The 56,302-nt window shown below is 68.5% G+C and carries 55 protein-coding genes and 4 pseudogenes (1 of these 59 cut by a window edge); 28 read left to right on the top strand and 31 right to left on the bottom strand.

The window, feature by feature from the left end:
• Window positions 1-238, top strand: the 3' portion of a protein-coding gene (locus ACTMTF_RS45295) for a TetR/AcrR family transcriptional regulator (protein WP_441116276.1). The gene continues 371 nt to the left of window position 1, outside the view; 238 of the gene's 609 nt are visible here — the last part of the coding sequence; the start codon falls outside the window, past its left edge; its stop codon occupies window positions 236-238.
• A gap of 301 nt (window positions 239-539) precedes the next feature.
• Here the strand turns inward: ACTMTF_RS45295 and ACTMTF_RS45290 are convergent, their stop codons facing one another.
• Window positions 540-1,439, bottom strand: coding sequence for an alpha/beta fold hydrolase (locus tag ACTMTF_RS45290; protein WP_397015455.1), 900 nt, complete (start codon window positions 1,437-1,439; stop codon window positions 540-542).
• A gap of 149 nt (window positions 1,440-1,588) precedes the next feature.
• Here ACTMTF_RS45290 and ACTMTF_RS45285 point away from each other — a divergent pair, with 149 nt between their 5' ends.
• The 4 genes and pseudogenes from ACTMTF_RS45285 to ACTMTF_RS45270 form a co-directional block, all read left to right on the top strand.
• Complete coding sequence (locus ACTMTF_RS45285) at window positions 1,589-1,924, top strand: winged helix-turn-helix transcriptional regulator (protein WP_397015457.1); 336 nt, start codon at window positions 1,589-1,591, stop codon at window positions 1,922-1,924.
• Between the two features lie 309 nt (window positions 1,925-2,233).
• Complete coding sequence (locus ACTMTF_RS45280) at window positions 2,234-2,551, top strand: chromate transporter (RefSeq protein ID WP_441116275.1); 318 nt, start codon at window positions 2,234-2,236, stop codon at window positions 2,549-2,551.
• Window positions 2,545-2,631, top strand: a pseudogene (locus tag ACTMTF_RS45275) (hypothetical protein); the annotation flags it as partial. The gene ACTMTF_RS45280 and the pseudogene ACTMTF_RS45275, both read left to right, overlap by 7 nt.
• Window positions 2,632-2,692: 61 nt before the next feature.
• Window positions 2,693-3,031, top strand: a pseudogene (locus ACTMTF_RS45270) (chromate transporter); the annotation flags it as partial.
• A gap of 164 nt (window positions 3,032-3,195) precedes the next feature.
• On the opposite strand, the gene ACTMTF_RS45265 reads toward ACTMTF_RS45270, so the two are convergent.
• Window positions 3,196-4,497 carry a flavin-dependent oxidoreductase gene (locus ACTMTF_RS45265; RefSeq protein ID WP_441116274.1) on the bottom strand — a complete coding sequence of 434 codons (1,302 nt, stop codon included), beginning with the start codon at window positions 4,495-4,497 and terminating at the stop codon, window positions 3,196-3,198.
• A 312-nt stretch (window positions 4,498-4,809) separates the two neighbouring features.
• Between ACTMTF_RS45265 and ACTMTF_RS45260 the strand changes: the two genes are divergently transcribed.
• Both ACTMTF_RS45260 and ACTMTF_RS45255 read left to right on the top strand, forming a co-directional pair.
• Entirely contained in the window at window positions 4,810-5,520 is a 711-nt protein-coding gene (locus ACTMTF_RS45260) for a DDE-type integrase/transposase/recombinase (protein WP_441116273.1), read from the top strand.
• A gap of 99 nt (window positions 5,521-5,619) precedes the next feature.
• Window positions 5,620-5,791 (top strand): annotated as a pseudogene (locus ACTMTF_RS45255) (Tn3 family transposase); the annotation flags it as partial.
• Window positions 5,792-6,025: 234 nt separating this feature from the next.
• Here the strand turns inward: ACTMTF_RS45255 and ACTMTF_RS45250 are convergent.
• Window positions 6,026-6,640: an NAD(P)-dependent alcohol dehydrogenase gene (locus tag ACTMTF_RS45250; protein WP_441116272.1), complete on the bottom strand. Its 615-nt coding sequence runs from the start codon at window positions 6,638-6,640 to the stop codon at window positions 6,026-6,028.
• A complete protein-coding gene (locus ACTMTF_RS45245) occupies window positions 6,624-7,070 on the bottom strand; it encodes an alcohol dehydrogenase catalytic domain-containing protein (protein ID WP_441116271.1) in 447 nt (148 codons plus the stop codon). The genes ACTMTF_RS45250 and ACTMTF_RS45245 overlap by 17 nt, the downstream gene beginning before the upstream one ends.
• A 198-nt stretch (window positions 7,071-7,268) precedes the next feature.
• Here ACTMTF_RS45245 and ACTMTF_RS45240 point away from each other — a divergent pair, with 198 nt between their 5' ends.
• The 3 genes and pseudogenes from ACTMTF_RS45240 (at window position 7,269) to ACTMTF_RS45230 (ending at window position 9,832) form a co-directional block, all read left to right on the top strand.
• Window positions 7,269-7,487: a hypothetical protein gene (locus tag ACTMTF_RS45240; protein WP_441116270.1), complete on the top strand. Its 219-nt coding sequence runs from the start codon at window positions 7,269-7,271 to the stop codon at window positions 7,485-7,487.
• Between the two features lie 12 nt (window positions 7,488-7,499).
• Window positions 7,500-9,124, top strand: a pseudogene (istA, locus tag ACTMTF_RS45235) (IS21 family transposase).
• Between the two features lie 138 nt (window positions 9,125-9,262).
• Window positions 9,263-9,832, top strand: coding sequence for an ATP-binding protein (locus ACTMTF_RS45230; protein WP_441116287.1), 570 nt, complete (start codon window positions 9,263-9,265; stop codon window positions 9,830-9,832).
• Window positions 9,833-10,132: 300 nt separating this feature from the next.
• Here ACTMTF_RS45230 and ACTMTF_RS45225 read toward each other — a convergent pair whose 3' ends face one another.
• The 3 genes from ACTMTF_RS45225 to ACTMTF_RS45215 form a co-directional block, all read right to left on the bottom strand.
• Entirely contained in the window at window positions 10,133-11,203 is a 1,071-nt protein-coding gene (locus ACTMTF_RS45225; RefSeq protein WP_441116269.1) for a pentapeptide repeat-containing protein, read from the bottom strand.
• 698 nt (window positions 11,204-11,901) lie between these two features.
• Window positions 11,902-12,315 (bottom strand): hypothetical protein, encoded by a 414-nt coding sequence (locus ACTMTF_RS45220; protein WP_441116268.1) that lies wholly within the window; start codon window positions 12,313-12,315, stop codon window positions 11,902-11,904.
• Window positions 12,316-12,341: 26 nt separating this feature from the next.
• Window positions 12,342-14,561, bottom strand: a complete 2,220-nt coding sequence (locus ACTMTF_RS45215; RefSeq protein WP_441116267.1) for an NACHT domain-containing protein — start codon at window positions 14,559-14,561, stop codon at window positions 12,342-12,344.
• 1,032 nt (window positions 14,562-15,593) lie between these two features.
• Between ACTMTF_RS45215 and ACTMTF_RS45210 the strand changes: the two genes are divergently transcribed.
• The 3 genes from ACTMTF_RS45210 to ACTMTF_RS45200 all read left to right on the top strand — a co-directional run bounded on the left by ACTMTF_RS45210 (window position 15,594) and on the right by ACTMTF_RS45200 (window position 17,930).
• A complete protein-coding gene (locus ACTMTF_RS45210; RefSeq protein WP_441116266.1) occupies window positions 15,594-15,764 on the top strand; it encodes a hypothetical protein in 171 nt (56 codons plus the stop codon).
• A gap of 74 nt (window positions 15,765-15,838) precedes the next feature.
• Window positions 15,839-16,774, top strand: a complete 936-nt coding sequence (locus ACTMTF_RS45205; RefSeq protein WP_441116265.1) for a DUF4132 domain-containing protein — start codon at window positions 15,839-15,841, stop codon at window positions 16,772-16,774.
• Window positions 16,775-17,018: 244 nt separating this feature from the next.
• Window positions 17,019-17,930, top strand: a complete 912-nt coding sequence (locus tag ACTMTF_RS45200; protein ID WP_441116286.1) for a recombinase family protein — start codon at window positions 17,019-17,021, stop codon at window positions 17,928-17,930.
• A gap of 35 nt (window positions 17,931-17,965) precedes the next feature.
• On the opposite strand, the gene ACTMTF_RS45195 is transcribed toward ACTMTF_RS45200, so the two are convergent.
• Together ACTMTF_RS45195 and ACTMTF_RS45190 are read right to left on the bottom strand one after the other, a co-directional pair.
• Complete coding sequence (locus tag ACTMTF_RS45195) at window positions 17,966-18,142, bottom strand: hypothetical protein (RefSeq protein WP_441116264.1); 177 nt, start codon at window positions 18,140-18,142, stop codon at window positions 17,966-17,968.
• A complete protein-coding gene (locus ACTMTF_RS45190; protein ID WP_441116263.1) occupies window positions 18,139-18,309 on the bottom strand; it encodes a hypothetical protein in 171 nt (56 codons plus the stop codon). Before ACTMTF_RS45190 ends, ACTMTF_RS45195 begins: the two co-directional genes overlap by 4 nt.
• Before the next feature lie 802 nt (window positions 18,310-19,111).
• Here ACTMTF_RS45190 and ACTMTF_RS45185 point away from each other — a divergent pair.
• Together ACTMTF_RS45185 and ACTMTF_RS45180 are read left to right on the top strand one after the other, a co-directional pair.
• Window positions 19,112-19,630: an RICIN domain-containing protein gene (locus ACTMTF_RS45185; protein ID WP_441116262.1), complete on the top strand. Its 519-nt coding sequence runs from the start codon at window positions 19,112-19,114 to the stop codon at window positions 19,628-19,630.
• 93 nt (window positions 19,631-19,723) lie between these two features.
• The gene (locus ACTMTF_RS45180; RefSeq protein WP_441116261.1) at window positions 19,724-22,216 is read left to right on the top strand and encodes an FG-GAP-like repeat-containing protein; all 2,493 of its coding nucleotides are present in this window, start codon (window positions 19,724-19,726) and stop codon (window positions 22,214-22,216) included.
• 303 nt (window positions 22,217-22,519) lie between these two features.
• Here ACTMTF_RS45180 and ACTMTF_RS45175 read toward each other — a convergent pair whose 3' ends face one another.
• On the bottom strand, window positions 22,520-25,483 hold the full coding sequence (locus tag ACTMTF_RS45175; protein WP_441116260.1) for a Tn3 family transposase: 2,964 nt from the start codon (window positions 25,481-25,483) through the stop codon (window positions 22,520-22,522).
• A 214-nt stretch (window positions 25,484-25,697) separates the two neighbouring features.
• On the opposite strand from ACTMTF_RS45175, the gene ACTMTF_RS45170 reads away from it, so the two are divergent.
• Window positions 25,698-25,841, top strand: coding sequence for a hypothetical protein (locus ACTMTF_RS45170; protein WP_441116259.1), 144 nt, complete (start codon window positions 25,698-25,700; stop codon window positions 25,839-25,841).
• A 17-nt stretch (window positions 25,842-25,858) separates the two neighbouring features.
• On the opposite strand, the gene ACTMTF_RS45165 is transcribed toward ACTMTF_RS45170, so the two are convergent.
• From ACTMTF_RS45165 to ACTMTF_RS45155, 3 genes are all read right to left on the bottom strand, one after another.
• Window positions 25,859-26,281: a hypothetical protein gene (locus ACTMTF_RS45165; RefSeq protein ID WP_441116258.1), complete on the bottom strand. Its 423-nt coding sequence runs from the start codon at window positions 26,279-26,281 to the stop codon at window positions 25,859-25,861.
• 186 nt (window positions 26,282-26,467) lie between these two features.
• Window positions 26,468-26,626 carry a hypothetical protein gene (locus tag ACTMTF_RS45160; protein ID WP_441116257.1) on the bottom strand — a complete coding sequence of 53 codons (159 nt, stop codon included), beginning with the start codon at window positions 26,624-26,626 and terminating at the stop codon, window positions 26,468-26,470.
• 323 nt (window positions 26,627-26,949) lie between these two features.
• A complete protein-coding gene (locus tag ACTMTF_RS45155; RefSeq protein ID WP_441116256.1) occupies window positions 26,950-27,504 on the bottom strand; it encodes a nuclear transport factor 2 family protein in 555 nt (184 codons plus the stop codon).
• A gap of 37 nt (window positions 27,505-27,541) precedes the next feature.
• Between ACTMTF_RS45155 and ACTMTF_RS45150 the strand changes: the two genes are divergently transcribed.
• A complete protein-coding gene (locus tag ACTMTF_RS45150) occupies window positions 27,542-27,865 on the top strand; it encodes an ArsR/SmtB family transcription factor (RefSeq protein WP_441116255.1) in 324 nt (107 codons plus the stop codon).
• 108 nt (window positions 27,866-27,973) lie between these two features.
• On the top strand, window positions 27,974-28,285 hold the full coding sequence (locus ACTMTF_RS45145; RefSeq protein WP_441116254.1) for an ATP-binding protein: 312 nt from the start codon (window positions 27,974-27,976) through the stop codon (window positions 28,283-28,285).
• 8 nt (window positions 28,286-28,293) lie between these two features.
• Here the strand turns inward: ACTMTF_RS45145 and ACTMTF_RS45140 are convergent, their stop codons facing one another.
• Complete coding sequence (locus ACTMTF_RS45140; RefSeq protein ID WP_441116253.1) at window positions 28,294-28,740, bottom strand: hypothetical protein; 447 nt, start codon at window positions 28,738-28,740, stop codon at window positions 28,294-28,296.
• A 155-nt stretch (window positions 28,741-28,895) separates the two neighbouring features.
• Here ACTMTF_RS45140 and ACTMTF_RS45135 point away from each other — a divergent pair, with 155 nt between their 5' ends.
• Together ACTMTF_RS45135 and ACTMTF_RS45130 are read left to right on the top strand one after the other, a co-directional pair.
• The gene (locus ACTMTF_RS45135) at window positions 28,896-29,342 is read left to right on the top strand and encodes a tetratricopeptide repeat protein (RefSeq protein ID WP_441116252.1); all 447 of its coding nucleotides are present in this window, start codon (window positions 28,896-28,898) and stop codon (window positions 29,340-29,342) included.
• 239 nt (window positions 29,343-29,581) lie between these two features.
• Window positions 29,582-30,238 carry a recombinase family protein gene (locus ACTMTF_RS45130; RefSeq protein ID WP_441116251.1) on the top strand — a complete coding sequence of 219 codons (657 nt, stop codon included), beginning with the start codon at window positions 29,582-29,584 and terminating at the stop codon, window positions 30,236-30,238.
• Between the two features lie 42 nt (window positions 30,239-30,280).
• On the opposite strand, the gene fxsT is transcribed toward ACTMTF_RS45130, so the two are convergent.
• The 5 genes from fxsT to ACTMTF_RS45105 form a co-directional block, all read right to left on the bottom strand.
• A complete protein-coding gene (gene fxsT / locus ACTMTF_RS45125; RefSeq protein ID WP_441116250.1) occupies window positions 30,281-33,403 on the bottom strand; it encodes an FxSxx-COOH system tetratricopeptide repeat protein in 3,123 nt (1,040 codons plus the stop codon).
• Window positions 33,404-33,531: 128 nt separating this feature from the next.
• Window positions 33,532-33,789: a hypothetical protein gene (locus ACTMTF_RS45120; RefSeq protein ID WP_441116249.1), complete on the bottom strand. Its 258-nt coding sequence runs from the start codon at window positions 33,787-33,789 to the stop codon at window positions 33,532-33,534.
• A 94-nt stretch (window positions 33,790-33,883) separates the two neighbouring features.
• The gene (locus tag ACTMTF_RS45115) at window positions 33,884-34,675 is read right to left on the bottom strand and encodes an SDR family NAD(P)-dependent oxidoreductase (protein ID WP_441116248.1); all 792 of its coding nucleotides are present in this window, start codon (window positions 34,673-34,675) and stop codon (window positions 33,884-33,886) included.
• Window positions 34,676-34,760: 85 nt separating this feature from the next.
• The gene (locus tag ACTMTF_RS45110) at window positions 34,761-35,114 is read right to left on the bottom strand and encodes a UBP-type zinc finger domain-containing protein (RefSeq protein ID WP_441116247.1); all 354 of its coding nucleotides are present in this window, start codon (window positions 35,112-35,114) and stop codon (window positions 34,761-34,763) included.
• 212 nt (window positions 35,115-35,326) lie between these two features.
• Entirely contained in the window at window positions 35,327-35,932 is a 606-nt protein-coding gene (locus tag ACTMTF_RS45105) for an NADPH-dependent F420 reductase (protein ID WP_441116246.1), read from the bottom strand.
• Between the two features lie 183 nt (window positions 35,933-36,115).
• Between ACTMTF_RS45105 and ACTMTF_RS45100 the strand changes: the two genes are divergently transcribed.
• Window positions 36,116-36,241: a hypothetical protein gene (locus tag ACTMTF_RS45100; RefSeq protein ID WP_441116245.1), complete on the top strand. Its 126-nt coding sequence runs from the start codon at window positions 36,116-36,118 to the stop codon at window positions 36,239-36,241.
• A gap of 102 nt (window positions 36,242-36,343) precedes the next feature.
• Here the strand turns inward: ACTMTF_RS45100 and ACTMTF_RS45095 are convergent, their stop codons facing one another.
• The 5 genes from ACTMTF_RS45095 to ACTMTF_RS45075 form a co-directional block, all read right to left on the bottom strand.
• On the bottom strand, window positions 36,344-37,744 hold the full coding sequence (locus tag ACTMTF_RS45095) for an SDR family NAD(P)-dependent oxidoreductase (protein ID WP_441116244.1): 1,401 nt from the start codon (window positions 37,742-37,744) through the stop codon (window positions 36,344-36,346).
• Between the two features lie 95 nt (window positions 37,745-37,839).
• On the bottom strand, window positions 37,840-38,160 hold the full coding sequence (locus ACTMTF_RS45090; protein ID WP_441116243.1) for a GNAT family N-acetyltransferase: 321 nt from the start codon (window positions 38,158-38,160) through the stop codon (window positions 37,840-37,842).
• Window positions 38,161-38,517: 357 nt separating this feature from the next.
• Entirely contained in the window at window positions 38,518-38,979 is a 462-nt protein-coding gene (locus tag ACTMTF_RS45085) for a GFA family protein (RefSeq protein WP_441116242.1), read from the bottom strand.
• 366 nt (window positions 38,980-39,345) lie between these two features.
• Window positions 39,346-39,558 carry a hypothetical protein gene (locus tag ACTMTF_RS45080; protein ID WP_441116241.1) on the bottom strand — a complete coding sequence of 71 codons (213 nt, stop codon included), beginning with the start codon at window positions 39,556-39,558 and terminating at the stop codon, window positions 39,346-39,348.
• A 160-nt stretch (window positions 39,559-39,718) separates the two neighbouring features.
• Entirely contained in the window at window positions 39,719-40,699 is a 981-nt protein-coding gene (locus ACTMTF_RS45075; protein ID WP_441116240.1) for an alpha/beta hydrolase, read from the bottom strand.
• Between the two features lie 237 nt (window positions 40,700-40,936).
• Between ACTMTF_RS45075 and ACTMTF_RS45070 the strand changes: the two genes are divergently transcribed.
• Entirely contained in the window at window positions 40,937-41,401 is a 465-nt protein-coding gene (locus ACTMTF_RS45070) for a MarR family winged helix-turn-helix transcriptional regulator (RefSeq protein ID WP_441116239.1), read from the top strand.
• Between the two features lie 117 nt (window positions 41,402-41,518).
• Here ACTMTF_RS45070 and ACTMTF_RS45065 read toward each other — a convergent pair whose 3' ends face one another.
• The 7 genes from ACTMTF_RS45065 to ACTMTF_RS45035 all read right to left on the bottom strand — a co-directional run bounded on the left by ACTMTF_RS45065 (window position 41,519) and on the right by ACTMTF_RS45035 (window position 48,630).
• Window positions 41,519-42,391 (bottom strand): NmrA family NAD(P)-binding protein, encoded by an 873-nt coding sequence (locus ACTMTF_RS45065; protein WP_441116238.1) that lies wholly within the window; start codon window positions 42,389-42,391, stop codon window positions 41,519-41,521.
• Between the two features lie 75 nt (window positions 42,392-42,466).
• Complete coding sequence (locus tag ACTMTF_RS45060) at window positions 42,467-42,685, bottom strand: hypothetical protein (RefSeq protein WP_441116237.1); 219 nt, start codon at window positions 42,683-42,685, stop codon at window positions 42,467-42,469.
• Window positions 42,686-42,919: 234 nt separating this feature from the next.
• Window positions 42,920-43,537 carry a helix-turn-helix transcriptional regulator gene (locus ACTMTF_RS45055; protein WP_441116236.1) on the bottom strand — a complete coding sequence of 206 codons (618 nt, stop codon included), beginning with the start codon at window positions 43,535-43,537 and terminating at the stop codon, window positions 42,920-42,922.
• A gap of 65 nt (window positions 43,538-43,602) precedes the next feature.
• Window positions 43,603-44,016 (bottom strand): hypothetical protein, encoded by a 414-nt coding sequence (locus tag ACTMTF_RS45050; RefSeq protein WP_441116235.1) that lies wholly within the window; start codon window positions 44,014-44,016, stop codon window positions 43,603-43,605.
• Window positions 44,017-44,100: 84 nt separating this feature from the next.
• Complete coding sequence (locus ACTMTF_RS45045) at window positions 44,101-44,661, bottom strand: tyrosine-type recombinase/integrase (protein ID WP_441116234.1); 561 nt, start codon at window positions 44,659-44,661, stop codon at window positions 44,101-44,103.
• 1,327 nt (window positions 44,662-45,988) lie between these two features.
• Window positions 45,989-47,527, bottom strand: coding sequence for an MFS transporter (locus tag ACTMTF_RS45040; protein WP_441116233.1), 1,539 nt, complete (start codon window positions 47,525-47,527; stop codon window positions 45,989-45,991).
• Window positions 47,528-47,688: 161 nt separating this feature from the next.
• Entirely contained in the window at window positions 47,689-48,630 is a 942-nt protein-coding gene (locus ACTMTF_RS45035) for an MBL fold metallo-hydrolase (protein ID WP_441116232.1), read from the bottom strand.
• Between the two features lie 101 nt (window positions 48,631-48,731).
• Between ACTMTF_RS45035 and ACTMTF_RS45030 the strand changes: the two genes are divergently transcribed.
• The 6 genes from ACTMTF_RS45030 to ACTMTF_RS45005 all read left to right on the top strand — a co-directional run bounded on the left by ACTMTF_RS45030 (window position 48,732) and on the right by ACTMTF_RS45005 (window position 56,164).
• Window positions 48,732-49,733, top strand: a complete 1,002-nt coding sequence (locus tag ACTMTF_RS45030; protein ID WP_441116231.1) for a cupin domain-containing protein — start codon at window positions 48,732-48,734, stop codon at window positions 49,731-49,733.
• A 110-nt stretch (window positions 49,734-49,843) separates the two neighbouring features.
• The gene (locus ACTMTF_RS45025) at window positions 49,844-50,182 is read left to right on the top strand and encodes an NmrA family NAD(P)-binding protein (RefSeq protein ID WP_441116230.1); all 339 of its coding nucleotides are present in this window, start codon (window positions 49,844-49,846) and stop codon (window positions 50,180-50,182) included.
• Between the two features lie 197 nt (window positions 50,183-50,379).
• Entirely contained in the window at window positions 50,380-53,487 is a 3,108-nt protein-coding gene (locus tag ACTMTF_RS45020; RefSeq protein WP_441116229.1) for a Tn3 family transposase, read from the top strand.
• Window positions 53,488-53,633: 146 nt separating this feature from the next.
• The gene (locus ACTMTF_RS45015) at window positions 53,634-54,749 is read left to right on the top strand and encodes a pentapeptide repeat-containing protein (protein WP_441116228.1); all 1,116 of its coding nucleotides are present in this window, start codon (window positions 53,634-53,636) and stop codon (window positions 54,747-54,749) included.
• 121 nt (window positions 54,750-54,870) lie between these two features.
• Window positions 54,871-55,182, top strand: a complete 312-nt coding sequence (locus ACTMTF_RS45010; RefSeq protein WP_441116227.1) for a hypothetical protein — start codon at window positions 54,871-54,873, stop codon at window positions 55,180-55,182.
• Between the two features lie 52 nt (window positions 55,183-55,234).
• On the top strand, window positions 55,235-56,164 hold the full coding sequence (locus ACTMTF_RS45005; protein WP_441116226.1) for a tyrosine-type recombinase/integrase: 930 nt from the start codon (window positions 55,235-55,237) through the stop codon (window positions 56,162-56,164).
• The last annotated feature ends 138 nt before the right edge of the window (window positions 56,165-56,302 follow it).

Below are 56,302 nucleotides of genomic sequence, written 5' to 3'. Positions count from 1 at the left end.
CGCACTGCGCAGCTGGGAGCAGTTGGTCCGCGACAAGCTACTGCGCTGCGGCTTCCCCTCCCGGAGCGCCCGGGAACTGGCGACCACCGTCATCTCCGCCCTGGAAGGTGCCGAAGTCACCGCCCAGGTCAACCGCAGCGAGGAACCACTACAGGTGACGGGCCGCCAACTCGCCCGCCTCCTACGCTCATACGAGGTCCAGAGCGTGCCCGGCGAATCAGGGGCGGACGGGCCCTGATCACCGACCCAGCGGCTGCGCCTGACCAGCGCCATGGGCTGACCGTGCGGCCGGCCCGGTGGCCGCCCCGCCTGGCGCCCGCCGTTCAATGCAGGGCGTCGGCGGACGTACTCGCCGGCGCGCCTGTCGCGACGCCGCTCGATGAGGCTGTCTCTGGCCCTGGCAGGTCAGGCCAAGACCATGGACAACCTTGTTGAGCTGCGAAAGTTCCGCAGTATTACCCGTGGCTCAGGTTCTTGACGAGCGCACACCTCCACGGCGATGCCGCCGTGGAGGTGTGCGGGAACCGTCATCTGACCCTTCAGATCTTCTTACGAAGGAAGTTGAGCACAAGTTTGTTGTAACGGTCCGGCTTTTCGGCCGGGACGATGTGCCCGGCCCCTTCGACGAAAGCGGCCTCAGAGCCTGCGTTGCTTTCAGCGAGGGCAGCGCCGATGGCGTCCAGGGTCTGCTGGTCCATCACGACGCTCTTGTCCTCGGTGCCGTGCAGGTACAGGGTCGGTTGGCTCGGCAGGCTGCCCCACAGGCGGCCGTGCTCGGCGGCCCATTCCGGCGTGCCCATCTGCTTAGGTCCGAAGTTGGTTCGGTAGAGATCCAAGGCCGCCCGGAGCCGGGCTGGTTCGCCCAGGGCCTTGCGCATCCCGTCGATCTCCTCCGTGGCGTCGAAGTCAGGGGCGGTCCACTTGTCCTGCAGGCCCTGCCGCAACCAGGCCATGTCGTCGGCGCCCAGGACCTCGGTGGCCATGTCCATCTGGATGAACCAGAAATGGTTGAGGTTCTCGATGCCCTCGAAGGTGTTGGCGTAGGCGGCGAAGAACGGCAGGGGCGGGACGTCGCTGACCACGAGCCGCGACCACCGCTCCGGGGTCGTGGCGGCGGCGGACCAGGCCATGCCCGCGCCCCAGTCGTGCCCCACCAAGATCGAGTCGCCGCCTCCGCCGAGCTCCTGGTGCAGAGCGTTGACATCGTCGACGAGGTCGCTGAGCAGCATGCTGCCGTCCGCCGGAAGCGCGGTGGGGGCGAAGGCTCGCATGTTGGGGGCGACGGCCCGGTAGCCCGCTGCCGCGAGGGCCGGGATGAGGTGGCGGTAGGTGACGTCGCCGGACTCGGGGAAGCCGTGCAGCAGCAGGGCCAGCGGCCCGTTTCCCTCCTCGGCGTAGGAGAAGTCGATGTCGTTGGCGGTGATGCGCCCGTAGTTCAAGATGGTCTCCGTGCTGGTGAAGTGATGAGTGATGCCGCGGGATGGGTCCCTTCCGCGGCATCACCGATCCTGCTTTCCTTGCAGTACTTTCAACAAGTACCTACTATTTGTTCAGGTACATACCTTTTTTCAGTTTTGAAGGGGTCAGGGTGAAGAAGCGCAGCTACTCGTGCGGGCTGGACGCCGCCGTGGACGTGGTGGGCGGCAAGTGGAAGGCGCTGATCCTGTGGGGGCTGCACGACGGACCCCGGCGCTTCGGAGAGCTACGCAGGGCCGTACCGGGCATCAGCGAGAAGTCGCTGATCATCCAGCTCCGCGAGATGGAGCACTGCGGTCTGATACACCGCGAGGTGTACCAGCAGGTCCCGCCGAAGGTGGAGTACTCCCTGACCGACTTCGGGCAGTCACTCAATCAAGCCCTCATCCCCCTGGGCGAATGGGGCGAGAAGCACATGAAGACCATCGAAGCGATCCCCGCGGCCTGAAAAGGAGCTGTCACTGCCGCTGCGTGTCGACCACGAAGCCCCCGAGCCCCCTCCGACGCCAAAATCAGCTGACCGCGACCATTCTGATGATTCGCTCGCGTCGAGATCGACATCCACCAGTTACGCCACGCCCACGCCGTCGCCTCGGCCACGCCTCCACCGAAACCAACCAGCTGTACGCACTGCTCGAGGGCAAGATCGCCGACGCCGAGATCCGCGCCGGCCCGCCGACGCCGCGACCAAGCGATCCACTGACGACAAACCGCTCAGGGCCATCGCACCCTCTTGTTTCATCAGCGCAGGTCAGAGATGGGTTCGTTGCAGATCGCCGCCGGAGTCTGCTTCATCCTCCCGCCCGCACTCATCGTCACCGTGCTGGCCTGGGCGTACGTCACCTACGGCACCACCGCCGTCGAGGGCCTGCTGTACGGCATCGTCCCCGTGGTGATCGCCATCATCACCCCCGCCCTGTTCGGCCTGCTCCGCAGCGTCATCAAAACCATGTGGCTCGGCGCGCTCGCGATCGCCGCGCTGGCCGCCGCCGTCCGGCTGCTCACCCTCGGCGGATCCCCCTCTTCGGCGACCCGACCGGCGGCCAGCTCGCCCAGCTGTTCGCCACCATGCTGAAGATCGGTTCCGTGCTGTACGGCAGCGGGTACGTCCTGCTGGCCTTTCTGCGCGGCGACTTCGTCGACCGGCTCGGCTGGATCACCCAACAGCAGCTCATCGACGCCGTCTCCATCGGCCAGGTCACTCCCGGTCCGGTTCACCACCGCCACCTTTCTCGGCTACCTCATCGCCAGCCCCATCGGCGCGTTCCTGGCGACCGTCGCCATCTTCCTGCCCTCGTTCGTCTTCGTCGGCCTGCTCACCAAGCTCACCGACTGGCTGCGCTCCCGCGCGTGGGCCTCCGCGATGCTGGACGGCGTGAACGCCGCCGCGCTCGCCCTCACGGCCGGGGTGTCGTTCCAGCTCGGCCGAACCGCGATCATCGACCCGCTCACCGCAGTCATCGCGCTGGTCACGCTCGGGCTGCTGTGGAAGACCCGGCTCAACAACGCCTACCTCGTCGCCGCCCTTGGCCTGGCCCACACCCTGCTCACCTGACCGGTGCATCCCGTCGCGGGAGATCCCGTCTCCGTCCGCACCGACCTGCCCTGGCCGCACACGCCGCGACCCGTTTCTGCCAGTTGTGGTACCGAAGAGGGCTGCCCCTTCTGACGCCACTGGCCGTCTCGGTTGTAACCAGAATGGTACGCGCGCGGTCAGCGTCAGCGGGAGACGGTCCAGGAAGGGCGTTCATTGAGCGCCTGAACGTCCATGTCGGCAACACGCCGGTGGGCGTCAGCCGCGCGCGACAGCTCCTGAGCTGTGAGCACCGCGGTGATGTCGGTGAAGCCGCCAGGAGCGCGTTGCTCGGCGAGCCGGACCAGGTCGTCGACTTCGAAGCGGTGACCAGAGGTGACGAGGCTGTCGGTCTGCCGGCGCCGCTCGTGCTCGTACCTGGCCAGCGCTGCCTCCGACTCCGGTTCGGAAGCCAGGGCCAGGGCGAGGTAGCGGGCGTCCAACACCGCCTGGGAGCCGCCGTTGGAGCCGACCGGGTACATCGGGTGCGCAGCGTCGCCCACCAGCGTGACCCGGCCGGTGCCCCAGCGCTGCAGGGGCGCCTTGTCCACCATCGGGTACTCCAGGATCCGATCCGCCTGGGCGATGAGTTCCGGCACGTCCAGGTAGGGCAGCACCCAGCCGGTGTAGTGCGGCTGCACGTCGGCCAGACGTCCCGAACGCCACCAGTCCGCCTCGGCCGCCGGGGTGCCCGCCGGGGCGGTGCGCACCTCGGCCACCCAGTTCACCAGCGCCTTGCCGCGGGCCCTGGCCTTCGGGCAGATCGGATACGCAACGATCTTGGCACCGAATTGCGTGCCCGCAACCACCATCGTGGCACCGTCGAAGAAGGGATCGCCTTCAGTGACGCCCCGCCACATAGTGATCCCGCTCCAGCGCAACTCGTCCTCGCGCGGATGCAGCAGGGCCCGAACAGCCGAATGCAGCCCGTCCGCACCGACCACGACGTCTGCGCCGTCCTTGACCAGCCGGCCCGTGGCGCTCTCACGCAGCCGCACGCCCACCGAGCCCGTGCCACCTGGCTCCACAGCGCCCGGCGCGAAGCCGTCGAAGGACAGGCCGGTACGCACGGCGTCCGGCCCCAGCCGGTCGACGACCGCATCAAGCAGGAGCATCTGCAAGTGGCCGCGGTGGATGGACACCTGCGGCCAGAGGTAACCCGCTGCACGCCCGCGCGGCACGGTCAAGACGACGTCGCCGCGGCAGGTGGCATATCGCAGTGCGCTGGTGGCGATCCCGGTCTGCGCGAGTTCCTCGCCCAGGCCGAGCTCCACCAGTTCGCGTACGGCATGCGGCTGCAGGTTGATCCCCACCCCAAGCGGCTTCAGCTCGGCAACCGCTTCTATCACCGTGCAGTCGATGCCGGCGGCGTGCAAACTCAACGCCGCGGTGAGCCCGCCGATCCCCGCACCGATAATCATTACCATCACATCCGCGATCTGCCCCAACGAACCGGGAGCCATACAGCACTTGCCCTATTCCAGACCCACCCCTTGATGGAGAACCAATCTCCGCTTGCGGAGGCACCGCCCCCCATGTGGCGTCCACACGGTGTCCGCACTTCGGAGGAGGGGCCGATATCGATCGTCCGCACCACGACAGAGCCCAGATTGCATGGGCTTGCCATGGCCCGCGCGGGTGTGGTGGGCGGCCATTGCGGGGGACGGACGATAACAGAGTGAACTGCGAGCGATCGACACGCGCAGGTAAGTGGCCGCTGCCCAGAGCGAGGACGGCGTCTGCTACCGCACGCTGCAGCGGTGGCTAGTCTGCGTCGGTTCCCCGACGAGCTCGTGGCGTTCATCGAGGGGCTGGCTCTGCGCAGGCCGCGCCCCCAGCGCGGCCGCCATCCACCGGCAGGCCGAAAGCATCGCCGAGGCGCGCGGTTGGCCGTTGCCCCCTACCGGACCGTGGCCCGTATCGTCGCGGACCTGGACCCCGCGCTGGTCGTCACCCTCGGCCTTGAGGGCACCAAGAAGTACCGGGAGATCTACGACCTGGTGTACCGGCGCGAAGCCAAGGCTCCGAACGAGATCTGGCAGGCCGACCACACCGAGCTGGACATCTGGGCGTTCGACGACAAGGGCCGACCGGCCCGGCCGTGGCTGACCGCCATCGAGGACGACCGCTCCCGCGCCATCGCCGGATACGCCGTCAACCTGGCCGCGCCCTCGGCGTTGACCACCGCGCCGACCTTCCGGCACGCGATCTGGCGCAAAGGCGAACCGGACTGGTACGTATGCGGCATCCCGTCGGTCTTCCACCTCGACCACGGATCCGACTTCACCTCGGCGCATCTGGAACAGGTCATGGCCGATCTGAGGGTCCAGCCCGTCTTCTCGCTCAAGGGCCAGCCGCACGGCCACGGGAACATCGAACGGCTGATTGAGACAGTCAACCAGATGTGCCTGACTCACCTGCCCGGCTACACGCCCCGCGGCACCACGACCGCGCCAGCCAGGCCAAGCTGACTCTGACCAGCCGCGACGCCGTCGTCGACCGGCTGCTGGCCGCTCACACCGAACCCCTGCCCGCCTCCCTGGCCGGCGCCGGTGTGGCCAACTGGGCAACGCGAGACCCGGCACACCCTGGCACGGGAGATCAGCCATGGCCGCCGAGGACGTATCCATCAGGCATACCGCGAAGGGCGGGAAGACCAACTCGGCTCCCTGGGCCTTGGTGTTCAACGCGGTCGTGCTGTGGACCACCCGCTACCTGGACGCCGCTGTCACGCAGCTGCGCGCCCACCCGCTGCGCGATCCGGCGTCAGCTGACGAGGAGAACAAAGACGGCTGATCACGGTGTCCGTTAGCGGAACGTCTTACGGACACCGTCCAAGACGCGGGATCATGTCCGTTGGTTTTCCGCCAGGCCCCAAAGCCGCTCTCGTCCACCAGGCGCGGCCATACGCCGCGCCTGGTGGGAGTCGGCCGCGATTCGCCGATCATGGGGGCGCTTCGTCATCTGGCGGTGTCGTTATGCGAGGGTTGCCGCGTCGATGACGAACCGGTAGCGGACGTCGGACTTCAGTACCCGCTCGTAGGCGTCGTTGATGTCGTCGGCGCTGATGAGCTCGGTCTCGGGCACGATTCCGTGCTCGGCACAGAAGTCGAGCATCTCCTGGGTCTCACGGATGCCCCCGATCGACGATCCAGCCCAGCTGCGGCGAGAGGGGATGAGAGCGAAGGCCGGGACCTCGAGAGGCTCCGCCGGGGCTCCCACGTTCACCAGGGTCGCGTCGACCTTGAGGAGGCCGAGGTAGGCGCCCATGTCGATCTTCGCCGAGACGGTGTTGACGATGAGGTCAAAGGAGTTCGCGAGCTGGGTGAAGGTCTCCGGGTCTGTCGTCGCGTAGTGAGCCGTCGCGCCGAAGTGCAGGGAATCCTCCTTCTTGGAGGTCGTCTGCGAGAGCACGGTGACATCGGCACCGAGGGCCGCCGCGATCTTCACGCCCATGTGACCGAGACCGCCGAGGCCGACGATGGCGACCTTCTTGCCCGGGCCCGCCTGCCAGTGGCGCAGCGGCGAGTAGAGCGAGACACCGGCGCACAGCAGCGGCGCGGCCTTCTCGAATTCAAGGTTCTCCGGCACGCGGAGGAGGAAGTCCTCGGTGACGACGATGGCCTGCGAGTAGCCGCCCTGGGTGATGGTGCCGTCGGCGGGGTCGATCCCGTTGTAGGTCTGGGTGTTCCCCTTGACAGTACTGCTCGTCGCCGCGCCGGCAGTACTCGCACTCGCCGCACGAATTGACCATGCAGCCGACGCCGACACGGTCGCCGACCTGGTACTTCGTGACCTCGGAGCCGACTTCCGAGACCGTGCCGACGATCTCGTGGCCGACGACCAGCGGGTACTGGATCGGGCCCCAGTCGCCGCGGATCATGTGGATGTCGGAGTGGCAGATGCCGGAGTAGGCGATCTCGATCATGACATCCTTCGGGCCGACGTCGCGTCGCTCGATGGTCGTCTTGCCGAGGGGCCCGGTGGCGGACGGTGCCGCGTAGGCGTTGACGGTGCGCATGTGTGTCCTTGAAACGTGATGGTGATGCGGTGGGTAGAGGGTTATACGGGGCAGAATGAGACAGCGCCAGGCCCGTGCTTGGGCCTGACACGTGCGTGTGATCGCGCTCGGGCATTCGGGCCTTGCGCCAGTCGGGACCTACTGCGTCAGATAACCGGCCTCGAAGAGCGTGCGCAGTGCTCTCGCCACCCCGACTACATGAACGTCTTCGCTGTCTCCACCGACGGGCGAGTGTGGAAAGTGGAGTGGCACGGACACTGGAACCACCCTGAACCGATCCGCGCCCGTGCCTTCCCTCCGGCCACCATCCTGGCCACCCTGTCTCGACGGCTGGACGACGACGACTGGATCGACATGCAGGCGTTCGCCGCCTCCACTGATGGACATGTCTGGGTCGCAGGATGCGCTTCGTGTTGAAGGAGCGTCCTCATGCTCTCGTCCAAGGTCGATCTGTACGCAGCGATCCGCAGGGATGCCCGCATGGGGATGTCGGGCCGTGCGATCGAGAAGAAATACCGGGTCGGCCGGCGGACGATCGTCAAGGCCCTGGCGTCCGCGTGGCCCGAGCCCCGCAAGCAACTGCCGCCCAGGGCCTCGAAGCTGGACCCGTTCAAGCCGGTGATCGACCAGATCTTGAAGGCGGACCTGGACGCGCCGCGCAAGCAGCGGCACACCGTCACGAGGATCTGGCACCGGTTGATGGACGAGCACGGGATGACGGACGTGTCCTATCCCGTGGTGCGGGCCTACGTCGCCGAGCGCAAGCCGCAGATCCGGGCCGAGGCTGGCCGGGGCCCGGCCGAGGTGTTCGTGCGGCAGTCGCACCGCCCCGGCGATGAGGCGGAAGTCGACTTCGGCGAGGTCGTGATCCGGCTGGCCGGGCAGGACGTCCGCTGCTTTCTGTTCTGCCTGCGGCTGTCGTTCTCCGGCAAGGCGGTTCACCGGGTCTCCTTATCCGGCGGGCAGGAGGCGTTCTTCGAGGGCCACGAGCACGCGTTCCGTGTCCTGGGCGGGGTGCCGACCGGGAAGATCCGCTACGACAACCTCAAGTCCGCGGTCGCGCAGGTGATCGGGTTCAGCCGGTCAAGAGTGGAGACCGACCGGTGGACCGCGTTCCGCTCCCATTGGGGCCTGGACGCCTTCTATTGCCGGCCCGGCATCGAGGGCGCGCACGAGAAAGGCGGGGTGGAAGGGCAGATCGGCTGGTTCAGGCGCAACCATCTCGTCCCCGTCCCGGACATGCCGTCAGTTCAGGCTCTCAACGCGATGATCGACGAGTGGGACACCGCCGACGAGGCCCGCCGATCGGCAGCCGTGCGCGGACCGTTGGCGAGTTCCTGGCGATCGAGCGGCCGCTGCTGGGACCACTGCCACCCGACCCGTTCGAGACCGGCCGCTGGTTCACCCCGAGCGTCGACCGGTTCGCCCAGGTCACCGTCCGCACCAACAAATACTCCGTGCCGGCCCGGCTGATCGGCCGCAGGGTCCGTATCCTGCTCCACGCCTCAGACCTGGTCATCTACGACGGGCGCGCCGAGGTCGCCAGACACGAGCGGCTGCCCGGTAAGTCCGGTGCCCGTCTCGATCTGGACCACTACCTGGAGGTGCTGGTCCGCAAGCCCGGCGCGCTGCCCGGGGCGACCGCGCTGGAACAGGCCCGTGCCGCCGGGAAGTTCACCCCGGTTCACGACGCCTGGTGGGCCGCCGCCCGCAAAGCCCACGGTGACGCCGCTGGCACCCGGGCGTTGCTGGAGGTTTTGCTGCTGCACCGGCACATGGACAGCGAGCACGTTGTCGGCGGGCTCGCCGCCGCGCTGCGGGCCGGCGCGCTGACCGCCGACGCGGTCGCGCTGGAGGCCCGCAAGGCAGCTGACGAGGCGCCTGGTCAGCTCGGCCGGGGAACCGACCCGGCGACCCCGCACGCTGTCGCGTCACTGACCGCCCGCCGCCTGGAGATGCTGCCGCCCGATACCCGCCCGCTGCCGTCGGTCGCCGCCTATGACCAGCTGCTACGCCGAACCCGAACCACGCAGGAAGGAAACGCCAGGCCATGACCTCCAAGCCCCGCCGCGGACTGACCGAGCAGGCCGCCGACGCCGCTATCGACACCGCCTGCCGGATGCTCCGGCTGCCCACCGTCCGCGCCCAGTTCCCCGACCTGGCCGAGGCCGCCGCCCGCGAGCAGATGCCTTATCGAGGTTTCCTCGCCGAGCTGCTCATGGCCGAGTGCGACGACCGCGCCCGCCGCCAACCCGAATGTCGACCCCGCCGTCATCAACACCCTCGCCACCTGCGACTGGGTCAAAAAGGGCCTTCCCCTCTGCCTGATCGGCGACTCCGGCACCGGCAAGTCCCACCTGCTCATCGCCCTAGGCACCGAGGCGGCCATGGCCGGCCACCGCGTCCGCTACACCCTGGCCACCAAGCTCGTCAACGAACTCGTCGAGGCCGCCGACGACAAGCAACTGACCAAGACCATCAACCGCTACGGCCGCGTCGACCTCCTCTGCGTCGACGAGCTCGGCTACATGGAACTCGACCGGCGCGGCGCCGAGCTCCTGTTCCAAGTCCTCACCGAGCGAGAGGAGAAGGCCAGCGTCGCCATCGCCTCCAACGAGTCGTTCAGCGGCTGGACCAAGACCTTCACCGACCCCCGCCTTTGCGCCGCCATCGTCGACCGGCTCACCTTCGGCGGCAACATCGTCGAGACCAGCACCGACTCCTACCGGCTGGCCCAAACCCGCGCAACCCACCAGGCCTGACCAGCCCCGCCATGCCCGTCACCAGCCTCGACACCACCGACGCCGCCGAACTCGGCCCGGCGGTAAGAATCGCGTCACTCGGCCCAAACGAGCGACTTAGCGCAGGTCACGGCCCAGCACTCCCGAAGCTACAGCGGGCCGCGAGCTGGATGTCAAGCCCTGCCGGTCACTCAGTGCTACTGCGGTTGGTCGCACGGGCTCTGAGCGGAGGGCTATCAAGGACCGGCTCGCCGGCCAGGAGATCCAGGTACGACGCCGCATCGCTGGCATGTCGATCAAACCATAGGTGCCCGGATGCGATCAGAATTTCGTGTCCTTATCGACACGGGCCACTTTCCTGATTTCCTTCTCGGTGACTCCCCGTACGCTCCTCAGGTCCGCGCCGGTTAGGTTTGCGCTGGTTAGGTCTGCGCCGGACAAGTTCACGCCGGTCAGGGCCGTCCAGGCCAGGTTCGCGCTGGCCAGGTTCGCGCCGGTTAGGTCCGCAGCGCGAATGTCCCCCAGTTCGGTCAGCGTCGCGCGGGTCAGCGTCGCGCCGGACAGGTCCGCGCCGGTCAGGTCCGCGCCGGACAGCGTCGCGCTGGTCAGGTCCGCGCCGGACAGGTCCGCGCCGGACAGGTTCGACTCGAACAGCTCCGCGCCGTACAGGTTCGCGCCGGACAGCTTCGCGCCGCGCAGGTCCGTACCAGGCATGCGGATCAGGAACAGGTCGGGCTTACGCACATCTTGAGTAGCGTCTCGACGGCCGATGACGGTCATGGCGGCATGCACATCAGTGGCGGGTATCTCGGGCAGATCCGTGATGAGGATGCTGGGCTTGGAGTCGTGCTCGCGAACGAACGCGGCCAGCACGTCGTAAACGGTCTGATGGTCGCGCGGGGAGTCTTTTGCGAGCCGTTCCAGGGCATAGATGCTGCCCAGGCGAACGTCCAGCTTGGTCGAGCCGAGTTGTTCTACAGCCTTGGTGTACCGGTCGGTGATCTGCCCCTGCTCGGCGGTCCGCTGGGCCTGCCGAGAGGCGTCGAGGGACTCCGCTGTGTACCACAAGCCCTGGGCCGTGAAGACGACGCCGCCGATGACGACCAGCCCGGTAGCGGCCTGGATCAGGGTGTGGCGGGCGGCGTTGACGGCCTCCACGCGTTCTGTGGCGGTCATCTGCTGACGCTCGGCCTGGGTGAGCGGGTGGCGTTCGCCTGCGAGGCGGCGCGAGGCCGGCCCGATGAGTACGGCGATGCCGAGGATGGCAGCGCCGGCCAGCGCGGTACCGGCCAGGGTCCAGCGTCCCCAGCCCGGGATGTTGTCGTCGGTCGCCGCGACAGCGGCCCAGGCGATCCCCCCCAGCAGGGGGATGAGCCACAGTAATCGGCGCATCCACCGCCGCGCCCAATGCCTCGAGGGAGGCGGGGCGGGCGGAGGAGTCGCTTCTGCGGCTTTGGCCATGCGACGTGCTCTGGCGGTGGCCGCCGCCGCAAGGACCTGCCGGGCCGGTGGTCGCGGTTGCCTGGCTCTCATGTCCCTATTGGATCTCTTGCTGAGTGCGGTCCGTACCACGGTTCCTCAACCGTTACCGCAGGCATAGGACGAACCCATACCGGCCCTCCACTCAAGCTTTGGGGCGTGTGACTCGATTCTTACCGGCACCCCAACTCGCCGAGCTCATGCAGTTCGTCGCCGACTGACTCGCCGCTGACCCTGCCAGGCTGGCACCATTGTTCCTGGCCTACGTCGGCCACCCCGCCTATGGCCTGGACGCCCTCCGCGCCGACCTGGAAGGCTTCACCTTCCTCCTCGGAGGCAGCGACGGTGAGGACCTCTTCAGTCAACGCTGACACTCGCCGGCACCGCGGGTGCCCCGGCAAACGCTCGCGCCAGGTGCGGTCACTTCTTACGAACATTGATCATGGTTCCCGGCCGCAAGCGCGGTCAGAACTCGCGAACATTCGCGGTCACTCCTCACGAACGAAATCAGAAAGCCTTCACCGGCTGCGATCAAGGCGCAGGCCGCCACGCGGGCCTCGGCAATCACCATCCTGCAATGGAAATCGCTCACGCGTTCGAGAGTACATCGGTTATGAGGTCGACTTGAGCTCGCTCCGGTGAAATCGATCGCGGTCGTCGATGCCGGGCGGGAGCTCCTGTCCGGGCCCGGCGCTCGGGTCGCTGCGAGGGAGGATCGGCAACGGGCTCGTAATGTCCCACTCCACCACCGGGAGGCGCGCTTGCTGGTAGTGGGCTTGCTTGGCTCGTTTGCGAGCCCCGTACGCCTCTCTTTTCGGCATGCCGTACACCTCGACATACACCGCGGGGCCTGGAGCGTCGGTGAGAATGAAGTCGGGGAAGACCTCCTCGATGCCGTCGTAGCGCAGCGGCTTGGTGAAGGCCCGCTGATGCGCAATGAGGTGGTCGGCCATCATCAGTTCGTAGCTGGAGTCGATTTTGCCGAACGACCGCAGTGTAAACATCGTCCCGACCTGGAGCTTCACGTCGCGAGCATGTCTGCGACGTCAGCTTACAAGTTGTGTCCGATCCGTTGAGAAGCCCCATGGGACATGCCCGCGGCGGCGAGGTGGTCGTGCAGGGCCGCGTGGCGGAACTGATAGACCGGGCCGACGGCACGCAGCAGCCCCAGGCGGTGGGCGTCGTCAAGGAAGTCCATAACCCGCCAGGGAAGCTGACGTTTAAGGGCCAGGTGGGCCACCGCGATGGTGCAGACCAGCCACGCATGATGGTTGCCCATCACAACCCCGGCCCCGAGCCAGAGCACGAGCCCGGCCCCGAGCCCGGCCACGAGCCCGGCCACGAACGCGGCCTCCCCGAACGTGGACGAGGTCTGTAGCACTAGCCAGGTCATTAGCCCGAAGGTGAGCCCGGCCACGAGCCCGAACGTGAGCCCGGCCACGAGCCCGAATACAAGCAATCGCAGACGGGCGAGTGCTCTGTCGGCTCGCCAACTGGAGCGGGGTGTGCTCATCGATTCGAGCGTGGGTTGTTCCGCCCAGGTGATCAGCCCGGATGTCAGTGCGCTCCCGAGCCAAGCGATGATTCCGACCACGAGCCCGAGCCCGACCACGAACCCGATCCCGAGCGTGAGCCCGAGCGTGAGCGTGAGCAGGAGCGTGAGCGTGAGCAGGAGCGTGAGCCCGAACACGAGGGTGCCTTTAATAGAGCGGAAGAGCAGGGAGGTTCGTCCGCGCAGGCGCAGGTCTGCGTAGCCGGGTTTTTCGTTAACCCAGGACCTGGCGCGCGTAAGCCCGACCACGAGCCCGAACACGAGCCCGACCACAAGCCCGACCACAAGCCCGACCACAAGCCCGTTTGTGAGCCTGTCCGTGAGCCCGCCCGAAAACCCGCTCGTGAGCGCGCCCGTGAGCCCGCCCGTGGGCGCGAATATGAGGTTCAAGGTGAGCTCTCTCACGAGCACGAACACGAACGCGAACACGGGCCCGAACGTGATCCCGTACGCGAGCCCGACGAGCCCAACCGCGAGCCCCACTGCTGACCGGATGTGGGGTGTGGTGCGGGCGATGTGCCACCAGGTGATGTCGCGGGTGGTGGCCGGGGGGAAGGCGTGGGCCAGGTAGGTCAGGTAGCGGCGGGTGGCGTCGGGGTCGAGCCGGTGGCGGGGCCGGAAGTGGTCGGTGGGGTCGGTGCTGGGCGGGCGGGCGGCTATGACAGCGGGGATGACGTGGTGCAGCAGGTGAGTGCGCAGCGCGTCGGCGTCGGCACCGAGAGGGCCGGTCAGCGGGGCGGGGTCGGCTCCGGAAGCGACATAGACGGTGCGGATCAGCCACAGGCCCAGCGGGGTTGCGGCGAGCCGGGTCAAGCCGGGGACGGTGCGGGATCGCAGTGCGGCCAGAGTGTGGGTCCAGGTCTCGGTCGGGGATGAGGGGAGGCAGGTGGTCAGGTAGTCCGCAGCGGCCTGCGGGGTGAGGGGTTTGGGGACGATGACCGCCGCTGCGGTCAGCGGCCGGCCGGCGTCGTGGACGGCGGTGGTGAACTCGGCGCGGCGGCTGGTGAGGATGAGCTGGTCGCGGATGGTCAGCGAGGCGTTGAGCGCGGCGATCACCTGGGCGCGCGCGGGTGCGGGGATTTCGTCCAGGCCGTCCAGGACGGGCAGGATGTGGCCGCTTTCGGCGAGTGCGGCGGCGGCGCCGGCGCCGAGCTGCGGGGCGGCCAGTGCCGGGTAGTCGGTGGCCAGGTGGACGGCGAGCCAGTCCTGCAGGCGGGGATGGGCGTTCGTGTCCCAGCGGGAGACCGGCAGCAGCACCGGCACTGGCACGACCTCCCCTTCACCGGCGGCGGCTTGGTCGGCCGCGCGAGTGGCCAGCAGCTGCAGCAGCAGCTGGATTGCCAAGGTGGTCTTGCCCATGCCCGCGCCGCCGGTGATGACCAGCCGCCGCCTGACCAGAGCACGGAAGGCGTCAGCCAGGGCCGCGACGTCGTCACTGCGGCCGGTCAGGGTCAGCTCGGCCTCGGTGGTGATCAGGCGGGGCTGGCTCATCACCGTCTCGTCGGCGATGAGCTGCCAGCGCACCGGGATCGGTTCAGGGTCGTCCAGCAGCCGGTGGCGGGCTTCGGTGCGCCACTGATGCTCCACCAGACCGGCCAGCACGTGTGCGGCGGTGTCCACGGCGCTGCGCGCGTCGGTGCCGGCATCGGCGCGGGTGGTTGCGGAGCGGTGGGCCCAGACCACCACCGTGCCCGCCAGCATGGCGGCCGCTAGTATCACGGCGGCAAGATCGGCCCGGTTGACTATGTCTTCTGGGTCCAAGACCCGCCAGACCCCAGCTACCACCGTGCCTGCCGCCAGGACCGTTAGCGCGGCGAAGAGGACTCGCCAGCCGATCTTGCGTCTGTTCACGCCGATATCTTCACCTTTGCCGGGCGATCTGGCAGTAATTGCACGCGAATTCGTGGCGATTTGGTCGCTGTCATTGAGGGCTGTCGTGCTGGTCTCATTATCGGCAGGGTGAAAGGCCGAGTGCGGTCGATCACGATGCCGCGCTGACGAGACTCGCGACCTGCTGCCGGATCGCGGTGATGTTCTCCGGGGTGAGTCCGGTTGCGCTGCCTGTCGGCGAGGCCGGTCCGGTGATGGCGACGGGCCCGAACAGGCCGAAACGAACGCCGTGCTGCTGGGCGAGGGCGGTCGCGTGAGTGTTGAGGGGCTGGTTGTTGGCGCGGCCGTTCTCGGCCCCTGAGCAGCAACCAATCGGTCAGTGGCGGTAGCGGATCGACGTCGGCGTACCTACCGCCATCCAGCGGCCCGATGCGGCCTCCTCTTCCCGAACGTGTCCCTAGCCCCAAACTAAGCTGATCTGCGCAGGTCAACCGGTTTCCGAGAAGATCGTGTTCTCGGGAGCGGAGACGGTCACGACTTTTGAGAACATGCACAGCTGAGAGGCAAAACCCCAGCTCGGAACCTCTGTGAACAGGGTTATGTCGCTAGTTGGCTGCGACCACCTCCGGGAGAAGGACGCCGGACACCCAGGTCTCGAGCGACCCGCTGGTAGTCGTCCAGAACAACGATCTTCATTCGGACATCGTGCGACTACGATCACCGGGTGACGTTCGCGGGGAATTGGGATCATCTGGAACCGGCTACCAAGGAGGCCTACCGGCGCTTCGACGCCCTCACCGAGCAGGGCCTCGCCCCCGGCCCTGGCACCGACTGGCGCCTCACCTACGCCCACACCAAGCTCTGGCTCGGCCGCAGGGCGGTCACGACTACGACGAACGCGTCCTGCGCCTGGTCCGCACCGTGGCCGGGCGCGCCATCGACTGGACGCCCGACGACGCCTGGAACCTGGCCGAACGCGCCGGCTACTGGGCCTGCCAGGGCCACACCCGCCACGAGGAGCTCTATCGGATTCCGCTTCGGCCGCCCACCTGCTCCATCCGCAACAGCGTCGCGACCTGTTCGGCCACCTGACGGACCTCGGAGAGCTCCAGCCGCTCCTGGAGAGCCTGCTCACCGAGGAGGGCCCAGCCGGTGCGGTCAGGAACGTGATCGGGGAAGCCGACCCCTTCGCCACGATGCTGGCCGAGGAGTACGGCCTCCGCCTGGCCGGAATGCTGCCGCTGCTGCGTCACGGGGCCACCGCCGACACGCCGGCCCCAGGCGACGGCTGGTTGCCGGTCGTCTGCGACCTGCTCACTCCTGAGGCCATCGCCCTGGTCCACGAGCTGGTCATCCGCCTGGCCGCCTACCGGGGCGGCCCGTTCGTCTGCCACCACGCCGACATCAGCTGGAGCGAGGACCGCTTCCTGAAGGGCCGGACCGTCTCGGTGGTGCGCGGCCTGATCTGGACCTGCGAGGTCATTGACGAACCTTGGGTCCCGTCGCTGCTCGCCGACGCCGCCGTCACCTGCGGCACCGGCCACGATGGCCCCGGCTCCACCTGCCGCAGCGAGACCGTCGCCAACGGGGCTGTCGGCGTGCTGGCCCGCCGGGGCGGACCCGAGACAGTCACCCCGCTGGCGCTCATTCAGGCGCGGGTGCGGGCGGCGTCCGTTCAGGAGAATGTCACTCGCGCGCTCGATGCGCTCGCCGACGCGGCCGCGCTGACCCGCGACCAGTTCCTCGACCGCACTCTGCCCGCCGCCGCCACGCCCAGAGAGGTCGAGCAGGCGCGCACGGCCGCGCGCTACCGCCTGGAACAGGCGCTCATCCACCAGCGCGAATGGACCTGGCGAGAGGTCGGCGAGCATCTCCTCGACCACCCCGTCACTGGCTCCGACGCACGCACCCTGGTGTGGCGGATCCCCGGCGGCCCCTCAGGCCTGCCAGTCAGAACCGTCGACGGCTGGGAACTGGCCGGGCGCCGCCCCGAGGGCCCTGTCGCCTTGTGGCACCCGGCCGACGCAAGCGCCGAGGAGGTGGGCGCGTGGCGCGAGAGGGGTCTGGTGCAGCCGTTCGAACAAGTCCTCCGCGCGGTGTAGGCCTTCGGGGAGGATCGGACCGGATTTGGCGGTAGAAGATTTGAAGCAGGAGCGGGCCAGCGCCTCGCAGAAACGGTCCATTCTGCGAACGCGGGCCCACGCTTCCGGGTGAGAGCCTCGAGGAGCTGAATTTCCTCTCAGAACTCGTTCTCACTCAAACACGAAGCCGACCCTGTTCTGAGAAATGTTTGTGAGACGATTCGAGAGTGGTTGATCTTCCCGGTTCCCCGATTCCGCCGAGGACCTGACCGACGCCGACGAAGTCGAGCGGCAGCCGTGTCCGCGATGCGGCGTCGAGCCCGGATCGCCCTGCGGGTCCCGATCCGGCGCGGTCGCTGGGACCTATCACACCGGCCGCTTCACGAAGGTCGCTCGGCTCGCCAAGCGCCTGCGCCCGCCAACCGCAGTCCCGGTCAGCCGTGGCGACCCGGCACCCCACCGCCCGCGGCACTCCCGGCGGACGGGCCGTCGGCCGACATCAGGATCGGCTACGCGCGCTGCTCACCCAGGAACCGCAGTCGCAGTTCGACGCGCTCGCCGCGCACGGGATCGAGACAGGATCTTCAGCGAGAAGATCTCCACCAGGGTGCGGGTCCGTCCGCAGTTCGAGGCCGCTTTGGCCGCCGCCCGCCAGGTTAAGACGCACGCCCCGCACTGCCGCGTCATCCTCACCATGTACGAGATGAAACGGCTGGGCCGGGACGCCGCCGAACTCACCGCCCTGGCCGATCACCTCACCGCCCACGGCCTGGTCCTGGAGATGCTCGCCGGGCCGCTGCCCGGGATCTACGACCCGAGCGGGCCGGGCAGAATCCTGTTCGCCTTCTTCGCCGCCATGGCCGAGACCGAACGCGAGAACATCCGCGAAGCCACCCTCGAAGGCTTGGACGCCGCCGCCCGCAAGGGCAAGCACGGCGGCCGCCCGCCCGTCATCACCGACGACATGCTCCACACCGTGCTGCGCCGCCGCGCCGCCGGCGAGACCGTCGAGCAGATCCGCCCCGACCTCATCATCCCGACCGGCAAACGCAAGGGCCTCAATCCCTCGACCGCCAGCATCTATCGCGCCCTGGCCGACCACGACAAGGCCCAGGCCTACCCCGAGGCCCTCGCCCAGGCTCGTGCCGACTTCGCCGCCCTGCAAGCGGGCCGGTAATCGCCGATTCTGAAGGGCACAGGTAAGCCCCCGGATCAGGGCAGGCTCTCCACCCATCGGTGGGTGATCAGGGTGATCAGCTCCCGCCTCTTCTCGATTGTCAGCGGATCTGAACCCAACTGGCCCGCCAGGCGAGCGTGTCGGGCGGCGGGGCCGCTGAGTTCGGGCCGGTTGCAGTTCTCGGTCAGCTGGCTCAGATCCTTGCGGGTCACCCACCCGTGGTGTCGGGCTTGACGGGTTTGATGTTGGCCTTGATGATCTCGATCAGCCGAAGGGCGGGAGGGCGAACCGCCTCGGCGACGTCGGAGTGCGTGGCTGCCGCCCGGGTCAGCCTGTCAGCGGATGAGACGCACGGCTGCGCGACGCCGTCGAGCAGCACCGTGGCACTCCTCATGACCCTTCAGGCAGAGCCGGGCGGTTGGCGATTCGCAGGGCAGCCGGTCACTGCGGCGGGGGATTCGCCGCGGTGAAGGCGTGGCGGTCCTGGTCCAGTTCGGTGTGCCGAAGGTCATTCCGCACCTGGACGAACGTGGGGGAGTAGCCGGCCAGACGCTGCTTGCAGGGGCGCCGATCGAGGAGGCGGAACGGTGCCCCACCGCAGGGTCAGGGCCGGGAAGTCGCTACAGCGCAGCACGGGAATGAGACGGCGCACGGACTGCCGTTCGCCTGGACGACCTCAGATGAACGGAATTCTGGTCGACCTGCGCGAATCCGAAGACCTGCTTATGTAATTTGGTTGCTTATTAACGGCCGGGTTTTAAAAATCGGGTCACATTTGACTTGCCTTTCAATCTGATGCCCATTCCGGGCGATCCCGCCGAGCGGTCACCCGTGATGCCGGCGTGGTCCAACGGGCACCGGAAACCGCAGGTGAAAGCACTGTAAGAAGTTCGTAAGATCTCGAGTGTTGACATCGTGGAGCCCGTCGATTATCGCACTGCGCACTGCGGGCCGTTCTCACGTTGACAGACGGCGATTTATGCGGCGCTCGACGGGTTCTTCGATGAAACGTAGTCACCGAGGCAATTGGAGCATGACTAATTGTGGAATTCCGATTTGCTGTCATGTTTTCATGGAGATTCGTTCATCTGTCGTACATTGCATGGCACTCCTGTCCGGTTGTATGCGCGCTTAGGAGGAAGCGTCCACCGGGGCGCCCCGCGAACGACAGCGGAGAAACGATGTCTGGCACCGCTTTACGGAAGACCGGCGCGGCCGCGATGGCCGCCGCGGCCGTGATGGCCGTGAGCGTCACCCTGCCCGCGCCCGCCCAGGCCTATGTCGGCAAGCACAACCTGAAGAACTACGCGACCGGCCGCTGCCTCGACAGCAACTGGGACGGCGCCGTGTACACGCTCCCGTGCGCCCCCAACGGCACCAACGCGCACCAGATGTGGGAGCCGCTGCTCCAGTATCGCGACGGCGTCAACCCCGACATCGTCGTCCTCAGGAACGACGCGACGGGGCGCTGCCTCGCCCGTATCAACAGCACGGGTGAGCTCCGGACGATCGTGGAGTGCGACGACAACGACGGCTACGCCACCGTGGAGTGGTACGCGCAGGGTGCGAGCTGGAGGAGGGTCATCTTCTCCCACTGGTACGGCAACACCAGCTACGCGGTCGACACCATCTTCACCGGCGGCGCCTACGCGTACCCGTGGAACGGCGGCCTCCACCAGCAGCGGAACTTCAAGTCGTAACCGCGTCACCGAGGTTCTTATGATCCCCGCGGGCCGATGGGCGCGCGGGGATCGCGATGTTGATCAAACAGCTGACGAACAGGTGGAGGGGCCGTGCGCGCATCCCGGAGCAGAACGTTCACCCGATTAAGAAGAAGAGGCAGGGTCCTGACGGCTCTGCTGGTCACCCTGTCACTGCTGCTTCAGGTGGGCTTCCAGCCCGCCGCGAAGGCCGCGACCACGGTCACGCTCGACTTCGAGCTCCCCGAGGAGTACGCGCGGACCCCGATCGGCGAGTGGATCGCCGAGTTGAATGGCCGCAACGACCTGCTGAGCGACACCATCCGGGAGGAGTTGCAGGCGATCCCGGGCGGCATACCCGGAGGGCTGGACGACTGGGTCGACTTCGACGGCACCCTCGCCCTGCGGGGCGCCACTTTGACGGTCACGGTGGAGAGCGAGGAGGTCCTCACCAATCTCGACTGGTGGCAGACCCTCCTGATCGACATCGCGTCAACCGCGATCTACCTGGTCATCCGGGTCATCTGCACGGCGGCCCTGCTGCCCGAGTCGGGTCCGCTGGCGCCGCTCGCCAACGCGGGATGCTCGGCGCTGGCGTCGTTCTTCGGCACGTTCTCCAAGGGCGCGATCAAGAACGCGGTCGAGGAGAACCCCGATCCGAACAAGTGGAGCAACCTCCTCATCGACTCCTTCGTCGACGCCGCCAAGGGGGCAATGTGGGACGGCGTCGTCGGGCCGGTCACCAACCAGTTCGGGGCGAAGATGTTCTCGTGGGTCGCCCGGAAGCTGGTGGAGGTCGGGAGGAAGATCAAGGCCTACTGGTGGGCGGGCAACCTCGGCCTCACCATGGAATCCGCTGCGGGCACCGTGACGTCCCACACCCACCAGTACCTGGAGGAGATCGAGCTCGCCGCCAGGCGGAGCGGCAGCCGGGCGCTGCGGGTGCTGCCGCTCGGTGACTCCATCACCTACGGCCAAGGCGGGAGCCCCGACGGCGTCGGCTACCGCGCCCGCCTGTGGAGCGAACTGCAGGACGACACGAGCTCACTCGACTTCGTCGGCTCCCTCGACTCCGGGCACGGCAGCATCCCCGACACCGACCACGAGGGCCATCGAGGCTGGCGGATCAGCCAGATCGACACCCTGGCGGCTGAGTGTGCGATCGCCCGCTATCGGCCCAACGTCGTCGTCCTGCACATCGGGACCAACGACCTGGCCAACGGCGAGCAGCACACATCGGCTCTCACCCGCCTCGGCACTCTGATCAACAACATTGACGACATCGCGCCGCTCACCACGGTCATCGTCTCCACCCTCGTGCCGTCGACGAACCAGGCGGTCGACTCGCGGATCGCGCTGTTCAACTCCTATCTCCCGGCCGCCGTCAACACTTGGCGCGCCGAAGGCAAGCGCGTCCGGCTGGCCCGCGTCCTCGGCTTGACTTCGGCCGACATGGTCGATGCGCTCCACCCCAACAACAACGGCTACCGCAAAATGGCCGACACCTACCACAACGCGATCAACTCCGCGATGGACGAAGGCCTGATCAAGCCCGCGCTCCTCGGTGACGACAGAGTGTGCGATCCGGAGCCGGGGAATCCGACCCCGGGAACCCCGCCGAACGGCGTCATGGAGGGCTGGCACCGGTCCGACGGCGCAGGAGGCATGATCGCTGCCGGTGTCCCGGGCGGGACGCGGGAAGGGCTGCGGTTCGCCGACATCGACGGCGACGGCCGCGACGACTACCTGATGACCGACTCGGCGGGCCGGGTGAGCGCTTGGGGGAACGCCCTGCCCTCCCCGAGATGGGCCGAGATGGGCGAGGTCGCCGCCGGCGTCTCCGGCGGGACACGAGATGGGTTGCGGTTCGCCGACCTCAACGGTGACGGCCGCGACGACTACCTGATGGTCGATCCGCAGGGCCGGGTACGTGCCTGGGGCAATGCCGTCCCGTCCCCGAGATGGACCGAATGGGGCCAGGTCGCGGCCGGGGTGCCGGGCGCGACGAGGGAGGAGGTCCGGTTCGCCGACATGGACTGCGACGGCCGCGACGACTACCTTCTGGTCGATCCGCAGGGACGGGTCCGGGCCTGGCTCAACGTCCTGCCCACCAAGACCTGGACCGAGTGGGGCCAGGTGGCCGCCGGGGTGAGCGGCGGGACGCGGGAGAACCTGCGGTTCGCCGACGTCAACGGGGACGGCTGCGACGACTACCTGATGGTCGGCCCGCAGGGGCAGGTGCGCGCCTGGGGCAACGTCCTGCCGAACCGGACCTGGACCGAACTGGGCGAGATCGCCGCCGGCATCGGCCTGCACAACTCGACGATCACCTTCGCCGACGTCGACGGCGACGGCCGCGACGACTACCTGTCGGTCAACGATTGCGGCCGGATCTGGGCCTGGCGCAACACCGGCAGCTCGACCTGGCCCCTCCAGGGTGAGATCACGACCGGCCTCAGAGCGCCGTCCCGCGATCAGGTCTTCCTGGGCGACATCAACGGTGACCGCCGTCTGGACTATCTGCTCTCCGACCCGGCCGGTGTGGTGACGGCCTGGCACGGCAACGGGCAGATCCGCAAGAACTGACCCGGACACGGGCCGGCCGGGGCGCCCTCACCGCCCTGGCCGGCCTGGCACATGTCGACTGGACTTGTCCGCCCAGCGCGATGTGCAGGAAACTCTTGCGAAGGACCCGCCGAAGCCTGGTACGTCGACCACGCGCGTTCCGCTCCGGGCGCCGAGGCCCGCGTCGGCCTGGCCCAGGTTGCCCACAGTCCCAATCCGGCCTATAACCTGCAGCCTTCGGCCAGGAGCGCAGCATCGTGATGGCTTCCTCCACCCGGTCCTGCCCGGCCGGCAGCTCCGCCAGTCGACACGCTCATCCCCGGCTCAGCCCTGCGTATCCAGGCCCGCGTGGAAGGGGCGCAGACCGGCAGCCAGGTCGGCGCGGGTGAAGGCGTAGCGGCCCAGGAAGTTGATGTGGTCGTACTGGATCGGCGACAGCCGGGCGCACATGTCATCGGTGGCGGGGAAGCCCTGGGCGCGCAGGTGCTTGACGGCGGCGTCCAGATAGAGGCTGTTCCACCAGACGACCGCGTTCAAGGCCAGGCCGAGCGTGCCGAGCTGGTCCTCCATGCCCTCCCGGTAGCGTTGACGTAGCTGCCCGCGGTTGCCGAAGGCGATCTTGCGGGCCAGCCGGTGCCGCGCCTCCTGCACGTTCAGCTGGGTGCCGATCATCCGCCGATAGCCGGAGTCGGAGATGTACTGCAGCAGGTGCAGGGTCTTGAAGATGCGCCCGTAGTGGGCGAACGCCTCGCCCAGGCCCGTGGTTCGCCCGTCGGCCGACAGCATCCGGATCAGGTCATAGGCCCGCACGGTGCCCATCGTCAGCGAACCGGCCACCCGCAGCATGTCGCCCCAGTGGGCGCGGATGCGATCCAGGCGGATCACATGGCGGGACATGTGGTCCAGCGGCCCGTAGACGGCGCGGGCGTTGATCCGCCACAGCCGGGTGTCGCCCAGATCGGCGATGCGCGGGGAGAACTGGTAGCCGCAGATCGCGAACAGCCCCGAGACGATGTCGCTGTAGGAGGCGGTGTCGGTGACCACCGTCTCCGGTTTGCGGCCGCCGTCCAGGTAGCAGATGGCGTCCAGAATGAACAGCGAGTCGCGCAGCGTGCCCGGCACGACCAGGCCACCGATGCCCATCACCTGGTCGTTGACCACGTTCAGCCAGGTCGCGCCACGCTGGCGGCCGAAATAGATCGGGTTATGCCCGGTGTGCAGGTTCTGCACCGGCACGACGAAGCGCAGCCCGTCGGCCGATGCGATGTGCCCGCCGCCCCAGGTGCCCACGATGTCGAGGTCGGCCTGGGCGCTGATGAGGCGGGCGTTGGCCGCCGCGATCGTCTCGGCGCGCAGATACCCCTGGTCGACCTGCAGCAGCCGGGCCCGGGTCAGGGCGGGAACGTTCGGTTTCTCGATCGGGACCAGGCCGACGTTGCACGCCTCGGCGACGACCAGCGCGCACAAGCTGGTGGCGAAGTCCTCCATGGGCGAGTCCGCGCCGGAGATGTGGGTGAAGTCGGCCGACAGGCCGGTGCGGTCGAAGACCTCCAGCAGCAGCTCGGGGAAGTCCACCCGGGGCAGCATCGCGTCGACCAGGGTGCGGAACTCCTTCATCAGCGGCGGCTCCTCGGCGGCGCCGAGTTTCTCGACCCGGAGCCTGCCGCCGGTGAACTGCACCGCGGTGTTGGCGCCCAGACCGTCCAGAACGCGCACGTAGGCGCCCTCCAGCGCGTTCGCGAGTTCGGCCAGATGCGCGGCCGGTTCGCTCTCCAGCTCCAGCGACGTCAGAACCTTCGCCCGCGCCTGCTCCCACGCCTTTCCCTCCAGCAGGCGGGCCCTCGGATCGCTCCACCGATCCGACCCTTCGGCGAACACATCCCTGCGGCGCAGCGCCTGGTGCAGGTGCATCACCGCGCACAGCACGAAGGCCGCCTTGTCGATCTGCCCCGGCGGCAGGTCGGGGTTGCGGTAGACCAGCGGCCGCCACGACCCGGTGATCAGATGGTCATGGCGGCTCATGTCGCCCGGCCCGTACCGGCGGCGGCTCTTGGCCATCGTCGCGGCCTCCCGCACCATCGCCAGCACATCGGCACCGGCCTCCACCGCCCGGAACCCGATCACCTCCAGCAGCAGCTCGATGAACCCCTGCACGGTGCGATACCGCTTGACCAGCTCGGCCCGCCACTCAGCCGCCGCGTCGATCGCCTTCCACACCTCCACCAGCGACACCAGCCGATCGGCCGTGGCCTCCGGCGCCGACATCAGCACCTCCACCGCCGAGGCCATCGTGCGCGCCGCCTTGCGCAACTTGGGAAAGGTCCGCAGCTGCTCGGCCTTGCCCGCCCGCTCCGCCCGGGCCAGCAGATTGGAGGTGATCAACACATCCAGCACGTCCAGAGCGTCATCGATGGAGGAACCACCCAGGTGGCGCACCGTGGCCAGCAGCGTCGCCGCCTGCCGGTCGCCTTCCAGATCGCGCAGAGTCGGCGCCTTGGAGGCCAGCCCATACCGGGCCAGCGCCGCCATCTTCACCGCCGGCACCGGCTCCACCGGCACCGCCCCCGCACCCAGGGCCCCGATCTCGGCGACCCGGAGCAATTCCGCCGTCATCACCCGGCCCGAGGCCTTCCTCGGCGGGGTCCGCAGCCGCTCCAGCTCCGAGACCCGCCCACCCTCGGGCACCTGGAGCAGCCCAGCCAGCGCCGACCGCAACTGCGGCCCGGCCCGCTCAGCCAGCGTCCGATACAACCGCGCGCTCTCCCGGCCGCGTACCTCGCTGATCAGCCGGGTCAGGGTCGTGATCCCGGCGGGCAGCAGAATGCCCGCCCCCAGCATGTGCACCACGGCCCGGTCGAACAACGCCCGCGGCCCCTCGACCGTCGACCACACCCGCGCGGCGAGATAGTCGCGCACCTCATACTCATGCTTGGAGAACTCCACCAGCTGCAGCAGGTCCCGGATCTCCCAGGCATGTTCGTAGGCGGTCTTCGGGCGAGTCAGGTACTCCGGCGCGCACGCCGGATCGACGTCGAGTTGCGCGGCGACGAACTCCATCACCTCGGAGGGAACGTCCAAGGGACCATCGGCCAGAAACGTACCGAGCATGCGCACGGTGCCCCACCGCCCACCCCACCCCAGCTTCGCGGCCGGACGACGCTTACCGGCCAGCACCTCCAACGCTTTGACGTCCAGACGGAAGAACTGTTCCAGTTCCGCCGCCGACACCTCGCCCCGGAACCGGCGGTAGCGGGCCACTTGCTCATCAGAGAGGAAATCCACAGGCATGAGCAGGGACGTTATGACGGTCAACCAGGGCAAATACCCGCCTTCACCGAATCGTCGTCAAGATCGTCTTCCTACCGCCAAAACCCGGTCCGATCCTCCCCAGAGGCCTGTTTCGGGACGGTGTCAGTTTCCGAAGTCGTCTGCACGAATGCGCGAAGTGGTCTGCACGCCCCCACAACGTGCAGGCCGACGTGAGGTGAGTTGGCGTGGCGGAATGGGTTCCCGCCCAGCGGCCAGCCGCTCCGACCAGGGCCACGACTGGGCAGCCAAGCAGCACCAGGACAACGCCGATGAGGCCCGGCAGATGATCAGTGATCGCCACTACGGCCGCAACTCCCGCAAGCACAAGTGGCGGTGATCACCGGAGCGCGACGCTCAACCGGAAGGGCCGGGGCAGCAAGATGCCCCGGCCCTTCGGCGTGCCTCACTCCTGAGGCGGAGCCCATCGATGCCAGCCGCGACCGGGTCGGGGGCAGGCGCGAGGTACTCGGCGACGGCCCGGCGGCACCAGGCGGTTACGTCGGGGGCCCGCTCCGCTTCGATCTCACTGTCGAGCTGGGCTCCGGCGATGCGCTCGGCGTCAGCCGGTGGCAGGTGCCGGGCAGTGAGGTCGTCCAGGGCGTGCCGGATCGCGGTGCGCTCAGGGCCCTCGGGAAGAGCGCGGCGGGCGGTGTTCAGGGCGCGGGCGATGGTGGCCTGCCCCACGTCGAGAAGCTGGCGGTACTTCTCTCCGCCCTGGGCCAGCCGGTCGGCCGCCTGGTCCCGGGTGATGCCGCCTCGCTCGGCGAGCGCGTCCACGAGAGCCTGCTGCCAGGCGCGGCGCGCAGCGTCGTGGCGCTGAGTGCGTTCCTCAAAGGTGGGCTCGGGGAAGAGGTTGCACAGCTCGCGGCCTTCCTGGGTCCAGTCGTGCAGGTCGCGGTCGGGGTGCCGGGGTCTCCATGCCTCCGCCCACTCGTACGGGCCGCCGGCGCCGATGCCGAGCTCCTAGGCGATGATCCCCGTCTGCCAGTTGGTCCAGACCAGGGTTCTCCAGCCGGTGCCGGTCCACACGATCAGGGAGGAGTTCGGCGGGTTGTCCTGGCGCTGGTACCAGGCGGGCTCGGGGATCTGCGGGCCCCGATTCCGCTCTGGCGTCGGGGCCACGTCACATGAGCGGCAGCCCTGGTCTTTCCTCGGATGCCAGGGCTTCGTGCCGCCGGACACCTTGCGTGCGCCCCAGGCGCCCGGGTGAGGGCTGGCGGGGCTGTTGGACCGGCGGGCCCCACCGTGTCCTGCCCGGCCCCGGCTTCCGCGTCCCGGTTATCGTGCCCACCCTCGAAAAGGGGGAGGCTGTCGGACCGGACGCCTCCAGAGCGCGGTGCCGTCCGGTCCGGCAGTCCCCGGGCGGTGATATTAGCTGGTCCGGGTTCCGGGCAGCTGGGACCCGTCTTCCGGAGAGCTCTGAGAGGGCATTCGGCTCGGCGCGGTCAGACGGGATCGACGCCTGACACGATCTGGGGAGTCTCGACGGTGGGGAAGGTCTGGAAGAAGAGGTGCTCCACACGCCGGAAGGAGATCCGCCAGCCCGCGGGTGTGCGAATCCAGTCGTCGTGCCAGTAGCCGACGGCAAACGTGTTGCTGGCTCCGTCCCGGCTGGCATGCATGTGCAGATGTGGGGTGATCGAGTGAGCGGTATCGCCGGCGATGCTGACTGTGGCGTGTCCTTCGATGTGCTGCCAGGCGTTGAACGACAAGCCCAGGCCCGCGGTGCCGCCGACCAGGTCCTTGCCGCGCATCAACTCGGCGTACTCGCGCAGCTCAAAGACCTTCGCACCCGCGGCGGTGGCGTCGATCTTGACATCGGGGGTGAACAACTGCTCCCACTGTGCGAGCACGTTGCCGTCTCCGCTGTCGGCCTGGTGCAGGTCCTGTCCCAGCCCGTAGAGGGCGATCTTGTCCTGTATCTCGATCCGGTCGAGCAGGTACTGGATCTGATTGTCATCGAACATCTTCAGTCCTCGCGGATAGGGGGTAATTTCCATGATCTTGGAAATACTGAATCTACGGTAGCATGGGTCTATGGCGCGCGATCCTCGAACATCGACCCCGATACCCTTGCCCAGTCTGGCCAAGGTTTTCGCCGTGCTCGGCGACGACAGCCGCTTGGCCATCGTGCAGCTGCTGCTCGACGGGCGGCTGCGGACGGCCGGCGAGATCGCCGAACAGGTCTCGCTACCAGCCTCGACCTGCTCCTATCACCTCACCAAGCTGCTCAACGCGGGCATCACCGTATGCAAGGCCGACGGCACACAGCGCCTGCCGGTCCTGCGCCGCGAGGACCTCGACAACAGCTTTCCCGGACTCCTTGACCTCATCCGCCAAGGCGCACTCTCGTCCGCGTAGGACCGCTCACAACTCACGCCCAGAGGGCGTTAGTCCGTTTCTGATATTGGCCGCGTCCGGGTTGCTCGAGGGGCCCCTGGCGGACGAGTCGGCCCAGGCGCGGAGCGGGTGACGTTGATCGAGGGCTCGTCGGTGGGCGGGGCGGAGACGGAAACGGTGCTGCTGGTGGTGTCCGAACTGGTCACCAACGCGGTGCAGCATGCCGGCGGTGTCACCGGATTCGGCCTGAAAGCAGGACCCGGGACCGTGACTGTGACCGTGGAGGACGCCAGCCGCCTGCCTCCGCGGCTGCTGCCGCCCGATCCGGCCCGGCCGGGCGGGCTCAGCTGGCACCTGGTGCAGGACCTGGCCCAGGACGTGGCCGTCAGTATCGGCGCCGGCGGCAAGGCCGTCTCCGCGGTCCTGCCACTGGCGCACTGATTCGTGCGTCACTCGCCCTGGGACCAGATGTTCCACGCGGACTCCAGGCTGGGGTGCACGGTGAACCGCGGGTCGTTGCGGAACACGTCGAGGATGTCGTCCGGTGCGCCGATGAGATGGAGGTCCGCGTCGGGGCAGGCGTCGAACACAGCCCTGATGTCCTCCCGCGTCATCCCCTCGGTGCACCGTGGCTCCCGTAGATCGAGGTAGAACGCGCTGGTTCCGGCCGCAGCATGATGGTGCAGGCGTTGCCGAATGTGGTGCTGCGTGGCGGGGCCGATGATCCCGCTGACCGCGATCCACACCCGTGACGGGGCCTCGGCCAGCTCCCGCATCCTCACGATCACCGTCCCCATCTGCTGCTCCCCCGTCTTACCCGACCGGGCGGTGAAGCCGCCGGTGTCGGGCTTGTCCTTCGCCACCTGTTCGGCCGCCGCCGTCCCCCACTGCGGCATGAAGTCGCTGAATATGCGGGGGAGGTACCGCCAGCGGCGGACCCCCGCGACTACGAGATCACAGATTTTGACGATCTAGAAGGTGCCGAGTGGCGGGGCGACCGCGCCAATGTGGTGGCGGCCTGCTTCAGGCCGGGCGTTCGGTGGTGAGGGTGATGCGGCCGTCTGTCCAGGCGGGTAGGCGCCGGGCGAGTTTCTTCAGTGACAACACCCTGGCCTCTCGCAGCATCCTGGCCGGCGCTTATGAGTCGGCGGGGGATCTGGACCGCGCTATACCGCTGTACGAGGCCACGCTGGCCGACCGGGAGCGGGTGCTGGGCGCCGACCATCCCGACACCCTGCAGTCCCGCAACAATCTCGCCTGCGCCTGTGAGTCGGCGGGGGATCTGGACCGGGCCATCCCCCTGCACGAGACCACCCTCGCCGACCGGGAGCGAGTGCTGGGCGCCGACCACCCTCACACCTTGACCTCCCGCAACAATCTCGCCTGCGCCTACCGGGCGGCGGGCGATCTGAACCAGGCCATCCCTCTGCACGAGGCCACTCTCGCCGACAGTGAGCGGATACTGGGCGCCGACCACCGAACTACGGGAAAATCTTGAGGCAGTCGTCGTCGCCGAAAATGCTGCGAGACCTATCAGGTGGTGGAGACGGATGCTGCCGAAGCGATGGCACTCCGACCGTTGATCTTGAGGTGGTGCGGGCAGGCTTCATTTAGCGATCGTTTTTTGAAGACCCGCCCGACCGACCCGCAGGCGGCCCTCTGAGCCTTCAAAAACTCGTTCAACAACCCTGGTGGTTCAACAACCTCGAATCACCGTTTGTTGAGAGGATGGCGGGCGTGACCGACGTCCTGCAGCCGCCCGCCGACCCGCTGGCCGCCTTCCCCGCCCACCGCAGCGAGATCCGTATCGGCTACGCCCGCGTCTCCACCGCCGGCCAGAACCTCGAACGCCAGCTGGACGCGCTCAAGGCGGCCGGGTGCCGGAAGGTGTTCGCCGACAAGAAGTCCGGCAAGAGCGCCGAGCGGCCCGAGCTCGCGGCCTGCCACGCGTTCCTGACCGAGGGCGACACGCTGGTCGTGCCGTCCCTTGACCGCTACGGCCGCTCCCTGGCCGACCTCATCACCATGGTCGGCGAACTCCGCAAGCGCGAGATCGGCTTCACCTCGCTGCACGAAAACCTCGACACCACCACCCCCGGCGGCCGGCTCATCTTCCACGTCTTCGCCGCCCTGGCCGAATTCATCCGCGAGCTCATCGTCGCCGGCACCCGCGACGGCCTGGCCGCCGCCAAAGCCCGCGGCCGCACCGGCGGACGGCCCACCGTCATCACCCCCGAACTACTGCGCGCCGCCCGCGACATGCTCCCCAACCCCGAGAACTCGATCACCTCGATCGCCAAACTGCTCGGCGTCAGCCCGGGGACGCTGTACAACCACATCCCAGACCTACGCCAACTCCGCCAAAGCGGCACCGTTAAGAACTCACGGGGTTGAAGGTCGCCGACTTGCAGGGATGAACGGCTCTTCAGTGGCGCGCTATCTCAAAGCCGCTGCCAGATTGGCCCGCACGGTTCGCGTTGTTGAGTGATCCACACCCAGCACCCGCTCGCAGTCTGCCAGCGTGGCTTCGTACAGCGGGATAGCCCGCCCGAGGTCCCCCACCGCCTGGTAGGCGCCGGCGAGGTTGTTGCGGGAGGTGAGAGTGGAGGGGTGGTCGGCGCCCAGCACCCGCTCCCGCTCGGCCAGCGTGCGCTCGTGCAGCGAGATGGCCCGCCCGAGGTCCCCCGCCGACTCGTAGGCGGCGGCGAGGTTGTTGCGGAAGGCCAGGGTGTCGGGGTGGTCGGCGCCCAGCACCCGCTCACAGTCGGCCAGCGTGCGCTCGTGCAGCGAGATGGCCCGGCCCAGATCCCCCGCCGACTCGTAGGCGTAGGCGAGGTTGTTGCGGGAGATGAGGGTGGAGGGGTGGTCGGCGCCCAGCACCCGCTCACAGTCGGCCAGCGTCGCCTCGAACAGCGAGATGGCCCGCCCGAGGTCCCCCGCCGACTCGTAGGCGGCGGCGAGGTTGTTGCGGAAGGCCAGGGTGTTGGGGTGGTCGCCGCCCAGCACCCGCTCACAGTCGGCCAGCGTCGCCTCGAACAGCGAGATGGCCCGGTCCAGATCCCCCGCCGACTCGTAGGCGCTGGCGAGGTTGTTGCGGAAGGCCAGGGTGGAGGGGTGGTCGGCACCCAGCACCCGCTCCCGCTCGGCCAGCGTGGCCTCGTACAGCGGGATGGCCCGCCCGAGGTCCCCCACCGACTCGTAGGCGCTGGCGAGGTTGTTGCGGGAGGTGAGGGTGGAGGGGTGGTCGGCACCCAGCACCCGCTCCCGCTCGACCAGCGTCGCCTCGAACAGCGAGATGGCCCGCCCGAGGTCCCCCGCCGACTCGTAGGCGCCGGCGAGGTTGTTGCGGGAGGTGAGAGTGGAGGGGTGGTCGGCACCCAGCACCCGCTCACAGTCGGCCAGCGTCGCCTCGAACAGCGAGATGGCCCGCCCGAGGTCCCCCGCCGACTCGTAGGCGCCGGCGAGGTTGTAGCGGGAGGTCAGGGTGTCGGGGTGGTCGGCACCCAGCACCCGCTCACAGACGGCCAGCGTGCGCTCGTGCAGCGAGATGGCCCGCCCGAGGTCCCCCGCCGACTCGTAGGCGCCGGCGAGGTTGTTGCGGGAGGTCAGGGTGTCGGGGTGGTCGGCACCCAGCACCCGCTCCCGCTCGGCCAGCGTGCGCTCGTGCAGCGAGATGGCCCGGCCCAGATCCCCCGCCGCCTGGTAGGCACTGGCGAGGTTGTTGCGGGAGATGAGGGTGGAGGGGTGGTCGGCGCCCAGCACCCGCTCCCGCTCGGCCAGCGTGGCCTCGTACAGCGGGATGGCCCGCCCGAGGTCCCCCGCCGACTCGTAGGCGCCGGCGAGGTTGTTGCGGGAGGTCAGGGTGTCGGGGTGGTCGGTGCCCAGCACCCGCTCACAGTCAGCGAGTGTGGCCTCGTGCAGCGAGATGGCCCGGTCCAGATCCCCCACCGACCGATAGGCGTCGGCGAGGTTGTTGCGGGAGGCCAGGGTGTCGGGGTGGTCGGCACCCAGCACCCGCTCACAGACGGCCAGCGTCACCTCGAACAGCGAGATGGCCCGGTCCAGATCCCCCACCGACCGATAGGCGCCGGCGAGGTTGTTGCGCGAGGTCAGGGTGTCGGGGTGGTCGCCGCCCAGCACCCGCTCGTAGTAGGTGAGCGCGCGTTGGAGGTAGTCGATCGCGCGGAAAACGGCGCCCTGGTTCTTGAGGAAGAGCCCGGTCTCGGCGATTAGGTGGCCGCTGACGCCGGTGTCGAGGGCGGGGGGTGTGTGGTCGGCCAGGGCAGTGATATGCGGCAGCAGCACTCGCCATGCAGGCCAGTCGACCGGGTCCCAGTGCGACCTGGGGCGGGCGTCGTTGAGCAGGTGGGTGGCCTGTTCGCGGGCGGCGTCGATGTCGGCGGCCTGACGGTGCGGGTCGTCGGGGTCAGGGGTACGGGAGACGGCCTGGACGAGCCGATGCACGGTGATGTCGGCGCCGGTGAGGGTGATCATGTTGTAGGCGGCCAGAGCTCCGAGGGCCCGCTGCAGGTCCGGAGCGGGGGCTAGGCCGTCGAGCAGGCTGCGGGGGATCGGCTCGGGGGCATACCAGGCCAGGATCCGTAATACCTGTCCGGCCAGCGGGGTGGCGGTCAGCCGGTTCAAGGTGATCTGCCAGATCCGCGCGATGGTGCGCTCGGCGTCCGAGCCGTGGGCGGGCTGGTCGTACATGGTGGCCGGATAGTTGGCCAGCAGGTTCAGGTAGGCGCGGGCGGTCAGCCGGTTTTGGTGCATGTAGGCGCCGGCCTGCTCGGCCGCCAGCGGCAGGCAACCCAGTTCCCGCACCAACGCGGCTGCCCCATCGGCGGCGTCGAACCAGTCCGGGTCGTCGCGGCTTTCGGGCCGGTCGTGGGTGGCGGTCTGAACGAGCAGGTCGATCGCCGGTTCCTCATCTAGCACGTCCAGCCGCAGGACCCGGGTGCCGAGGCGGTGCCAGCCCTGGCCCAGGCGGCTGGTGATCAGTACCTGGCCGTGCCCGGCCCGGGTCCGCGCGAGCAGCGGAGCGACGTCGTCGGGGTGGGTGACGTCGTCGGCGATCAGCAGCCACTCGTCATGGGCGGCCAGCCAGGCCAGAGCCCGCTGCGCGAGCGATTCCAGCGGCAGGCCGGCCCTCAGCTCCGCTTGTAGCGCGACGGCCAGTCCGGCCAGTCCCGCCTCCACCGCCGCCGCGGATGAGGCGGGAAACCACCAGACCGGATTCGCCGTATCGAGCCGGGTGAGGGCGTAGTGGGCGGCCAGGGTGGACTTACCGACCCCGCCCAGCCCGTGCACCGCGGCCACCACCACCCCACCGTGGCTGTGTGCCAGCGCCGCCCGCAGATCGCTCACGTTCTCGTCGCGGCCGACGAACAGGCTCCCAGTGGAGGGCACGTTGCTCGTCCCACGCGGCGCGGCCACCTCCTCGACCGGCCGTAGCGCCTGTTCGGGCAGCTGGATCTGGGTGTTGGTCGTGTTGTCGCCGGTGGAGATGATCCCGGGGTTGTCACCTCCGACCGCGGCCGACCTCGGGTCTCCCGCCACACCCCGAAAGCCAGATCCGTTCAGGGCAGGCTCGGCTAGGGGTACGGGCGGCGCGGGCACCTCACGGACCGCCTCAGCAGCCGAGTGAGAAGTCTTGGCCGGCCTGCGCCACCACCGCCACCCGGCGCTCACCGGGGCGGACGCTTCGACGAAGGGTCCGCCACGCTGTTGGTCGCGTTGTCGCCGGTGGAGATGATCCCGACGTTGTCACCCCCGACCGCAGCCGACCCGGTCCCCGAAGCCGACACCTCAGGCCGGGCAGCCCGAGCTTGCGCGCCTGCCGGGGCCCGGTCGGAGAACAGCCCGTACACCGCCGCGCCCAGCCCGGCCAGGGCGACGAACACGCCAATCGGAGTCACCGCGTCCGCGTACGTTGGGGTCTCCATGGCCTGGGCACTTCTCGCGACCGGGGCAGGGCCAGGGCCAGGGCGGGCGGGCAGATGACCTTACGTCCGTGATCGCCGTTGGCGTCCCGGTCGGTTATAGGGTCTTGACCTGGCCGCCGTCCAGGATGAACTCGGCGCCGGTGGTGTTGGCGGAGCGGGCGGAGGCGAGGAACAGCACCAGGTCGGCGACTTCGCCGGGCTCGGTGATCCGGCCGGTGCTGATGCCCATGCTTTGCGGCACGACCTCGTCGAGCGCCTGCTGGGCGCTGACCCCGGCGCCGGCGGCGACGGCGTGGGCGAAGCCCGTGTCGGGAGCGGTCCAGAACGGGGTTCGCACGGGACCGGGAGCCACGGCGTTGACCCGCACGCCGCGCGGCGCGAATTCCTCCGATAGGGACTTGGTCAGGTTGGCCACCGCGGCCTTGGCCGTGGAGTAGTCGACCACCATCGGGGCCGGCAGGCGGGCGTTGATACTGGTGACGTTGACGATCGTCCCGCCCGTCTCCAGGAGCGAGGGCAGGGCTGCCCTGCTGGTGCGCACGGCGCTGAAGAATGTCACGTCGAACATCCGCCTCCATTCGGGGTCGTCGATGTCGAGGAAGCTCGACCGGACACCGCCGAAGCCGACGTTGTTGACCAGCACATCCAGGTGCCCGTACGTCGCCAGTGCGGTATGGACGAGCCGCTGCGGGGTGTCGGCGTCGGTGATGTCGGCCAGGACCAGGCTGGCGCCGCGTGCTGCCAAGGCGTCGAGCTCAGGTGTGCTCTGGCGGCTGCTGGCCACCACGTGTGCGCCTTCGCCGAGCAGCGCTGTCGCGGTGGCCAGGCCGATGCCTTTGCTTGCGCCGGTGATGATGGCGACCTTGTCCTGCAGTTCGAGATTCACTGATTACTCCATGATGAACTGATCGTTAGAAAATCTCCGGCGTGCCGGGCGGTGGTGCCCGAGCTCGCCGGCGGACGGGGCCTGCTCACCGTCGGTGCAGGCGGGTGACCCAGTCGGCGGGTACCCGGCCGGCCGGGCCGGGTGCCTGCTGTTCCACCGGGCGGTGGGTGGGTGCGGCGAGTGCGGGACCGGCCTCGTACATCACTTGCTCGCGGTAGTCCCAGAACCAGTCCTCGCCGGGTTCGAAGCTGGTGGCGATCCGGTGTCCGGTGGTGGCGGCGTGCGCGCTGGCGTGCTGGCTGGGCGAGGAGTCGCAGCAGCCGATGTGGCCGCATTGGGCGCAGCGCCGCAGGTGGAACCACCAGCCCTGCGGGTTCGACGCTTCGCAGTCGGCGCAGCCGGTGCCGCTGGGTGGCACGTTGGGGTCGATGCCGTCCATGGTTTCTCCTTCATCAGTGGTGTGGTGCGTCGTCTGCACGGCGCGCACGCACGCGGCTCGTGGCGGCGATCAGGACAGCGATCCGGGCAGGTGGGCCATGCATCCATGCTGGCCAGATCGTGGGCAGGCGCCGCCGGATCGTCGTCGGGGGCGTTGCGCACGGGGCTTGGCCGTCAGGCGGGTCGTGGTGTTCGGCCCGCTGGGCAGGCGCTTCACTGTGCTCGGTTGTCGGTCAGCCGCAGCAGGTCCTGTCCGACCAGCGGCCCTTGCGGGACCTGGTGCAGCCTGCCGCCCCCGGCGAGAGCGCCGAGATCGATCGGTGCGAAGCCGAGGCCGGTCAGCAGGGTGGTGAACATCGCCTTGGCTTCCTGGTCGTCGCCGGAGACGAACAGCACGCGGTTTCCTTCCGGCCGCCGCGGATCGGCCCGAAGCGTCGCCGCGAACAGGTGGTTGAACGCTTTGATCACCCGGGCGCCGGGGGCTTGCTGAGCGACCGCTTCGCTCGAGGTGGGCTCGCCCGCGCCGGGCGCAGGTGTGCGGTAGTCGTTGGTCGCGTCCACGAGTACGCGTCCTTGCCAGTCCGGTAGGTCGGCGAGCGCCTCGGCGGTCCGGTCCCCGGGAACGGCGAGCACGACGAGCTCGGATCGCGCCGCCTCCTGCCGGTCGGCGGCCGAGGCGCCGGGGCCTAGCTCGCGCACGGTGTCGGCCAACGTGTGCGGGCCGCGGCTGTTGCTCAGCACGACCTGATGCCCGCCGGCGAGCAGGCGTGTGGCGACCGCTGTGCCGATGGCACCCGCACCCAAGATTCCGATCTTCATGGTGGTCAACTCCTACGGTTGTCGTTTTCGCTTTCGAGAGGGCGGCAGCGTGGCCGGCCGGGAAGGCGCAACGCCTCGCCTCGCACGAGTTGTCGCGCGCACCTCTGGCATCGTGGACCAGCGCTTTTCCCCGCTCGTCTGTTATGCCCGCAGGGGGCGGACAATGCCGGGGGCAGGTAATGGATGGATAGGGCCGCGGGCGGCCCGGCGCCGATCCAGGCCGTCGCCGGGGAGCCGGCGCTCGCCTTGATGGCCCGGCCCGCCGAGCAAGTGCCGATGGCGTGCGGCGCGAGCGACCACCGGGCATGAGCGCGTTGGAGGCGGTGACCTCGGGGACGGGGCACCTACCACGGCCCGTGTGGAGCAGGCGCGAACCCCGGGCGCGGGTGGATGCCGGGCCGCGGGATGAGATCACGTGCCGTCGATGGGTCCCAGCGTGGCCTCCGCGAGTTTCCACAGGCGGGCGGCGTTGTCGGGGTCGATGGCGTGCGCCGCGACACCCTCTCCGGAGCCGTCCTGGGTGACCGGTGCCTGCTGGTTGTCTTCGAAGTAGCGGCCGGTGACCCCGTCCAGCAGCGGAGAGGCGGCCAGCAGGACGCTGGTGGCGGCGCCCTGCTCGGCGGTCTTGAAGAACGGCTGCTCGATCCGGTTGCCGTGTTCGTCGGCGCCGCCCATGGCCTGCAGGGTGGGCAGGTCCAGATGGCGTTGCAGGCCGGTGGTGATCCAGCCGGGCATCACCGCGTTGGCGGTGATGCCGTCAGCGGCCCACCGGTCGGCGATGCCGACGGCCATCAGCACGTCGGCGGCCTTGGAGCGGCCGTAGGCGACCCACCGCTCGTAGGGGGTGCGCTCGAAGTGCGGGTCGTCGAAGTCGAACGGGTAGCGCCGGTGTGCGGCCGAGCTGACCGCCACGATCCGTGCCGCGCCAGCCTCGCGCAGCGCCGGGCGCAGCGCGGCGGCCAGCGCGAAGTGGCCGAGGTAGTTGGTCGCCAGTTGCATCTCCCAGCCCTGCTCGGAGCGGGTGAGCTCGGGCAGGGCCATGATGCCCGCGTTGGCGATCAGGGCGTGCAGCGGGCCATCCCAGTCGCCGGCCAGCCGGCGGACCGAGCCGAGGTCGGCCAGGTCGAGGCTGACGGCCCGGACGGGGCCGGCCCACCGCTCCTGCCGGGCGCGGTGCACCAGCGGGCCGGCCGCCTGCAGGTCGTGCGTCACCATCACCACCGAGCAGCCCTCCTCGGCGGTGCCGCGCAGCAGGGTGAGCACCTGCGCGCCGGCTTCGGTGTCCAGCGCTCCGGTCGGCTCGTCGGCGAACAGGAGGTCCGGGCGCATCGCCAGCACCCGGGCGATCGCCACCCGCTGCTGCTGGCCCCCCGACAGCGTCGCCGGCTTGTCCTGGGCGTGATCAGCCAGGCCGACCGCGGCCAGGGCGGCGGTGACGCTGTCATCGGCGGCCTTGCGGCGGGCCAGGCGGGCCGGCAGCCCCACGTTCTGGCGGGCGGTCAGGGAGGGGATGAGGTTGTAGGACTGGAAGATGAAGCCGACGTGGTCGCGGCGCAGCCGTGCTTGGGCCCGCCGGTCGAGCCGGGCCAGGTCCTGCCCGAGCAGCCGCACCGTGCCCGTGGTGGGCGGCTCCAGGCCGGACATGCAGTAGAGCAGGGTGGACTTGCCTGAGCCGCTCGGGCCGACGATGGCCAGGAACTCGCCCCGGCCGACATCGAGACAGATGCCGCGCAGCACCGGCCTGGCCGCCTGATTGGGCGCCGCGGCGAAGGACTTGGTGAGGTCGCGGATCTGAAGCAGGGGTGTGTCCATGCCTCAGCCGCACCCGCCCCAGGCGTGATGACGCCTCGTGATCGTCTGCTCCGGGCGGGAAAGGCCGGCCCGGCGCCGGCCGGTCGGCACGCTCATCAGTCGCTCACCCGGCTGCGGCTGGTGTAGAGCAGCGGCGCGTACTCCGGGTGGCGGGCGATCCAGGCGGTGTAGAACGGGCAGACGGCGAGCACCGGAGAGCCGGCCGCCCGGGCGGCGTCCAGCGACGTACGGGCCAGTGCTCCGCCGATGCCTTGCCCCTCATACGCCTTGTCCACTTCGGTGTGGACGAAGGCGATGAGGTTGTGGGTGCGGATGTATTCCGCGATGCCGGCCAGCTGGCCGTCGACGTAGGCCTCGTACCGGCTGGCCTCGGCGTTGTCGACGACCCGCAACGGGTCCGATCGAGACTCGCTCATGCTTGTCCTTCCAAGGGGGCTTGTGGTGATCAGTAGCAGGCCGCCAGGGCGGCCGATGCGGGAGCAGGCCGCCCATGACGCGGGGTGCCGGGCGCCAGGGCGCTTGAGGCCCACGGCGGCCAGAAGCCGTGCGTACCGGCAGCCTCTCGGTCACCAGCCGCACTGGGGCCGCCAGACGGCGACCTGCCGGGGGCATCACGCAGTGACCGTAGGTGGTGACCCTCAGCTGCCGGCCGCTGCGGCGAACGCCTGCTTGAGGCGGCCGACCGCGAGCAGGACGGCGTGCTTGGCGGCTTAGGTGTCGTGCAGCGCGTTGACCATGATCAGACCGAGATCTCCACGTCCGGCCGAAGATCGTCAGCCACAGCCCCCCGGCATCCGCCCCTCGGTGGACTGCGGGTCTGCGTCGGGACGGGCGCGATGCTGCGCTACGTCGAGCGCTGGGGTCCAGGAGATGCGGCGCGCCGTGAAGATCTCCATGATCGGCGGCTTGACGCTTTCCGGGTCGTCGAGGCTGCCGAGCATCACGAACACCTGGCCCGGGAATCCCGAAAGCTTGTTGGTGAAGACCCGGGCACCGCAATCAGGGCAGAAGTTGCGTTCCAGCGTGTTCCCACTGTCGGCCACATAGGGATAGGAACGCGGGCTGCCACTGAGGAGCTTGAAGTCGTCCTGGGTGACGCTGAAGTAGGTCGCCATGATGCCGCCGGACGATCTCTGACAGTCCTTGCAATAGCAGTTCGCGACGAAATCGGGTGCGTTGCTGAACTCGTAGGTGATGGCGCCGCACTCGCAGCGTCCCGTGAACTTGCCCGACATGTCTTGCTCCTTCGAGTTGCTGCCGATGCCGCCGTTGGGCACGGCTCCGGCTTGATCAGACTGCATCCCTGATCCGTTCGACGCCCCGCAGGGATGGGCAGGAACCCCACGGATCAGGCGATGAGGTGGTGGGTGCGGATGTCTTCGGCGATGCCGGCCAGCTCATCGTCGACGTAGGCCTCATATCTGCCGGCGCGTCGGCGTTGTCGACGACCCGCACGTCGCCGTTCGGCATGCTGTGTGGTCGGAGACTCTGTCCGCGGGATCTGTCCGCGCGGAGACGGTGAGCCGCAGGTGCGGGCAGCCGCCTCCGGGTTACAGCAGGGGCCTAGCATCGCTCCTGGTGGCACGGGTGCCGGGGGACGATCAGGCTTCGGACAGCCCCAGTTGCGCACGCAGACGTTCGCGCTCGCTCTCGAGTGTCTCGATCATGCCGCCGAGCTCCTCGCGGGCGTTGAGGTCTTGGGCGGAGTCGATGTAGTCGTGGGCATCGCCGGGCGGCGGGATGAGGTCCCCGCGCAGATGGGCGAGGTCCACGTCGATCTCGCGGAGCCTTTCCCGCTTATGCTCCTCGGTCATACTCATTCCTTTCTCCTGCTTCAGAAGGGGGGCCGAAGGTGGGCGTCCCGCGCCCACCGGACGGACGGCCGGCATGAGACGCGCCGGGAGGTCGCGGGCGTCGCGACCTCCCGGCGCGGCCCCTCATGCCCATCGGGCCGTGATCATCGGGCCGTGGCCGTCAGCCGTTGGTGGCGGCGGCGGCGAACGCCTGCTTGAGGCTGGCGACCGCGAGCAGCACCGCGTGCTTGGCGGCCTCGGTGTCGTGCAGGGCGTTGACCATGACGAAGTCGTGCACGATGCCGCCGAAGCGCGCGTTCGTGGCCGGCACGCCGGCTCGGCGCAGCTTGGCCGCGAACGCCTCACCCTCATCGCGCAGCACATCGGCCTCAGCGGTGATGATCAGCGCCGGCGGCAGCCCGGCGAGGTCCTCCACGCTCGCGCGCAGCGGCGAGGCGGTGATCTCGGCCCGCTCGGACTGGCTGGTGGTGTACTGGTCCCAGAACCACTTCATGCCCTCACGGCCCAGGAAGTAGCCCTCGGCGAACTCGTGGTAGGACGCGGTGTCGAACGCGGCGTCGGTGACCGGGTAGAACTCCACCTGCTTGATGAAGCGCACGTCGCCACGGCTCTTGGCCAGCAGCGTCAGCGCGATGGCCATGTTGCCGCCGACGGAGTCGCCGGACACGGCCATCCGCGTGCCGTCCAGATCGTTGGAGGCGCCCTCGGCGGTCACCCACTGGGCCACCGCGTAGCTCTGCTCGATGGCCACCGGGTAGCCGACGTCGGGGGAGCGGTCGTACTCAGGGAAGACCACCGCCGCGCCGGCTCCCACGGCCAGGTCACGCACCAGCCGGTCGTGGGTGTGGGCGTTGCCGAACACCCAGCCGGCCCCGTGGATGTAGAGGATGACCGGCAGCCTCTGCCCGGCCGAACCCGCCGGGCGCACGATGCGGACCTTCACCGTCCCGGTCGGCCCACCGGTGACCTCGACCCACTCCTCGTCGATCTCCGGCTTGTAGATCTCCTCATTCTGCACCTGGTCAACGGCGTTGCGGCCGTCCTGCGGCGTCAGCTGATACAGAAACGGCGGCTGCGAGGTCGCATCCGCGAACGCCTGCGCAGCGGGCTCCAGCGCGATGTCACGAGGGTTTCCGGCCATGATTTTCTCCTTGGTTGATGTTCGTTGGGGGGTTGTCTCTGCCGCTCCGGCGGGGCGCCTGGTCCACGGATGGGCTCGCGGGCGGTGATGCCGCCGGAGGGGAAGTCTTGGTGGCCGCGTGGTCGGCGTGCGAGATGAGCACCGAACGACACAAGGCACTTCTCAGAAAAAGGGTGCGAACTCCCCCTTGAGAGAACATACTTGACATGTCAAGCTCTTGGAGGGGTGGATGGGTCGATGAGTGAAGGTTCGGGCTGGCTGACGCCCGTGGAGCTGCAGGCATGGCGGGGCCTGCTGCGGATGAACGATCTCCTGGTCAGCCGCACCAGCCGCACGATGCAGGCGGAATACGGCCTGTCCGGCGCCGACTATACGGTGCTGGCCGAACTGACCCGGATCCCGGACGGCCGGCTGTCCGTCAGCGAGTTGGCCGACGTCCTGGCGTGGGAGCTGAGCCGTCTGTCGCATCAGCTCAGCCGGATGGCCAAGCGCGATCTGGTGATGCGTCAGGAGTGCGCCGAGGACCGGCGCCGCTCCTACGTCGTGGTCACCCCCACCGGCCGCGCGGCCATCGAAGCGGCGGCCCCGCGTCACGTCCAGGACGTCCGCCGGCTGTTCTTCGCCCCGCTCACCCTCGGGCAGATCACGCTGCTGGCCGAGATCACCCAGCAGGTGATCAATCACCTGGATGCGCTGGACTGAACCACCCCGGCGCAGGGCCGGCGCTCGCATGACCTGATCGCGGGCCGGCGTGCTGGCGGTTGCCGGTGGTGGGCGCCTGGGTGGCGCCGGCATCGGACCCGGTCCGTGGGTGCGCGGCTATCGGGTGAAAGCCGCGGCGTGCTCGCGCGCGAAGTCGGTGATGGTGCGCGGCCGATGCCCGGTCACCTCCCGCACGGTGTCGGTGGTGCCCGCGCCGTAACCGTGGCGCAGAATGCCGTCATACAGTTCGGCGATGTCATCGGCGTAGTCAGGCGCATGACCCTCGGCCAGGTAACGGCGCAGGAACTCCTCGCGCGTGCTGTCGGCGTAATACAGCGGACGTCCCACCGCCTCGCCGATCCGCGACAGCGCCGCGGCGGCGGTGAGATCCTCCGGGCCGGTCAGCACCAGGTCACGGTTACCGGGCGAGGAGTCCTTGAGCTCGACCGCGGCCACGTCGGCGATGTCCCGGGAGTCGATCATGGGCATGGCGCCCTCTCCCAGCGGCAGCGCCAGCCGCCCGGACGGCTCGATCCAGCCGGTGAACTGCAGCAGGTTCTCCATGAAGAACGCCGGCCGCAGCACGGTGGAGGCCACCCCGGCCGCGGCGAGCTCCTGCTCGGCGGCATGGTGCACCCGGGCCAGGGCCAGCGGCGCGTCCGGGGAGGCGCCCGCCACGCTCAGCTTGACCACCCGCCGCACCCCCGCCTTGGCCGCGGCCCGGATCACCGACTGCTCCTGGGTCAGCTGATCAGCGACGTTGGCCACGACGAGAAAGACCGCGCCGACATCCTCCAACAGCGCCGATACGGCGACGCCATCGCGCAGATCGGCGCTGGCCACCTCCACACCGGCCAGCTGCTGAGCGCGGAGCGCAGCGGCACTGTCCTGGCGGCGGGTCACCGCCCGTACCGCAACCTTCTCCTCGGCCAGGCGGCGCACCACCCGGCCACCCACCGTCCCGGAGGCGCCGGTCACAAGAACCTTCATGCCTGACTCCTTGGTCTGGACCCGATACGTCGCGCTTCGCGCGCCGGCCTTGGCACCGGCATCGGAGCGACCCCCTCATATTACTTGATACATCATGTAAATTCGTTCCGCCTCGTCGCGGTGCCCCGGGCACCACTGCCCGCCCGCGAACCGGAGGGTCTTCGCCGCCCCCGAAGGCACGAAGACACCCCACAGCGCCGTGCATGCGCCCGCCGCCCCGCGCTCCCAGCCAGGAAACGCCTCCAGCGCTACGCGGTCATCCGGCGCGTCGCCGCGCGAGAAACGCTTCGTCACAGGTCATGCCCCCTTTTCTCGTCGTTGGCCTCAACGCCGCTGAGGACCATGTTCGCCTGGCCAGTGCTCCGAGAAGACCAGGGTGATCCCTGGTGGAGTCCCTGGGGACACAGCGATCCCGCGATGAGCCCCTGAGCCAGCAGATCAGGCTTCGGACCATGGCAGGGGGCCAACCGGACGGCAGAACTGCCGCAGGGCTGGCTCCGGCTGGCGGCCCACGTCGTCGAGCCCTCGCTACGGGGTTGCCATGTGCTCGCTGGGTGGCAGGACATCCCGGAGCTGGTGGCGGGAGGTGATCGACAGCTTGGCGAAGATCTTGCGCAGGTGCCACTCGACCGTCCGCGGGCTGAGGAAGAGCCGGGTGCCGATCTCCGGGTTGGTCAGCCCGTCGCGCACGAGCAGCGCGATCTGCCGCTCCTGGGCCGTCAGTTCCTCACCGGACGACGCCTCGATCGTGCCCTTACCGATGCGCTCGCCCGTGGCCAGCAGTTCTCCGCGGGCCCGCTCGGCGAAGGCCTCCATCCCCATCGACACGAACATCTCGTGAGCGGTGCGCAACTGCTCCCGTGCCTCGCCCCGCCGGCGCCGGCGGCGCAGCCACTCGCCGTACAGCAGATGAGCGCGGGCGAGTTCCGGGCGCAGCTCGGTCCGGCCCAGCCGCTCGATCGCCTCACGGTAGAGCTCCTCCGCGGCCACCCCGTCGCTGGCCTCCCCGTCGCCCGCCAGCCCGTCGCCCACCGGCCCGTCGCCCACCGGCCCGTCGCTCAGCAGCGCCCGGGAACGGGCCAGGACGCGGCCCTCGGGGAGTAGTGGAACGGTCAGTGGCGCCAGCGTGTACAGAAAACTGCACACTCGTCTGCGTCTGGCCGCGGCTATGGGAGCGGCGCAGGTCAGCTGCGCTCGAAGGGATTGATTCCTTAAGGGTCGTGGTGCGGCTCGCCGCGCTCGCGCAGTTCGATCTGGTAGGCCCGCCAGATGTCGGCCTCCGTGAGCGGTGCCGGGGCGCGGTAGCGCAGCGCTCCGGACCGGGCCCGTTCGCGGTAGGTGCGGTTGAAGTCGGCATACGACAGGCCCGGCTCGGCCAGGCGGCGGCGCAGCTCAGCCCGCCGGTCGCCAGCTACGGCGGCCTGGTCCAAGTCGGCCACCGCGCGGGCGCGGGCCAGCTCGTCGATGTCGTAGGCGATCCGGCGCAGCACCGCGGCCACGCGGGCCAGGTCCACCCCGACGTGGTAAGCGTCCTCGTCATTGGCCGGTCGCAGGTTCACCACCGGGGGAAACCCGTCACCGGCGAGCCGGTCGACCCATCCGGCGCACTCCAATACCCAGCGCACCTCATCGACCAAACGGCCGGCGATGCTATCGCGGGGGCGGCCGGAATACGCCGGAAAGGGGCCGCGGGTTGCTGTAGCCACAGCTCAGTGGGCGCGGCGACGTTGGGCGGGGTCTGCTTCGGCGGTGATGCGCGCGGAGGTCTCCTCGCCCAGGCGCACATAGCGGCCGAGGCTGGCCAGGTGCTGGTGGCGGCTCTTGGCCTGCAACTCCGGGGCGGTACGCCCGGCCTGGGCGAGATGCTGCAGCGCACTGTGGCGAAGCTGATGCAACGTCCACCCCTGGCGGTGCGGGTCGAGCTTGGCGGAGGCGGACTTGAACAGGTACTCGGCGCGTGGATAGGACAGTCTGCCCCGCCGGGTGACGGGGCAGATGTCGGCGGCCGCGGGCGCGCGAGATCCGGAGGCAGGGGCGCGCCGGTCGGCCAGGAACACCGGCCCGGCAATGCGGCCGGACAGCAGGCGGGGCAGGATGCGGGCGGTGGGGGTGGCCCAGTGCACGTACTCGATGGCGCCGCCCTTGCTGGTGACGCGGGCGCGGCGGAACTCTAGGTCGAGGTCTTCGATGTTGAGGGTAAGGATTTCCTCGGCGCGGGCGGCGGTGTCGTACAGGAGCCGCCACAGGGGGTCCAGCCAAGGTGAGCTCAAAAGCCGCAATACAAGATCAACAATGCTGTGACCCGCGTGATGAGGAGGACCTTGTCGAGCTTGGCCCAGCAGGCAAGTTTCCCGCTGGACTTGCTGTATCGCGAAGGTAGGTGTGCGTTACATAGGTGCGTACACGGCATGCGTTACAGAGGCGACCTGCGGGAACGCCATGTTGATCTTTGTGTAAAGCGAACGATCATTTGTGCCACTTAACGATCATGCGTTGCGGCTTTCCAGTTCACCTTGGCTGGACCCCACTACGTCCCCGCAGGTCGTCGCCACCATGTCCGGCCGGGCTGTTCGGAGCATGTACCGGATAACGTGCCCGAGTCGTGCGGCTGCCGTCTTCATGCCACTGCTGGTCAACGGCACGGTGACGTCGGCGATGTACGTGATAACGGCCCCTTATCCGGTACATCGCCCTGCCCTGCGGTGTCCTTCTGGCGTACTCCGGTCGGCCCCGTTCGTGGGCCTGGCCGTGGGCAGGGCCCTGTCTCCGCTGATCCCGCGACCCGGACCGATGCTCGCAACGTTCTGCGTGACCTGCTCGGCCGATAGGGTGCGTGGAGACCCGGTCTCGATCGGCGTCGGTGATCTCGCACCGGGGCTGCCCGTTCGTCAACTCCATCACCGAGCTGCCCGGCCGCTCCCATCCCGCACGGCAAGTGATCGAGAAGCACAAGGCCCACCAGACCCGCAGACTGGTCGGCATGTGCGCCGAGGCCAGGCTAGCCGACCCCGAGCAGACCGCGGCCGAGATCACCTTCGTACTCGAAGGCGCGCAGGTCAGCGCGCACAACGGAAGCATCGATCAGGCGGAGGATCAAGGGAGAGCCCGGCCATTCCAACGACGCCGGCTGTCCCTATCGCGACGTTCATGCCGTGGGGCGCGACAGCCGCCACGACGTCCGCGGCTCGGCTTCGCCTCCGGCCACGACTGTGTTCCGCGTGACGCGCACACCGCGCATCTCGTCGAGGTTGATCTCCACTGCGCCGTCTCGGAGGGGCGCGACCGGCCCAGTCGTGGCCTCCTCCGCGCACCGAGAGACCGACGCCGGTCTCCTGGACGACGTTGCCCGGGACGCTTGAAGTGCCCTGGGCAACATGCGTGAGCGGCAGCGGCAGGGCTACCGGGAGAGCCGCAGGTTTCAGCCGTCGCCGGTGGGGACCAGAGCAGGGGTGTAGGTGACGGGGCGCCGGGTCTCTTCCCACTGCTGGAGCCAGCCTGGTCAGGAACCGAAAAGAACGCCGGGCCCGCCGCCACCGTTCGCAGCCAGACGGTGGAAATCTTCGAGGGTGGTGCCGGCCTGGCTGCCGCAGCGGTCGATCAGGGTGACCTTGGCGCGGGCGACCGGGGTGCCGGCGGCGTCCAAGACACCGCCGCGGAAGCGCCGGAGGGGGCCTTTTCGGCTGGCTCCAGGTTGGCATCCTCCTCGCCGCCGGCGCGGTGCTGCGGCCGGCCGGGCGGGCGGGCCCGGGGCAGGAAGAGAGCCGTGAGCAGGCCGATCACCATCGCGCCCGTCGCGATCAGGAAGGAAACGCGGAAGCCGTGCATGGTCGGGACGGTGACGCCGTTCACAGGGTGCGCGGTGTTGGCGAGGACCATGCCGATGACGGCGCTGGAGACCGAGGAGCCGATCGAGCGCATCAGGGTGTTGAGACCGTTGGCCGAGCCCGTCTCCGAGGCGGGGACCGCACCGACGATCAGGGCAGGGAGGGAGGAGTAGGCGAGGCCGATGCCCACGCCCAGGATCACCGTGATGACGAGGCTCTGCCAGGGGGCGCTCATCAGGCCGAGGCCGGCGCCATAGCCGATCGCGATAATCACCATGCCGAGGATCAGGGTGACCTTGGGGCCGTACTTCGCGGACAGCCGGGCGTAGACGGGGGCCGTGAGCATCATGGTTAGGCCGAGCGGTGCCATATACAGGCCCGCGACCACCATTGACTGGCCGAGGCCGTAGCCGGTGGCCTTCGGCAGCTGGAGCAGCTGGGGAAGGACCAGCGAGACGACGAGAAACGAGGCGCCGACCATGATCGAGGCGAGATTCGTGAAGAGCACCGCAGGGCGAGTCATGGTGCGCAGGTCCACCAGCGGTGCCTTGAGACGCAGTTCCATCACGCCCCACGGGACGAGCACGACCGCCGCCGCGGCGAACAGTCCGAGGGTGGTGCCGGAGGTCCAGCCCCAGTCGGTGCCCTTGGTGATCGGCAGCAGGAAGACGACGAGCCCGGCCGATAGCCCGATCGCGCCGAGAACGTCGAAAGTGCCTTGCGCGCGGGTCGGGGACTCGGGGACGACGAGGAGGGTGAGGGCAACGCAGAGGACGCCTAGGCCGGCGGCGCCGTAGAAGAGCGCGTGCCAGTCGGTGTGCTGGGCGACCACGGCCGCGGCGGGCAGGGCGAGGCTGCTGCCGACGCCCATGGAGGAGCTCATCAGGGCCATCGCCGAGCCGAGCTTCTCGCGGGGGAGTATGTCGCGCATCAGGCCGATGCTGAGGGGTATCGCGCTCATCGCGAAGCCCTGGAGGGTTCGGCCTGCGATCATCGTGAGCAGGTCGCTGGTGAGGGCGCTGACGAGCGCGCCGACGACCATCACCGCGAGGCTGAGGATCAGCATGCGGCGCTTGCCGTGAAGGTCACCGAGGCGGCCCATGATCGGCGTGGCGACGGCGCCGGAGAGCAAGGTCGAGGTGATGACCCAGGTCGCGTTGCCCGGCTCGGTACCCAGCAGTTGCGGCAGGTCTTTGATCACCGGGACGAGCAGGGTCTGCATCGCCGAGACCACGATGCCCACGAAGGCGAGCACCGGGACAAGGGCTCCGCTCGCTCTGGCTGCGGGCCGATCGGTCAACGTGTGCGTCATGAGGGACGGCCTCCAGGCCGGAAGGTTTTGCGTGGGATGCCGGATCCACCTGGCTCAGCCCGTGGACTCCCAGGGGCTGAGCCAGGTGGATCCGGTCGCGCCGTCCGCCGAGGCGTTGAGAGCCTCGCGCTCGCGGGCGGTGAGCGGGGTGGGGCCAAGGCTCACTCAGAGGCGGACGCACTCTTCTTCGGGTCGGCTATCGCCCATGGACCGAGGGCGAACCCATCACTGTCCCGTCGGACTTCTAGGGCACCCGCACCACCGAAGTGTGCGGGGATGAGCAGCTCTCGTTCATCAGCCGCCCGCCCGAGAATCCGACGGCGACTGGCCGCCGCTTGTTCCGGGGCCAGGCAGGCGCTGCTGTTACAGGAGGGATCGAGAATCTGCACCGGGCTGTGCAGCAGATCTCCGACGAAGACCGCCCGGTCGCTCCCGGATGCGAGTCGCAGTACGGACGAGCCGGGAGTGTGGCCGGGTGCGGACTCCAGGGCGAGGTGTTCGTCGATGTGGTGGAGGCCGTCCCACAGCACGGCCTGTCCGGCCTGGTGGATGGGCGTGATGCTGTCTTCGTAGATCAGGCGGTCGGCCTCATGCGCGCCGTTCCCGTACGCGTTGTCCGGACCGTAATGGAAGTCGTCGGCGGCCGGGATGAGGTATTGGGCGTTGGGGAACGTCGGTACCCACTTCCCATCCACGTCGACGGTGTTCCAGCCGACGTGATCGACGTGCAGGTGAGTGTTCACGACGACGTCGACATCCTGCGGGCGAACACCGGCCCTCGCCAGGAGGCCGAGGAAATCACTCCGAGAGTGGTGGAACGGCCCCATGCCCGGTCGCTCGCGCCCGTTGCCCGCTCCGGTGTCGACCAGGACGGTCCGCCCGCCGCTGCGCAGCACCCAGCTCTGCAGAGCAAGCACCGCCAAGTCGCTGTCGGGCTCCCAGTGGTCCGGTGCCAGCCAGTCCTCGTTGTCCTTCCACACATCGGCACCAGCTCCCGGGAACATGCCGGAGGTGGGCAGGAACGGTTCGTGCCACTCAACGACTCGGATGACCTCGACATCCCCCAGCACCATGCTCTGCACACTCTCGTTCTCGTTCGTCATGTGTTCGACCTTAAGAAAGGTCCAACGATCCTCTCAATGTTCATCCAGCTCAATAAAATACGAATCCGTCTCATACTTGATGCGGGAGATATCTTGGATGGATGGATGTGGTGAGTGACGCGATCTCTGCCGTGCACCTCGGGCACCCCTGGTCCCACCGGGTGCGGACGAGCGGGAACTGGTGCGCGCGGCTGGACCCGTACGACGGCGCGGGCTTCTACGTCGTCCTGAAGGGCAACTGCTGGCTGCTGACCGACGGCGGCGCCTCAATACCTCTCGGTGTGGGTGACGCGGTGCTGCTGCCTCATGGCGCAGGCCATGTGATCGCCGATTCTCCCGTCGATGCGGCGGTCGCGGAGGAGAAGGCCGTGCCGTTCGAGCAATGGCTTGTGGGGACAGGGCCGCGAGCCGGAGCTGATCGCGACGAGACGGAGATGCTCTGCGGCAAGTACTGGCTCGACTGCAGCCGCATGCACCCGCTCATGGCAGAGCTGCCTGAGGTCGTCCACCTTCCCAGCCGCGTAGGCAGCCACCTCGAACTCCGTGCCGCGATCGACCTGCTCGCCGGGGAGCAGGACGAGATGCGGCCCGGCTCCTGCGTGGTGCTTTCGAACCTGCTCGACCTCCTCCTCGTCTACATGATCCGCTCCTGGATGACCGAGACCACCAGCGGAGCCTGGCCCCGCGCACTGGGCGACCCGGTGGCAGCCGCCGCCCTGCGGGCGATGCACTCCAAGCCGGCCGCGCCGTGGAGCAATGACCGTCTGGCAGCAGAGGCGGGCGTCTCTCGTCCCACCCTGGCGCGCCGGTTCACCACCCTGGTCGGCCGCCCTCCGATGGCGTACCTCACCTGGTGGCGCGTGATCCTTGCCGCCACCCTGCTCCGCGACACCAAGGAAACCCTGGCCACCATCGCCGGCCGAGTCGGCTACGGCAGCCCGTACGCACTCTCCCACGCCTTCGAGAGGGAGTTCGGCACTACACCGGGGCGGTATCGAGCGCAAGCCACGGGTCGATCCGCTTCCGCCGCAAACCCTCAACTAACGTCAAAACAAGCTGACATCGGAGACGCGGTCAGGCAGCGACTCCTACAGTCATCGTGAAACGGCATCTGCAGTCGCGTGCACAGTCACTGGATCGTACCTATCCAGAACCGGAGGGTCACCCCAGTTAGGTGGGTGGCCGCCGCATGCCTACCGTCTGGAGACACATCGTGAAGACCATCGTGGTGGTGGGGGCGACCGGCTTGCAGGGCCGAGCCGTGACAGCGCAGCTGCTCGCCGACGGCTGGCAGGTACGGGCGATGACGCGCGATCCGAAGGCCGCAGCGGCTCGGGCGCTGGCGCAGGCGGGCGCCGAGCTCGTCCGCGCCGAGATGGACGACCTCGCCTCACTCATCGCCGCCGCCGAAGGCGCTTATGGCCTGTTCAGCGTGCAGCCCACCGTCGGCTCCCCGGGCACCCCGGCGGGCTTCTCGGCTGAGGACGAGGTCCGCTGGGGCCGCAACGTCGCCGACGCGGCCCACGCCGCCGGTGTGCGGCACCTGGTCTAGGCCTGTCGTTAAGGAAGCTGTCACCAAGTACACGCGAGCGTGTTGAGCCTGGTCAGTGAGGTCCTTCTCGGTTCCCTTGCAGGTCTTTCGCGGAAACTCAGACAAGCTCGACCGCTTACCATCAGTATTGATCCGGTCTCGGGGGGTTGTCTGCGGTGGCCAGGTGGCTACCCGCCCGCGAGAAAGCCGGATGCGACGTGGCGCGTGTCGTCGACGAAGACGAGCTGGTCGGGAATTGGATGCTCCTCGATGAGGAGATGAACCTGCTGACAGGGCGGCGAGGGCCCACGAAACTGGGCTTCGCGCTGATGCTCAAGTTCCATCAACTCCATGGCCGGTTCCCGCGCGGCAGGGCCGAACTACCCGACGACGCGGTCGACTACGTTGCCAGGGCGGTCAAGGTCCCAGCCTCGGACCTGGCGTTCTACGAGTGGGACGGGCGCACCAGCAAGGACCACCGCACCGACATCCGCACGTTCACCGGCTTCCGCGACTGCGGGGTAGACGACGCGGAGAAGGCAGCCAAGTGGCTGGCCGACGACGTCTGTAAGGCCGAGCGGCGCCCTGATCGAGTCCGGGTGGCGCTCTTGAACCATTTGAGGGAAGAGCAGATCGAGCCGCCGTCCAAACTCCGGCTGCAGCGGATCATCGGCTCGGCGCTGGAGCAGGCCGAGAAGACCCTGACCTTGCGGATCGCCTCGCGAATCGAGACGGACGTGGTCGAGCGCATGCTCACACTGATCGCCCCGCGCACCGGCCGAAGCGACGACGAGGACGCCGGCGATGGCGAGGACTCCGATGAGATCGGGTCCGGTGAACGGGGAGCAGACCAGGGACGTACTGACGGCCCCGTCACCGACGAGGGTGAGGAAGAGCTGGAGGAGGCGGACCCCGAGGGCGCGGACGTGTTCGCGGTGATCCGGGAGGAGCCCGGCAACGTCAGCGTCAAGACGATGGAACGGGAGGTGTTCAAGCTCGGCGCGATCGAGGCGGTCGGGCTACCCGAGGGGCTGTTCGACGATGTCGCGCCGGGTGTGTTGCTGGCGTGGCGGGCGCGGGTCGCGGTCGAGGCGCCCAGTCATCTGCGTGCGCATCCTGATGAGATCAAGGTGACGTTGCTGGCGGCGTACCTGTACTGCCGCCGGCGGGAGATCATCGATGCGCTGGTTGATCTGCTGATCACCACGGTGCAGAGGATCAACGCCCGTGCCGACACCCGGGTGACCGAGGAGTTCGTCGCCGAGCTCAAGCGTGTCTCGGGCAAGGAGAACATCCTGTTCAAGATGACCCAGGCCGCGCTGGAGGCACCGCAGGAGACCATCAGCGAGGCGATTTACCCGGTGGTGCCCGGCGGGGTGGACACGCTGGTGGCGCTGTGGCACGAGTACCAGGCCAAGGGCAGCACCTACCGCCAGCACCGGCAGCGGGTGTTCAAGGCCTCCTACACCAACCACTACCGGACCGGGCTGATCCAGATCCTGGAGGCGCTGGAGTTCGGGTCGACCAACACGGTGCACGCCCCGATGATGACCGCGCTGGCCTTGATCAAGCGGTACAAGAGTGAGCGCACCAACCACACCAAGTACTACGCCGTCGGCGAGACCGTCCCGGTGGAGAAGATCGTCCCGGCGGAGCTGGCCGAGCTGATGTATCGCACCGACAAGGCGGGGCGGCGGCGGATCTTGCGCAGCGTGTATGAGTGCGGGGTGTTCCAGACCCTGCGTGACAAGCTGCGCTGCAAGGAGATCTGGGTGCACGGGGCGCTCAAGTGGCGCAACCCCGACGATGACCTGCCCTCCGACTATGAGGAGCGGCGCGTGGAGAACTACGCCAAGCTCCGCAAGCCCCTGGACGCCAAGCGGTTCACCGGCGAGCTGATCGAGGAGATGGACGCCGAGCTGTCGGCCCTGCATGACGCGCTGCCGAGCCTGCCGTGGCTGCAGATCGTCGAGCGCAAGAAGGGCGGCGCGATCGTGCTCACCCCGCTGGAGCCGCTGCCCGAACCACGCAACCTGCGCAAGCTCAAGGCCGCCATCCGCCAGCGGTGGGGCGTGGTGCCGCTGCTGGACATGTTCACCGAGACAGCCCTGCGCACCAGCTGCCTGGACACGCTGATCCCGGCCAGCACCCGCATCGGCATGGAATCCGGCGAGTTCCTGGAGCGGATGCTGCTGGTGATCTACGCCTACGGCACCGGCGCGGGGATCCGCTCGGTCGCCTCCGGCGAGCACCCCTATTCGGAGGAGGACCTGCGCTACTCCCGGCGCCGCTTCCTGTCGGTGGCCGGCGCACGGCAGGTGGCCAAGACGATCGCCAACGCCACCTTCGCCGCCCGCCAGTCCTGGCTGTGGGGCGAAGGCACGACCGCGGTCGCCTCCGACTCCACCCACTTCTCCGCCTTCGACCAGAACATCTTCACCGAGTACCACTCGCGCTACAAAAGGGCCAAGCGCGGCGTGCTGATCTACTGGACGGTCGAGACCGGCGGGTCGATGGCCATCTACAGCCAGCACCTGACCTGCTCGGCTTCTGAGGTGCATGCCATGGTCGAGGGCGCGATGCGGCACGAGACGGACATGAGCGTGGAGACCAACTACGTCGATTCCCATGGCGCTTCGATCATCGGTTTCGGCGTGACCAGGCTCTTGAACTTCGACCTGGTCGCCCGGTTCAAGCAGGTCAACATCATGAAGCTGTACCTGCCGGGCAAGAGCGACACGTTCGCCTACCCGATGCTCGGCCCGGCGCTGACCCGTCCGATCCGTCCCGAGGTCATCGAGAACAACTACGACCTGATGATCAAATACGCGACCGCGATCCGGCAGGGCACCGCCTCCACCGAGGCTCTGCTGCGCCGCTTCACCGGCGAGACCACCCACCCCGCCTACTCGGCGATGTATGAGGTCGGCTGCGCTCAGCGCACCATCTTTCTGGCTCGCTGGCTACGAGATCGCGATCTTCAGCACGAGACCGAGTCCGGACTCAACGTGGTGGAGAACTACAACGGCGTCAACGACTACATCCGGTTCGGCAAGCGCGGTGAGCTGGCCTCCAACCGCCGCGAAGAGCAGGAGCTCGGCATGCTCTGCTTGATGATCTTGCAGAGCAGCCTCGCCTACATCAACACCCTCATGATCCAAGACACCGTCGCCGAGCCCGCCTGGGCCGAAGTGCTGACCGACGTCGACCGGCGCGGCCTGACCCCGCTGTTCCACACCAACATGACGCCGTACGGGACCGTACAGCTTCGGCCCGATCGGCGGCTGGACCTATCCGTACAAGCAAGTGAGGGAGGCAAGGGTTGAGCGAACGCCGCCGACCATTTCGACCAATTTCGTGGTGGTGGGTTGTCTTCGGGATCGTGGCCGTCGGTCTGGCGACTTGGGGATCCACCTGGTGGTTACTCGCTCAGACCCAGGGGCTGCGGGGTCCTGCTGAGGCGACCGCCCGGATGGAAGCGATCAGGACCGGGCTTAGCGTCGGCGCCGGCACTGGCGGAGCAGTTGCCCTTCTGCTGGCCATGCGTCGCCAATGGCTCAGTGAACGGGATCAGGCCCATCGCGAAGAAGTAAACCGACAAACTCAGGCCCACGCCGAGCGGGTCGCCACTGCCACAGAACACGATGCGGCCGAGCGTCGCGTTACTGATCTGTACATCAAGGCGGTCGACCAGCTCGGCAACGAGAATGCCCCCGTCCGGTTGGGTGGGCTGTATGCCCTGGAACGCTTGGCGCAGGGCAATCCTGCCCACCAGCAATCCGTCGTCAATGTGATCTGCTCGTACTTGCGCATGCCCTTCAACGCGCAGCAGCCTCCAGCCCCTGCGGATCAAGACCTGAAACGGCTCTCGACGTCAGACCGCGCTGCCAAAGCCGCTGAACACGCAGCCGAGGTAGCGCGCTGGAAGCAGGAGCGTCTGGTCCGGCTGACCGCACAATCCATGTTGGCCACGCATATCTTCACGATTGAGACGACCACCGAATGGCCGCGGCAGACCATGCCTCCAGATCCTGCCTACTGGCCCGGCATCTCGCTCAACCTCAGCGACGCGACTTTGATCGACTTCTGCTTCCAAGGGAGAGTGAACGATGCTGATTTCACCGGTGCGTTGTTCGTTGGAGTAGCCAACTTCGCGCACGCCAGCTTCGACGGTCACGCCGTGTTCAGAAACGCCCGCTTCGAAGGCGGGGCAGGTCATTTCTACGGGACCTGGTTCGGACTGCGCGCCATCTTCATCAACACCGACTTCGGTAAGGCTGAGGCGGTCTTCGAGGGAGCCACCTTTGCTGGCATGCTCTTTCTTCGCGACGCCAAGTTCGGGGGCGGGGTCACCCTCCGCGGGGCGCGAGCATTGGCCGACTTCAACACGGGCTGGGGTGATACCCGTCGGTGGCCTGAAGGCTGGCGTGAACGTCCCCTTGCCAACGATGAGGTGATCCCGCGACCCAGGTGGGGTGCATGGGCCAAGGCCCCGGACCTACCTCCTGGCGATCCCACTTGGAGACTCGTCGTAGCCGACAAGATCGGACCCGACGAGCAAGCCGACGCTCAACCCGAGTCCCCGTGATGTGACAGGGAAGTGACCATTCCCTGTCACATACAAGATCCTTCCCTCATTCCTACCAGCGGTTCCGCCGCCCACCTCTAGGGTCGAAGCCTGCACGTTCTCTGTCATATAAGGAGATACCGTGATTCCCGAACCGGCACCAGGCCCCAGCCCCGATCAACAGCGCGCCGCCGGCGAGCTCGCTCAGCACGCCTTCGAGACTGCGGGCAAACTGCGCCTGCTCGCCGGGCACATGCACTCGCTCGGCTGGCGCACCGACGAGTACAGCGTCGAAGACCTGGAGCGGGTCGCCGACTCGCTCGGCGGCATGTCGATCCGGGCCGCGATGTCCAGTGACGATGCCGGTATCGTCAGCATGGTGATGGGCAAGCCCATGAAGCGGATCGCGCCGAACTTCCACATCGGCCTGGGTGACGAGCAGGCGGGAGCATGAGCGACCAGACGAGCAGCGGCGAGGTGACGCGGACCCCGGCCATGCCCTGACGATGACCAGGATTCTGCCGCTCACGGGCGGCCCGACATTGGCCGATGCCACCACCGCGTTCCTGAACCGCCGCGACCTGGACGCCGATACTCTGCGCTCCTACCGCCAGACGCTCACGCGCCTGCGCGCCGAGCTCGGCGACGGCGTCCTGCTGAGCGACCTGGCGGCCGAGCAGGTGGCGGCGGTCTTCACCACGGCGTGGTCAGAGGCAGCCGCCCGCACCTGGAACCGCCACCGCTCCGCTTTGCGCTCCTTCACCACCTGGGCCGCCGCGCGGTGGAGTACGACCGATCTGGCCGTGCTGATCGAACGGCGCCGGGAGAACGCCGACGCCACCAAGGTCATCGACCGGCACCTGATCGAGGCCCTATGGCAGCGCCAGGACCTACCGCTGCGTGACAAGACCCTCTTCCGGCTGCTGTATGAGAGCGCGGCCCGCTCGGTGGAGGCGCTCGGTCTGGACGTTGCCGACGTCGTGCCCGAGGCCAAACGCGGCCGCGTACGCCGCAAGGGCGGCGCCACCGAATGGATCCTGTGGCAGTCCGGCACCGCCCGGCTGCTGCCCCGCCTGCTCACCGGCCGCACCAGCGGGCCGGTCTTCCTCACCGACCGGCGGCCCGGTCCGGCCCGCACTCCGGCGGCCGTCGACTTGTGCCCGCTCACCGGACGCGCCCGCCTGTCTTATGAGCGTGCCGAGTACCTGTTCAAACAGACCACCAAGAACGTCGATCCAACCGGTGCCGGCTACACCCTCCATCAGCTGCGCCACTCCCGGCTGACTCACCTGGGCGAGGACGGCTGGTCATCCTCCATGCTCATGGCTCTGTCCGGCCACCGGAACCTGCGCTCCCTCGGCATCTATGTCCAGCCCAGCACCGAAGCCGTCGCCGCCGCACTCGCCGACCACGATCCAGGACGCAGACGCCACTGACCTCTCTACCTGGGCCAACTCCGCTCGCGTGTACCTGATGACAGCTTCCTTAACGACAGGCCGTGGTCCAGCGCCGACGAGCGGCTTGAGCCGTTCGTCGGCCTGGAACTGCGCGACGTTGCTCTGCTCCAGTGGCGG

The organism is Nonomuraea sp. ZG12 (genome assembly GCF_052068115.1).
Lineage (GTDB): Bacteria > Actinomycetota > Actinomycetes > Streptosporangiales > Streptosporangiaceae > Nonomuraea.
Note: the sequence above shows the minus strand (reverse complement) of the source record. Positions and strands in the feature narration are given on the sequence as shown.

Excerpts from the sequence above, each read along its gene's own strand:
- ACTMTF_RS45280 (WP_441116275.1), top strand. The coding sequence starts at position 2,234 with ATGGGTTCGTTGCAGATCGCCGCCGGAGTCTGCTTCATCCTCCCGCCC.
- ACTMTF_RS45245 (WP_441116271.1), bottom strand. The coding sequence starts at position 7,070 with ATGCGCACCGTCAACGCCTACGCGGCACCGTCCGCCACCGGGCCCCTC.
- ACTMTF_RS45240 (WP_441116270.1), top strand. The coding sequence starts at position 7,269 with ATGAACGTCTTCGCTGTCTCCACCGACGGGCGAGTGTGGAAAGTGGAG.
- ACTMTF_RS45225 (WP_441116269.1), bottom strand. The coding sequence starts at position 11,203 with ATGCGCCGATTACTGTGGCTCATCCCCCTGCTGGGGGGGATCGCCTGG.
- ACTMTF_RS45185 (WP_441116262.1), top strand. The coding sequence starts at position 19,112 with ATGTCTGGCACCGCTTTACGGAAGACCGGCGCGGCCGCGATGGCCGCC.
- ACTMTF_RS45175 (WP_441116260.1), bottom strand. The coding sequence starts at position 25,483 with ATGCCTGTGGATTTCCTCTCTGATGAGCAAGTGGCCCGCTACCGCCGG.
- ACTMTF_RS45170 (WP_441116259.1), top strand. The coding sequence starts at position 25,698 with ATGGGTTCCCGCCCAGCGGCCAGCCGCTCCGACCAGGGCCACGACTGG.
- ACTMTF_RS45155 (WP_441116256.1), bottom strand. The coding sequence starts at position 27,504 with ATGGAAATTACCCCCTATCCGCGAGGACTGAAGATGTTCGATGACAAT.
- ACTMTF_RS45150 (WP_441116255.1), top strand. The coding sequence starts at position 27,542 with ATGGCGCGCGATCCTCGAACATCGACCCCGATACCCTTGCCCAGTCTG.
- ACTMTF_RS45140 (WP_441116253.1), bottom strand. The coding sequence starts at position 28,740 with ATGCCGCAGTGGGGGACGGCGGCGGCCGAACAGGTGGCGAAGGACAAG.
- ACTMTF_RS45135 (WP_441116252.1), top strand. The coding sequence starts at position 28,896 with ATGCGGCCGTCTGTCCAGGCGGGTAGGCGCCGGGCGAGTTTCTTCAGT.
- ACTMTF_RS45120 (WP_441116249.1), bottom strand. The coding sequence starts at position 33,789 with ATGGAGACCCCAACGTACGCGGACGCGGTGACTCCGATTGGCGTGTTC.
- ACTMTF_RS45110 (WP_441116247.1), bottom strand. The coding sequence starts at position 35,114 with ATGGACGGCATCGACCCCAACGTGCCACCCAGCGGCACCGGCTGCGCC.
- ACTMTF_RS45105 (WP_441116246.1), bottom strand. The coding sequence starts at position 35,932 with ATGAAGATCGGAATCTTGGGTGCGGGTGCCATCGGCACAGCGGTCGCC.
- ACTMTF_RS45100 (WP_441116245.1), top strand. The coding sequence starts at position 36,116 with ATGGATAGGGCCGCGGGCGGCCCGGCGCCGATCCAGGCCGTCGCCGGG.
- ACTMTF_RS45095 (WP_441116244.1), bottom strand. The coding sequence starts at position 37,744 with ATGGACACACCCCTGCTTCAGATCCGCGACCTCACCAAGTCCTTCGCC.
- ACTMTF_RS45090 (WP_441116243.1), bottom strand. The coding sequence starts at position 38,160 with ATGAGCGAGTCTCGATCGGACCCGTTGCGGGTCGTCGACAACGCCGAG.
- ACTMTF_RS45085 (WP_441116242.1), bottom strand. The coding sequence starts at position 38,979 with ATGTCGGGCAAGTTCACGGGACGCTGCGAGTGCGGCGCCATCACCTAC.
- ACTMTF_RS45080 (WP_441116241.1), bottom strand. The coding sequence starts at position 39,558 with ATGACCGAGGAGCATAAGCGGGAAAGGCTCCGCGAGATCGACGTGGAC.
- ACTMTF_RS45075 (WP_441116240.1), bottom strand. The coding sequence starts at position 40,699 with ATGGCCGGAAACCCTCGTGACATCGCGCTGGAGCCCGCTGCGCAGGCG.
- ACTMTF_RS45070 (WP_441116239.1), top strand. The coding sequence starts at position 40,937 with ATGAGTGAAGGTTCGGGCTGGCTGACGCCCGTGGAGCTGCAGGCATGG.
- ACTMTF_RS45065 (WP_441116238.1), bottom strand. The coding sequence starts at position 42,391 with ATGAAGGTTCTTGTGACCGGCGCCTCCGGGACGGTGGGTGGCCGGGTG.
- ACTMTF_RS45040 (WP_441116233.1), bottom strand. The coding sequence starts at position 47,527 with ATGACGCACACGTTGACCGATCGGCCCGCAGCCAGAGCGAGCGGAGCC.
- ACTMTF_RS45035 (WP_441116232.1), bottom strand. The coding sequence starts at position 48,630 with ATGACGAACGAGAACGAGAGTGTGCAGAGCATGGTGCTGGGGGATGTC.
- ACTMTF_RS45030 (WP_441116231.1), top strand. The coding sequence starts at position 48,732 with ATGGATGTGGTGAGTGACGCGATCTCTGCCGTGCACCTCGGGCACCCC.
- ACTMTF_RS45015 (WP_441116228.1), top strand. The coding sequence starts at position 53,634 with ATGGAAGCGATCAGGACCGGGCTTAGCGTCGGCGCCGGCACTGGCGGA.
- ACTMTF_RS45005 (WP_441116226.1), top strand. The coding sequence starts at position 55,235 with ATGACCAGGATTCTGCCGCTCACGGGCGGCCCGACATTGGCCGATGCC.